The organism is Bacillus sp. Brlt_9 (assembly GCF_051948935.1).
Taxonomy (GTDB): Bacteria; Bacillota; Bacilli; order Bacillales; family Bacillaceae_G; genus Bacillus_A.
In genome coordinates this window covers 57,672-115,342 of the sequence record NZ_JAYJLO010000011.1, presented here as the reverse complement: position 1 = coordinate 115,342, position 57,671 = coordinate 57,672, and the positions used below count along the sequence as shown (strand labels likewise).

The following is a 57,671-nucleotide window of genomic DNA, read 5'->3' as shown; positions in this document are numbered from 1 at the left end:
ATTCAATTAGTTTTAGCGCTTCTTCCCCGTTCGCAGCTTGCCCAATTACTTCAATAATCTTTTCCATCTCTCCACCCCCGCTGTTTCTTATATTTACATTGTACGTGTCGGAAAACTTAGGAAGCAGTATGATGCGTCATGACATCGATATGACAATTGTCATGTATTCCTTATGAGAGGAATCAACTCTCATACCGCAAGCGAGTAGCAGGACGAAAATAAACATGATACAATCGGGTAAGATATATATTCGAGGAAGGACAGTGGTTTTCATGATTATTCGTAATGAACAGGATTTAGAAGGCTTACGAAAAATCGGCCGCATCGTTGCGCTTGCACGTGAAGAAATGAAAAAAGAAGCGAAGCCAGGTATGACAACGAAAGAGCTTGATTTGATCGGTAAAAAAGTATTAGATGAGCATGGTGCTATTTCTGCACCTGAAAAAGAATATGATTTCCCAGGTGTAACTTGTATTAGTGTAAACGAAGAAGTTGCTCACGGTATTCCAGGAGATCGCGTATTAAAAGAAGGCGACTTAGTAAATGTCGACGTATCTGCTGCACTTGATGGCTATTATGCAGATACAGGTATTTCATTTGTACTTGGAGAAGATGAAGCAAAAGAAAAGCTTTGCCAAGCGGCTGTTGATGCATTTTGGGCAGCAATGAAAAAGGTGAAAGCTGGTTCAAAACAAAACCAAATTGGTCGTGCCGTTTCAAACTTCGCACATAAAAATGGATATAATGTGATTCAAAACTTAACTGGTCACGGTATCGGTCTTAGTTTACATGAAGCACCAAACCATATTTTAAGCTACTTTGACCCAATGGATAAAGCGCTTCTAAAAGACGGTCTTGTTATCGCTGTAGAACCATTCATTTCTATGAAAGCTGATCACATTATCGAACGTGGCGATGATGGTTGGACATTCGTTACACCTGATAAAAGCCTTGTTGCACAATGTGAACATACCGTTGTCGTAACACGCGGCGAACCGATAATTTTAACAGAAATATAAAAAAGAACCGCTTCTTAGTAAGAAGCGGTTCTTTTTACATACTTTTTTGAAAAGAAGCAATACGGTTGAACTCTTTTTCATTTACGTATATAATTTTTAACGAAGGTTTGATGATTATCTCTCATAAAAGATGATCAAGGGAGTACCTTCTTTTTTTATTTAATAACATCAATTAAAGTAATGCGTTCTATTTATTATAAAACGCTGTCTTCACTTTAATTTATGAATTGTATACTCTTTTAGATAGTACATATTTTCTTCATTCTGACCAAATTCAAGCTACATTTTATCACTACCTCAATACGAAAGAACTTTTTACAATGGGATACATTATTTTGGTTAGTATGTATCGTAAAACTCACCTTTATAACGATTCTTTACACATTGCAAGAATACAAATCCTTATAAAATAGTTTGAGCATTTCACTGCATATTTTTTGCATGTACCTATTTTATGAAGAACCACATAACAACTCGCATTCTATAAAGGTCTGATATCATTCCTTATCAGCATTTTATTCGACATTTTTTGTCGAAATTTGTATATTCATTCCCTATATTATTAAAATATACATTTGTTTTACGTTACAAGACATCTAATATGAACACTTTTCCTATAGGAGTATACGTAGTAAAGGAGGCATCAAATAAAGCACATTGATCTATGACAAATAATCTCTTCATAAAGCATTGTTATGTAGTAGAAGGATTCATAAAGGAGGCACAATGAAAAAACTTTTCAATATATGTTTAATTGTATTCGTACTATTTTCGCAACTTGCTAGTTTTCCATACAATCAAGTAAAAGCGGAAACCTTAACGGGGAATTCATTATTTGACACTGTTGAAATGAAAGATGCAAAGAATCATATCATTGACGAAGCATTAAATCCTAAAAACTTAATACAAGTAGGATCAACCATTCACCTAGAATATGCTTGGTCAATAAAAGATCAACAAACAGACTCAGCAGTGCTCCAAATACCTAACGCATTAAAAATTAAAAGTAATCAGCAAGGAAACTTGACGGTAAATCAGCAAATTATTGGTCAATATTTTATTACAGCAAACGATAACAAAATGAAACTAGTATTTAACGATCAAGTAAAAGATTCCAAAGGTGCGAACGGAAAAATCAATTTTGATACAGTATTCAATCCTGATTTAAAATCTGGTGCAAAATCTGTTCAACTCTCGTTCCCTCTAGGTACAACAGCTAAATCTATTTCAGTTCCTGTTCAAGTAGATAACCCTGCTTCACCTACTACGAATACGGGTACTGCTCAGCAACCGGCGGAAGAGCAAAAGAATGGTGATGCTCAGCAATCTACGGAAGAACAAAAGAATGGTGACGCTCAGCAACCTACGGAAGAGCAAAAGAATGGCGATGCTCAGCAACCTACGGAAGAGCAAAAAAATGGCGATGCTCAGCAACCTACAGAAGAGCAAAAAAATGGTGATGCTCAGCAACCTACGGAAGAGCAAAAGAATGGCGATGCTCAGCAACCTACAGAAGAGCAAAAAAATGGTGATGCTCAGCAACCGGCGGAGAAGCCTGGTGATAACACAACAGAGCAACCTGTTGACAATCCAGATCCATCACCTAAGCAAATTACAGAAAATATTTTAACAGGTGTCACATTAACGGATAAAGACGGTAAACCATTTAACAATACGGATAATCGTCCAGATCCAAATTCTATTACCCAAATTGATTTTACATGGGAAGTCTTGAAATCGCTGAACGCCAAAGAAGGTGATTACTTTACTTTCCAACTCCCAGACTACTTTATTGTCCACAATACGATTACACAAGATTTAATAGATGGAACAGGAAATAAGATTGGATCATTCGTTGTTACGCCTGATGGCAAAGTAACGATGACTTTTAACGAATATATTGACGATTATCCTAATATAGCTGGACATTTAAACATTCGTACGGAGTTTAATGAAGTAAAAATTACAGGGACTACAGAAAAACAAATCCCATTCCCTATTAAAGAAAAAGACGTTATTATCGAACTCGATTTTAAACCTAAAGTAACAAAATCTATAGATAAAAAAGGTGTACCTGATAGACCAATTAATACGAATCAAATTAATTGGAAAGTAGAAATGAACAAAACGAAAGATAAGCTTACAAATGCCGTCTTTCAAGATGAAATTCCAAAAGGTACAAGCCTCAACGAAGATTCTGTTAAGGTTTATTATTTAGAGGTTGATATTAACGGGAAGACAACTCGTGGTGCAGAAGTTCCTAAGGAAGAATATGAACTTACTTCATCCTCTGATAAATTAAATATCGCCTTTAAAAAGGAAACGAATAAAGCATATGAAATAGAATATGCAACAAAGATTACAGATGAAAGTGTTACAAGTTTCAAAAACAACGCAAAAGTATCTAGTGATAATCAAGATACTGTATCAACAAATGCAACTGTAACTGTTTCACGCGGTACACATCTAGAGAAAAATAGTAGATACAATCCAAAAACACAAACGATTGAATGGACAATTACTTTCAACGGTGACCAGAGAGATATCAAACAATCTGATGCACTTTTAAAAGATATTTTGGATAAATCTCATAAAGTTGATAAAAATTCTATCGTGGTAAAAAACGCTTCTTATGATAATGCAGGAAAACTTGTTACAGGTGACAACGCCACAAACTTTACTGTAAAGGAAACCAATGAGGGGTTTAATTTACAGTTTAATGAAGATATTAATAGTGCCTACGTCATTACGTACACATCAAAAGCTGCGCGTGATGTCATAACAGATGGAGAAATCAAAAATGAAATTATCGCAGATGGTAAATGGAGTAAAACAAACAAAGTTACGTTAAAACAACAAAACATCATAAAGAAACATAATAAAAAAGATACGGATTACAATAAGAAAACAACAACGTGGACAATTATTGTAAATGATAACAACTACGTATTAAACGATGCGGTTATCAAGGATACGTTTGACTATGGTGGCCTAACATTACAGAAAGATAGTTTCAAAATTACAGACGGATCGAAAACGCTTGATCCAAATTTTGATTACACACTTGATGTAACAGATAAGGGATTTGAAGTAAAACTAACTGGTGATTATAAGTCTAATATGAATAAAGCCTTAACGATCACATACACAACAGACTTTAATTATGAAACTCTATCTAAAGTAAAAGAGGATGAGAGTGAAAATACAGCATTCAAAAATACAGCAAATTTATCATGGATAGACATAAATGATAACAAGAACAATAGTTCATCTGATGATACATTTGATCCTGATTACTACACAAAAGGAAATGGATTTAAATACGGTTCTTACAATGCCCAAACGAAAGAAATTAAATGGGACATAGGGTTTAACTATAATAATATGACGATTAAGGATCCTTCTATTGTTGACGTATTAAAGAATAATCAAAAACTTATACCAGGCTCCATTGAGGTTTACCATATGGAATTAACCGGTAGTGCGCATGGATTTAAACTAGGGGCACCCGTTTCACCTGACGAATATACGATAGAAAATCCAACAAAAGATAACAACAATACATTAACGATTCATTTTAAAAACGAAATTAATTCTGCGTATTATGTTAGCTTTAAAACTTCACTCGCAGGTGAACAAATTAATAAGCGCTACGATAATTATGCCGATTTAAAAGATGGATCAAAAACTGTTACTACTATACATGGTTCATTTGAAATCAAAAACGGTGGTAGCGGGGTTATGAAAAAAGCAAAACAAAATGACAAGTACATTGATTGGAGCGTTTCTATTAATCCAAGTCAATCAACTATTGAAAATGCAGTCGTAACGGATGAACCAACAGACAATCAAATTCTTGATGAAAAGTCCTTCCACCTATACCCAACAACAGTAGCTGTGGATGGCACTTTAACGAAAGATACAACAAATGAATTAAAAGAAGGAACAGACTATAAACTCAAGGTAATAACAGACAACAATACAGGGAAACAACAATTTAAAGTTGAATTCCTTCATACGATTCATCGAGCTTATATTTTAGAATATCGCTCACTCATTAATGCAGATCATATGGAAACAGTAAGCAATAAAGCTAATATTACTGGTCACCGTTTAGTACTAGAGGAAACGAAAACTACTGAAAAGGTCGTTGTTAAAGTATCTTCTGGATCTGGAGGTGGTTCTGCTAGTAAAGGACGCGGAAGCCTTCAAATTATAAAGGTTGATGATAAAGATCAAACAGTACCATTAGCCGGAGCAGAATTTACTTTATATGATCAGACAGGTACAACCGCTATTCGACCAATTACAACCGATGCTGACGGTATCGCTAAGTTTAACAACTTACGACGTGATAAATATATGATTAAAGAAACGAAAGCACCTGAAGGTTATGTAATTAGTAAAGAATTAAAAGAAGGTATACTTGTTGAGCTAGGTTCAAAAGAAGTTACAACTTACACCCTTACAAATAAGAAATTTGTCGGGAAAGTAGTACTCACAAAAATTGATGCTCACAGTAAGGAAAAACTTGAACATGCTGTCTTCTCTTTACTGGATGAAAACAAACAAGTCATTCCTAAACATAAAGAATTAATAACAAATGATAAAGGACAAATTACTGTAGATCATTTAAAACCAGGAACTTACTACTTACAAGAAACAAAGGCTCCTGAGCATTATAAATTAGATGATCAACTTATTGAAGTTAAAATCGAAGAAGATCAAACAACAGTAATTGAAAAAGAAGCCTCAAACAATTTGATTAAAGGATCGGCTATATTAACAAAGGTTGATAAAAATGGTGAAACTTTAGCGGGGGCCGTATTTAGTGTACGTGACCGAAAAAACAAAATAATCCCTGGCTATGGAAAATTAACGACAAATGCTCAAGGCCAAATTGAAGCAAAAGATTTACGTCCTGGAGATTATCGATTTGTCGAAGAAAAAGCACCTAAAGATTACGACATAGATAAAAAACCAATTGAGTTTACAATTGTAAAAAGTCAAAAGGAAGCAGTTACTGTTACTGCGACGAATCATCTCATTAAAGGTGGCGTCACTTTAACAAAAGCTGATGATATCGATGGTACAACCCTTGCAGGTGCTATATTTAAAATTGTCGATGCTAATGATGAAAAGAAAGTCATTCGCAAAAATGTAACAACTGGCGCAGATGGTAAAGTAACTGTTAAAGACCTAGAGCCTGGCACGTATAAATTTATTGAAACAGAAGCTCCTAAGGATTATGTGTTAAATACAAATCCTATCGAGTTTACAATCGATAAAAGCCAACAGTCATTTACTACTGTTACGGCAACTAACAGTTTAAAAACAGGAGAAGTTGAATTATTAAAAGTTGATGAATTCGGTGATAAAAAACCTCTAAAAGGCGCCGTATTTAAGATTGTTGATGTAAATAACAATGATGTTCGTACGGACCTAACTACAAATGCTGATGGAAAAACAAAAGCTGATAAGCTACGTCCTGGTACGTATAAATTTATTGAAACAGCTGCTCCTGAACATTACGTTTTACGAGCAGAACCTATTGAATTTACAATCGATAGAAGTCAGAAAGAAACTCTACTTGTGAAAGCTGAAAATGCTTTAAAACCAGGAGATGTTGAATTAACGAAAGTTGATGATATCGATGGTACAGCTCTTGAAGGTGCTGTATTTAAAATTGTTGATGCTAATGATGAAAAGAAAGTCATTCGTGAAAACGTAAAAACTGGTGCGGATGGTAAAGCTATCGCTACTGGCTTACGCCCTGGGGACTATAAGTTTATCGAAGTAACAGCACCGAAGTATTACGATAAAAATAAAAAACCTATCGAGTTCACAATTAAAGAAAGTCAAGGAACTTCACCAATTACTGTTACTGCTAAAAATAGCTTAACAAAAGGCGGTATTAAATTAACAAAAGTGAATGCTGCAGATGAAAAGGAAACACTTGAAGGTGCAGTATTTAAAATCGTTAATAGAGATACGAATGAAGATGCTCGTACGAACCTTGTTACGAATAGTGAAGGAAAGTTAGTTGTTGACGACTTACGTCCTGGTAACTATAAACTTATCGAAACAAAGGCTCCAACTTATTACGATGTAAATGTAGAACCTATTGAATTTACAATCGAAAAAGGTCAACAAAAACTCCTTCCACTTACATTTAAAAATAGTTTAACGAAAGGAAAAGTTAAACTTATTAAAGAAGATGATGTGGAAAGTAGTATCGCTCTTGCCGGCGCAGTGTTCACATTACAAGACGCAACTGGCAACGAAATCGCAAAAGATTTAAAAACAGATGATTACGGAGTACTAGTTATTCCTGATTTAGCACCAGGAGATTATCAATTTATTGAAACATCAGCTCCTGAACATTATAAATTAGATCAAGCACCTATTAAGTTCACGATTAAAAAAGGTAGCAAGGATGATCTTCCAGTCCCTGTCACTGTAACAAATAGTTTACTTACAGGTGGCGTTACTTTAACAAAAGTTGATAACGTTGATGGCGTTACTCTTGAAGGTGCAGAATTTATCATTGTTGATGCTCATGATACGAAAAAGGTGGTTCGTAAAGGGTTAACTACCGATGAGCATGGTAAAGTTTCTGCTTCTGACTTACGCCCAGGTGACTATCAATTTATTGAAGTAAAAGCTCCAAAAGACTATACATTAGGCAACGATCCTATTCCGTTCACTATCGGAAAAAGTCAAAAAGAAAACATTACTGTTACTGCTACTAACAGCTTAAAGAAAGGTGCAGTCACATTAACGAAAATTGATGACATCGATCGTACAATGCTAAAAGGTGCAATCTTTAAAATTGTTGATATGAAGGGTAACGAAGTTCGCACAAACCTTGGTACAGATAAAAACGGAAAAATTTCCGTTTCTGATTTACGTCCTGGAGACTATCAGTTCATTGAAACAAAGGCTCCTGAGCACTATGTATTAGACGAAACACCGATTCCATTTACAATTGAAAGAAGTCAAACGAAAGAGATCAATGTTACAGGTAAAAACACTTTGACAAAAGGTAGCGTTGAACTAACAAAGATTGATGATATTGATACTAATACGAAGCTTGCTAATGCTGTATTTAATTTATTAGATGCAAACGGACAAGTAGTTGAAGAAGGCTTAAAAACAAATGCTGAAGGAAAAATTGTTGTTGAAAACCTACGTCCTGGTACGTATCAATTCGTTGAGACAATAGCTCCTGAACATTACGATTTAAATAAAACACCGATTGAATTTACAATTAAGAAAAGCCAAACTGAAACTCTTCATATTACGGCTAAAAACGCTCTAACAAAAGGTGGCGTTGAACTTTCTAAAGTAGATGACATCGATGGCACTAAACTTGAAGGTGCAGTATTTAACATTGTTGATATGAACGGTACTGTAATTCATAAAGACCTTGTTACAAATAGTAAAGGGAAAATCGAAATCGATGACCTACGTCCAGGTAATTATCAATTCATCGAAACGAAAGCTCCTAAGCATTACGTTTTAGATGAAACACCGATCCCTTTCACTATTGAAAAAGGACAAAAGAAAGCTATTTCTTTAACTGCTAAAAATAGCTTACAACAAGGTAGTATTGAACTACTTAAAGTAGATGATCTAAACGATCAAATGAAACTTTCTGATGCGGTATTTAATTTACTAGACCAAAACGGGAAAGTGCTTAAAACAGATTTAAAAACAAATAATGAAGGAAAAATCGTTGTTGAAAATTTACGTCCTGGTACGTATCAATTTGTCGAAACAACAGCTCCGAAACATTATGATTTAGACAAAAAACCAATTGTAGTTACAGTTGAAAAAAGCCCAAAAGATATTGCTACTGTTACTATGAAAAATAGTTTAACAAAAGGCGGCGTGGAACTTATTAAAGCAGACGACGTCGATGGTACTACTCTTGAAGGCGCAGTATTTAACATTGTTGATATGAAGGGTACTGTAATTCGCGAGAATCTGACTACAAATTCACAAGGTAAAATTAGCGTTCCTGACCTACGTCCAGGTAATTATCAATTCATCGAGACAAAGGCTCCGAAACATTACGATTTAAATAAAGAACCGATTCCTTTCACTATTGAAAAAGGACAAGCCGAACCGATTTCTGTTACTGCTACAAATAGTTTAACAAAAGGTGCGGTAGAGCTTTCTAAAGTGGATGACGTCGATGGCACTGCCCTTAAAGGCGCAGTATTTAATATCATTGATTTAAGTAATGGAAAAGATGTTCACATTAATCTTACGACAGATGCAGATGGTAAAATCTCTGTTCCAGATTTACGTCCAGGAGACTATCAGTTTATTGAAACAAAAGCTCCCGAACACTACAAATTAGACAGTACACCGCTTAAATTTACAATTAAGAAAAGCCAAGCAGAGAAACTACACGTCACTGCTACTAACAGCTTAATTGAAGGTGCTGTTGAATTAATTAAAGTGGATGATATAAATCCAGATACAAAACTTTCTGATGCAGTATTTAACATCATTGATGCGAAAGGTAAAGTTGTTCGCACGAATTTAACTACTGATAAAGACGGGAAAGTTTCTGCTTCTAATTTACGACCAGGAGATTATCAATTCGTTGAAACGAAAGCTCCTAAAGATTATGATTTAAATAAAACACCGATTCCTTTCACTATCGAGAAAAGCCAACCAACTCACGTTTCTGTTACTGCTGAAAATGGCTTAACTAAAGGTGGCGTGGAATTAACGAAAGTTGACTCTCTAGATGCGAAAGAAACGCTGGAAGGTGCGGTATTTAAAATTACTGATATGAACGGTAACGATATTCGTACGAATTTAGTTACCAATAAAGATGGTAAAATCATCGCTAAAGACTTACAACCTGGAGACTATCAATTTATTGAAACGAAAGCTCCTACTCATTATGACTTAAATGAAAATCCGATTAAGTTCACAATTGAAAGAAGTCAAACAAAACATGTCTTCGTTACAGCTACGAACAGCTTAACGAAAGGTAGTGTGGAGTTAATTAAAGTGGATGATGTTGAAGAAAACACAACACTTGAGGGTGCGGTATTTAAAATTGTTAATAAGGATGGACACGACGTCCGCACTGATTTAACTACTGATAAAAACGGTCGTTTAGTTGTGGATGAATTACCACCAGGAGACTATGAGTTTATCGAAACAAAAGCTCCTACTCATTATGACTTAAACGAAAAACCTATTAAGTTCACAGTTAAAAAAGGGCAAGAAAAAATCGCTTCCGTTACCGCTACAAATAGCTTAACGAAGGGCGCTGTTGAATTAACTAAGGTCGACGACGTCGACGGTTCTGCTCTTGAAGGAGCTATCTTCAAAATTGTTGATATGAACGGCAACGACGTTCGTTCTGATTTACCTACTAATAAAGATGGTAAAATTTCTGTTTCTGATTTACGTCCGGGAGACTATCAGTTTATTGAAACGAAAGCTCCTACTCATTACGACTTAAATCAAAACCCTATCAACTTTACTGTTGAAAAGAGTCAAACGGCTACAGCTTCTGTTACTGCTACAAATAGCTTAACGAAAGGCGCTGTTGAATTAACTAAGGTCGACGACGTCGACGGTTCTGCTCTTGAAGGTGCTATCTTTAAAATTGTTGATATGAACGGCAACGACGTTCGTTCTGATTTAACTACTGATAAAGATGGTAAAATTTCTGTTTCTGATTTACGTCCGGGAGACTATCAGTTTATTGAAACGAAAGCTCCTACTGGATACGATTTAAACGCTAAGCCAATTCCTTTCACAGTTACGAAAGGACAATCTCAAGTTACTTCTGTTACAGCTTTAAATAGTTTAACAACAGGTTCAATGGAGTTAACTAAAGTTGATATAGATCACCATGGAACACTTGAAGGTGCCATTTTCAATATTTTAGATCAAGACGGAAACGTAATACGAGAAGGTTTACAAACAGACGGGCATGGTAAATTAATCGTAAATGATTTGAAACCTGGTAATTATCAATTAGTGGAAACAAAAGCTCCTGAAGGCTATCAATTAGATGCATCACCAATAAACTTTACAATTGAAAAAGCTCAAGCTACACCACTACAAATTACAGTTTCAAATAAAAAAATCGATTCTTCATCAGGTGGAGATGATAAACCAATTACTCCTCCTAATAAAGAAGAGGAAACAGGGAAAGAAACTTCTGAAGAACTCGAAAAAGGAAATCCCGAAACACATGGTAAAGGAACTTCTGAAGAGCTAGAAAAAGAAAACCCTGAAACACAAATAAACAAACAGCAAGATGACCGAAATAAGGGGAAAGAACTTCCAAATACAGGTCACAAAAATGATCCTACTCAAACAGTAGGTATCGTACTTCTACTAGCTGGATTGTTAAGCATTTTAGCTACAAAACGAAAAAAATATTACTAATAGTTTTTCACACCCAATCAAGTGAACATTTGATTGGGTGTTTTTTTATACAAAAAAGAACGATACATAGAGTATCGTCCTTTTAACGGGGTGAGGCTGTCCAAAAGTACGGAAAACCTTTGAACAGCCTCATATTTTCATATGGATGCCTTACATATATCACTGATAATAAATATGAAATGCGGAAACATATTTATCATCACATGATTCAAACATGAGAAAAGAAACCCTACAGTGGATTCTTTTCTCTACATAATCTAAAGTTTGGGTACACTAGATTCATGCAATGTAGGAGCTTTCCAAGCAGAAAGCGAACCTTCATTTAAAATGATAGCATACATATCTCCATCAAAAATATGCAAATATGCATATAGCATTTTTTATTTCTCAATGTCAGAATATTGAAAAATAATTAAAGTAAAGGTAAAATGAAGTCGTTATCCGTCTTCTTTTGTCAGTCAGAGAGAATAGAAGAATAGGAGAGGAAAAAATGAAAAAATCTTTGAAACAAAAGATAGTAAGCTCTTTGCTTGCTGTATCACTCGCTGTTAGCTTAGCTCCAATTGGACAAGCCAAAGCTGATTCCACGTCAGAAATCACACAGACTTCACCTATCACAAAACAAGTTGATGCAAGCCGCGCCATCGAACACATCCGTTTCTTATCCGAAACAATTGGTCCTCGCCCTGGTGGGACAAAATCAGAAGAATGGGCTTCTCGCTACGTTGGTATGCAACTTAAATCAATGGGCTACGAAGTAGAATATCAACCATTTCAAGTGCCTGATCAATACGTTGGATTTATTGACTCACCATTATCTACAAAGCGTAATTGGCAAGCTGGCGCTGCCCCTAACGCATTAATTTCTACAGAAGCTGTTACAGCTCCTCTTATCTTTGTTCAAGGTGGGACAAAATTAGAGGATATCCCAAATGAAGTAAACGGAAAAATTGTTCTATTTGAAAGAGGAACAACAGTTGCAGACTATAATAAACAAGTTGAAAATGCTGTTAGTAAAGGAGCAAAAGGTGTTCTTTTATACAGTTTAATTGGCGGACGCGGAAATTATGGACAAACATTCAATCCTCGCCTAACGAAAAAGCAATCTATCCCTGTCTTTGGTCTTGCTTATGCACAAGGAAATGCATTTAAAGAAGAAATCGCTAAAAAGGGGACAACTCTTCTTTCCCTAAAAGCGAGACATGAATCTAATTTAACATCACTAAATGTCATCGCTAAAAAGAAACCAAAAAATAGTACGGGTAATGAAAAAGCTGTCGTTGTAAGTTCGCACTATGATAGCGTCGTTGGAGCACCTGGAGCAAACGATAATGCTTCTGGTACAGGATTAGTATTAGAGTTAGCTCGTTCTTTTCAAAATGTAGAAACTGATAAAGAAATTCGTTTTATTGCTTTTGGTTCTGAAGAGACTGGCTTACTTGGCTCTGATTATTACGTTAATAGTCTATCTCAAAAAGAACGCGATCGAATTTTAGGTGTCTTTAATGCAGACATGGTTGCAACAAATTACGATAAAGCAAAGAATTTATATGCTATGACGCCTAACGGTTCCCCAAACCTTGTAACAGACGCGGCCGTACAAGCAGGTAAACAATTAAATAATGAACTCGTACTACAAGGTAAATTTGGCTCTAGTGATCACGTACCATTTGCCGAAGTTGGGATCCCTGCTGCCCTATTTATTTGGATGGGTGTCGATAGTTGGAATCCATTAATCTATCATATCGAAAAGGTATATCACACACCTCAAGATAACGTATTTGAGAATATCTCACCTGAACGTATGAAAATGGCATTAGAAGTTATCAGAACTGGTGTTTATAACACACTTCAAAAACCTGTTTCTCAAACTGAACAGAAAGCTGCTTAATTATTTAAAAGATCACTGATTTTTATCAGTGGTCTTTTATTGAGAAAATACATATATGCATAAAAGCATATTTTCTCCTATTCATTATCATATACAATATTAACTGTAACAAAAATGATTACAACTAATAAGGAGGCTTTTCTACTATGAAAAAAATGATTTTAGCCGGTGCGTTAACTTTAGCAGGAATTACTGGTGCTACCGCGTTTATTCCTGAAACAAAGGTCGCTGCTGCCACTCAAGAACAAAGCTTTACAAAATTTTATTCTTTGCAAACTGGAAGTAGTTCTGAACAAGAACCTGTTTTCCTTCAAAAGGGACAAGAGTTAACAGTTCAACCTAACAGCAAAACCCCTAGTTACAGTGTTTATGACTCAAATCATAACCTTATTGGACGTTATTCTGATGGCTACGGCCGAATTTTCACTGCAAAAGCAGATGGGAATATGTACGTTCAATTTCATGCACCTTATGTTTACTATAGTCCTGTTAGCTTTTCGGTTACGTATACAATCCGATAAAATAAAGGGCCCTTCCCAAGGGCCTTTATTTTGTTTCCCAATTCACCTTTACAAAACCATCTTTCACCATTAAACCACTTATACTAAATACATACTTTTCATTCGCTTTCAATGTAGCTTTAAAAGTACCTTTTTTTGATTCACAGATTTCTTTTAACTCCCTTATACCTTCTCCTTCTCCTTTCCTTTCATACAAGCTAAAGCATAAATTCCCACGTTTTGCATCCGTCTCATAAGAAAATGTTACTTCTGTGTCTTTGGCATACTCAAGTTCAATACCTTTCCCAGCAATATCCCATGATGAGAATTTTGCCTCATAGCTTGTCTCTCCTTGTTGCTCACTCTCTAAATATATATCACCAGCTCTCCACATATCATCTAACGTTTGAAGAAAAGCAAAGCCGCTCAGTAATACAAACATCGCACTTGCAAATATGACAACTAATGTTATCTTTTGTTTTTTTATAGCATTCATCGTATGCTCTCCTTCTATTTTCTTGTTACTTCTTCGTATCATATATAACAAAACTCCAATAAAAAACGGCAATATAATTGCTACAACACTCCACCACTTACTTATTCCACGCGTTTTCGCATCTGTATACACCCATGATGCTACACATACTAAAAGTGCTATAAAAGCTAAAAACATTGTAATCCCAGCTATCTCAAATACTACAAATGGATTATCGAACTCTATCATGTAATTTATACTCCTTCTTTAAAAACGACTGTATGACAACATATATAGGAATGTATAGGTGCATCATAATAACTATCGTTATAATGACAGATATTTTATGCTCCAAATGACTAACAAACTGCTCTAGGGTGACTGTTAATACAATCATCCAAATAGCATGAATGAAAACAACCCATCTCTTCTCTAATTTCCGAGCATTTCGCATGCCCTGCTTCGTATTATTTATTAGCTCTTCGCTAGGAATCATCTCTTCCGCTAAACTACTTTTTATCTTTTGATCAAATTTGTCTTCCTTCATAAACGAACCCCTCCAAATGTTCTCGCATTTGCTTCTTCGCATAATTAAGGCGGTATTTCACTGTACCAATCGGTATATTTAATATTTCACTCATTTCCTTATAAGAATATTGTTCATAATAGTAGAGTACGAGCACGGTTTTATATTTTTCATTCAATAACTGTATAACTTCCCGTATCATTTCCGCTTCCACTTTTTGAATAAACTCTTCTGATATATTCACTTCATCTGCGAAATCTATTTCTCCACCATCATCTTTATAAAACAAATCCAATACACGATCTTTCCACCGTTTTTTCTTGCGATAAAAATCATAAAATGTGCGAACACAAATTGTAGTAATCCACTTTTTATAGTTATCTACGTAAGAAAGTTGGTGCCTAGAGGAAAAAACCTTTATCCACGTCTCTTGAAAAATATCTTCCGCGTCTTCTTTCGTCTTCGCTAACTTATAGCATAAGGAATATATTTGCTGCTTATATATATCAATCAATTCTTCTACCTTTTCTTCCATCATAAACCTCCTGTCATTTATATAAGACGACGCAAATTCTCCTTTTGTTTGATAAAATTTTATTTTTTTATTATCTCCATACAAAAAGGCAATCACAACATCGTGTGATTGCCTTTTATTGAAAGCGAACAGTCGGCTAGAATACTCGGTGGCTTCGCGCCTTCCTCCGAGGCAAAGTACGCCTCTCTGTCAGGAGCCCCATCCCCCTCCTATTCTGAACGAGCCGCTTCCGCTTTTCTTTATTACATTTTTTCTGGTGCAGATACCCCTACGATTGCTAGTGCGTTTTGAAGTGTAGTGCGTACTGCCTTCATTAACTCATAACGAGCTTTACTTAATTCTAAATTATCTTGGTTTAATACTTTTTCTGCATTGTAGAAGCTGTGTAATGCTGCTGCTAATTCAAATGCATAGTTTGTAATGCGGTGTGGCAGACGTTTTTGCGCTGCATCCGCAACTACTGCTGGGAATTCACCAAGTTTTTTCAGTAACTCTACTTCTTTCTCAGAAGTAACAAGTTTGTAGTTCACATCTCCGCCTGTAGCTAATCCTAACTCTTCACCTTGACGAAGGATACTGCATACACGAGCATGTGCATATTGTGCATAGTATACTGGGTTTTCATTAGATTTTGATACAGCTAAGTCCATATCGAAATCTAAATGAGAATCACCGCTACGCATTGCGAAGAAGTAACGCATTGCGTCCACGCCTACTTCTTCCATAAGCTCACGAAGTGTAACTGCTTTACCTGTACGCTTACTCATCTTCATTTTTTCACCATTTTGATACAGTTGTACCATTTGGATGATTTCTACTTCAAGTGTTTCTTTATCGTAACCTAGCGCTTGGATAGCAGCTTTCATACGAGGAATGTAACCGTGGTGGTCAGCACCCCAAATGTTGATTAACTTATCGAAACCACGCTCTAATTTATCACGGTGATACGCGATATCCGGCGTTAAGTACGTGTAAGAACCATCGTTTTTAATTAATACACGGTTTTTATCGTCACCGTAAGTCATTGAACGGAACCAAGTCGCTCCATCTTCTTCAAAGATCTCTTCACGCTCTTTTAATACTGCAAGAGCTTGATCGATTTTTCCGTTTTTGTATAATGATGTTTCTGAGAACCATACATCAAATTTAACACGGAAGCTTTCTAAGTCTTTTTGAAGTTTTGCTAACTCATATTTTAAACCGTACTCACGGTAGAATTCATAGCTTTCTTTTTCATCAGCTTTCGCATAACGATCGCCAAACTCTTCAGCTAAACGTTTACCGATTCCAATGATATCCGCACCATGGTATCCGTCTTCTGGCATTTCTTTCTCTAGACCTAAAGCTTGCATGTAACGAGCTTCAACTGAAAGAGCTAAATTATGAATTTGGTTACCAGCGTCATTAATGTAGTACTCACGAGATACATCGTATCCTGCTTTTGCTAATAGGTTACATAAAGTGTCACCTACTGCTGCACCACGTGCATGTCCTAAGTGAAGGTCACCTGTTGGGTTCGCAGATACGAACTCAATTTGTACTTTTTCACCTTTACCAGTATTCGTTTCACCGTAAGCTTCGCCAGCGTTAACGATTGTTGGGATTAAGTCTGTTAAGTAGCTATTATCCATGTAGAAGTTAATGAAACCAGGTCCTGCAATTTCAATTTTTTCAATAGAAGCTTTTGCTTTATCGAAGTTTGCAACTAATTCTTCTGCAATCATACGAGGTGCTTTTTTCGCAACGCGTGCAAGTTGCATTGCCATATTTGTAGAGAAGTCACCATTTGTTTTATCTTTTGGAGATTCTAATACAACGTTTGGAATCTGTTCTTCTGTCGCTAATTCTGCCTTTAATACAGCAGCTTGAATTTCTTCTTTAATCAATCCTTTTACTTGTTCTAAAGAATTCATTATTTTGCCTCCTTCAAATTAAGTGTAATTGTATATCTGCCAGCTTCTTGTTCACTTAGAAGCAATGCGTACGTTAAGAAAAGTTGTCCTTTTTTCTTTTCATCCGACCATTTAAAAAGAACGTTATCAGTTTTCGTTTGCAATGCAAACGTACCAAGTTCACTCGTATACGTACCAGTTGTCCATTCACCTTTCACATGCGTTTGACGCATTGAAACAGCACCTGAACGCATAATGAGAACTTGTTCATCTTGAATTTTAATAATTGTTTTCACTTCGCCTTGTTCGTTCGGCTCTTGGAATGTTACGTATGTACCTTGACCTTTTACATAGTATTGACCATTTGCTTCAAAAGCAACGGTTTCCTTCCTCGCCCCTTCACGGATTTCTGTTACGAAATGAACGTGTACCGGCAAGCCTGCAAGTTGTTTCTCCACGTCTTGCACACCTTTCAAATGTTATAGATATTAAATACTACTTATAATAAATCACTTTTCCTATCATATCAAAAAAAACCTCTGTCTGTCTGCTGAAAAATCAGGAAAACTCCATTTCAAAAAATAATTCACTTTCACTTTATTTCATATGATAAAATGTTTTTTAAATCTAAATATTCTTTCATTTAAAGAGGTGAGTTATGTGCTACCAACGAAATTGAAAAAAGGTGATGAAATTAGAGTCATTTCACCAGCTTGCAGTTTAAGTATTGTCTCAAATACGAACCAAGAGCTTGCTATAAAAAGATTAACTGACATGGGCTTTCAAGTTACGTTCTCAACATATGCTGATGAGATAGATCGATTCGCTTCCTCTTCTATTTCTTCACGCGTTCAAGATCTCCACGAAGCATTTAAAGACCCAAATGTAAAAGCTATTTTGACGACACTTGGTGGATACAATTCTAACGGTTTATTAAAACATCTCGATTATGATTTAATTCGAGAAAACCCGAAATTTTTCTGTGGCTATTCTGATATCACTGCTTTAAATAATGCAATTTACACAAAAACAGGACTTGTTACATATTCAGGACCCCACTTCTCTTCATTTGGAATGGAAAAAGGTCTCGAGTATACAACCGATTACTTTTTAAAATGCTTAACTTCTAATGAGCCTATTGAAATCCTGCCATCTGAAACATGGAGTGATGATTCTTGGTACATCGATCAGGAAAATCGAGAATTCATAAAAAATGAAGGATATGTTTCAATTCACGAAGGCGAAGCAACTGGAGAAATTATCGGTGGTAATATGAGCACATTGAATTTACTACAAGGTACACCATATATGCCAAATTTACAGGATAAAATTTTATTTCTTGAAGAAGATAGTTTAACAGGAACAGCTACCCTTAAAACTTTTGATCGTTATTTACATTCCCTTATGCAGCAGCAAAATTTTGAGTACATAAAGGGTATCGTTATAGGAAAGATGCAAAAAGGTGCGGAATGTACGACAGAAGACATTCAGGAAATGATTGCTTCAAAGCCTGAACTTGCACATATACCTATCATTGCAAACGCAAGTTTCGGTCATACAACCCCGATTTTCACTTTCCCAATTGGTGGACGTGTAAAAATCATTTCTAACAAAGAAAAAACATCTATCACTATTTTAACGCACTAAAAAAGGAGCGAATGAGTCGCTCCTTTTATGGTTTCTCTATTTTTTCCAACGCTTTTTGCGGAATTGATTCTTTTGAGATTTCAGCCCATCCTTTTCCTTGCATACCCTTTGCATAGATTTTTATAAATGCCCCCGTATGCAATTCACGGTTCATCATTCTTTTCACAACTTGTAACTTTCCGTCTTCTGTATATCCTTTAAATGTATACAAGTATTCTCCGTCTTTTTTCTCGCCTTTATCTATAACTGCATAATAATCTTGTATTTCTTTATTTGAAAAGAAGTTGTCTACAAAAGCATGTACACCTTCTGTTTTTGTGTTTAAATAATATGCTGTTCCCCCTAAAATAATGGCGAACACAGCTAAAACTTTAATTACCAATTTCATAAATGCGCCTCCTGTTTGCACTTCTTTCTCACTAACCTTATGTCTATACATGTATTATACGAAAAACAACATACTATACTCTATCGAAACGCCTTACACTTTCCTTACATTATTGTAAGAGTTTTTCCCTTTATAGCAAATTCCCATCAAAAAATTTTCCGTTTACCAAACTTTTATATTATTATTGAATGATACGAATTTTTATTACAAAAATCAAAGGAGACAGTTTTCAAATGGCTATCTTGCAAGGTTTAGCACTATTACTTGTTGTACTTTGTCTATTTACACTTTTTAGTTACCGTGCTCCTTACGGCATGAAAGCAATGGGTGCTTTAGCTAATGCAGCAATCGCAAGTTTTCTTATTGAAGCATTTCACCGTTATATCGGTGGAGAAATGTTTCATAATGACTTTTTACAATCAGTAGGAGAAGCTTCTGGTAGTATGAGCGGTGTCGCAGCGGCAATTTTAGTCGCATTAGCAATCGGTGTTTCACCCGTATATGCTGTTCTAATCGGTATCGCTACTAGTGGATTCGGTATTTTACCAGGATTTTTCGCTGGATACGTTTGCGCTTTCGTCGTGAAATTCCTCGAAAAGAAATTACCGGCCGGAGTAGAGTTTTTAGCAATTTTATTTATTGCTGCACCAATTTCACGCGGAATGGCCATGCTTATGGATCCGCTCGTAAACGCAACACTCGGTAAAATCGGTTCTATGATTTCAGCTGCAACTACTGAAAGTCCTATCATTATGGGTATTATGCTTGGTGGATTAATAACAGTTATTTCTACCTCTCCATTAAGTTCTATGGCACTAACTGCAATGCTTGGATTAACAGGTTTACCAATGGCAATTGGTAGTCTTGCCGTAGCAGCCTCAGCCCCGATGAACTTTATTTTCTTTAAGCGACTAAAAATTTGTTCAAAGAAAGACACAATCGCTGTAGCAATCGAGCCTTTAACACAAGCCGATGTTGTTTCAGCAAATCCAATTCCTATTTATGCGACAAACTTCGTTGGCGGTGCACTTGCTGGTATTATTACATCTCTGTTCCAACTCGTTAATAATGCGCCAGGAACAGCATCACCAATCCCAGGACTTCTTGTCTTATTCGGATTTAATGACGTTGTAAAAGTAACAATTGCTGCTGTACTATGTGGAATCGTTACCACTATTGTTGGATATATCGGATCAATCATATTCCGCAAATATCCAATTCGTTCTGCTGATGAAATTCGCGGCATTACTTCAGAAGAGAAAGTTGCATAAGAAAAAGAGCTATTCTCATCGTTTGAGAATAGCTCTTTTTGATGTTGCGTGACGGTAAATGAAATTATATTAGCGATTTTTTAAATATATCGGCTTACGGACACATATCGACAAAATAAGAGCCCCCTATTCATATAGGAGGCTTCACTTTTACTTTATCCAGCTACAGCGGCTAGCATGATCGGTGGCTTCACTTCTTCCTTCGAGGCAAAAAGCGCCTCTACGTCTGAAGCTCCATCCCCCTCACATTCTGAACGAGCCGCTTCCGCTTTTATTTTATTTCACCCAACCGAGCAGCATTTCCCGCACGAATTTGCTTGCTGCGACTGGTGTTTGATCACTATGGTCGTAGACAGGAGCTACTTCTACTAAGTCTGCTCCAACTACATTTATATTTGAATTTGCAATTGCTACGATGGAATCTAATAATTCTTTAGATGTGATACCTCCAGCTTCTAACGTTCCTGTTCCAGGAGCATGAGCTGGGTCTAATACGTCAATGTCAATTGTGACATAAACTGGGCGTCCTGCAAGTTTCGGTAATACTTCTTTTAACGGTTCTAATACGTCAAATTTATATAAGTTCATACCTACTTCTTTTGCCCATTCGAATTCTTCCTTCATTCCAGAACGAATACCGAAAGAATATACGTTTTCCGGACCAATTAAATCGCACACTTTACGAATAGGCGTAGAGTGGGATAAAGGCTCCCCTTCATACGATTCACGTAAATCAGTATGAGCATCCATATGGATGATTGCTAAATCCGGATATTTTTTTGCCATTGCCTTAAAAATTGGCCAAGACACTAAGTGCTCGCCGCCGAGACCTAGTGGAAACTTACCGGCATCTAAAAGTTTTGATACATACTCTTCAATCATGTCTAAGCTGCGCTGTGCGTTTCCGAATGGTAATGGAATATCACCCGCATCAAAATATTTTACCTCTTCTAATTCACGATCTAAATATGGGCTATATTCTTCAAGACCGATTGATACTTCACGAATACGTGCAGGGCCAAAGCGAGAACCTGGACGGTAACTTACTGTCCAATCCATAGGCATCCCGTAAATAACTACCTGTGACTCTTCAAAACTTGGATGACTTTTAATAAATACTTTACCTGAATAAGCTTCATCAAAACGCATATTCTTTTCCTCCTTATGTGGAACTTAAGGTATCCCAACCTTTCATTATTTCTCAAATTTGGAGCGAGCTGCTCCTCTTTCTCGATTTACCGGGTCTTCTGTTTCATAACAAGAAGACGATTTTCTTTATAGGAGTGTAAGTAGCTAGCATGTTCAAGTCTTCTGGACAAACACCTTAAATGAGCTACTTACACTTTATTTGTTCAAACTCGATTTCTTACTTAATTAAATCGCCAACAAATTTCGGTAATGCGAATGCTGCATTGTGTAGTTCTTTTGTGTAGTATTTCGTTTCGATTTCGTGGAAACGCTCTTCACTTACTTGTAATGGATCATGTTTTTTAGATCCAATTGTGAACGTCCAAAGACCACTTGGGTAAGTTGGAATGTTCGCTGTGTATAAACGAGTAATTGGGAAAATTTCTTTTACGTCTTTAAACACAGTTGTAATTAGTTCCGGTGTGAACCAAGGGTTGTCCGTTTGTGCAACGAAAATACCGTCTTCTTTTAACGCTTTAGAGATTCCAGCGTAGAAGCCTTTTGTAAATAAGTTTACTGCTGGTCCTACTGGCTCGGTAGAATCTACCATAATTACGTCATATTCATTTTCGCTTTCTGCGATGTGTAGGAAACCGTCTCCTACTTTTACTTCTACACGTTCATTGTCTAATGCGCCTGCAATTGATGGTAAGTATTGTTTAGAGTACTCAATTACTTTTCCATCGATTTCAACAAGAGTTGCTTTCTTTACGCTTGGGTGTTTTAACACTTCACGAATAACACCGCCATCACCGCCGCCAACAACTAATACGTTTTCAGGGTTTGGATGTGTAAATAAAGGTACGTGCGCTACCATTTCATGATAAACGAACTCATCTTTTTCTGTTGTCATAACCATGCCATCTAAAATAAGCATGTTTCCGAACTCTTCCGTTTCAACCATATCAAGTTTTTGGAATTCTGTTTGCTCCGTATGTAATGTGCGGTTAATACGCGCCGTAATCCCAAAATGTTTTGTTTGTTTTTCAGTGAACCATAGTTCCATCGTACAATCACGCCTTTCAATGCAAATTTATAATAGGGACATCATTAATGTCCCCTAACAAAAATAAAACAAAACATCCAAAAAGTATAGTTAAAAGTACAAAAATACCGAAAATATATTTTAGTCAGAGGGTTCTAACATATATACGAAAAGGGATTGCCCTGTAATAGGAAAGAAAACCCTTTCTTAAGAAAGGGCTTTTCTCTCTACTTCTACTGGCTTTCGAACCGGAATTAAAATCATTACGCAACCGACTAATACAACAATTCCACCGACTAAAAATGGACTTTGCGGTGAAATAGTGTGGCCGATGATTCCTGATAAGATTGGAGCAATTGCGCCACCTAGCCAACGAACGAAATTATAAACACCTGATGTAACAGATCTTTCATAAGGTGAAATATCCATTACATAACTTGTAAATAATGCATTATTTAATCCAGATGCTAATCCTGATAGAACAATTAATACAATTTGTAACCACATAACTTTCACAAAGAATAGTGCGATTAAGAAAAGCGCAAATATGAGTAAGCTACCTTTCAGCAATGCTTTCGGCTCATATTTACCTTCTAACTTATGAGCTAGAATTGCAGAACCGTAAGCTAATGCTAATCCCCATCCACAAAATACAAATCCTAATTGAATAGCAGATAAATGCATAATAAGTGGTGAATATGCTAACACAACAAAAAATCCGTAGTAATATAGCATTCCTGAAATCGCACCTTGCATAAACGGTTTATATTTCACCAGGTTAAGTAATTCTCCTACGCCTGCCGCTTTACGCTTCACTTTTCGCTCCGGTTCTTTTACAAAACAGAAAACTAAAATAAATGCTAAGAAAATTAAAATACTCGTCGCAAAAAATGGGTAACGCCAAGAATGTCCACCTAATATCCCGCCTAATAACGGGCCACCTGCCATCCCTAAACCGATAGCCGCTTCATATAACCCTACTGCTTCATGAACTTCTTTACTTAATGCAATCAATAATGTCATCGCGGTTGCGAAGAACATTGCATTTCCTAATCCCCATCCGGCGCGGAAAAGAGATAATTGAGCAATCGTTTGCGATATACCGCATATAAACGCAAATACAGTCACGATTGCAAGGCCGATTGTCATCATTCGTTTATCACCAAATCTCGATGCAAATATTCCAGCCGGTAACATCATAATGGCCATCGTTAAAATATATGCTGTAAATAACATCTCTACTTGCCAATGCGATGCACCAATTTGCTCAGCAATGCTTGGTAAGATTGGGTCGACTACCCCTATACCTGAAAAGGCAAGGAAGGTAGCCACCACTGTAATCAATCTCCCTAGTTTTTGTTTGCTCTCCATTTTGATCATTCTCCTTTTGTACTCTCCAAAAATGTCACTGCACGATGTAAGCTATCTTCAAGTTCTGCCTTTACACGCTGCATTTGCTCCATTTTCTCGTCTAGCGTTTGCACTTGTTTTTCAAGCATCTCTTTAATTTCTTGAATCACTTCGCGGTCACGAGGATTCTCACTATTTCTTCTTTGCTCCATTCTTTCTTTTAACGATAAGAAATGTTGCATTTCTTGAAGCGTAATCCCTAACACTTCTTTCGCTTCCACAATTCTTTTAATTCTGGCGATATCTCCGTCTGTATACAGGCGAATGTTCCCCTCACTACGCTCAGGGGGATGAATTAAACCAATTTCCTCATAATAACGAAGTGTACGTTTTGTTAAACCAACTTGCTTTGTGACTTCATCAATTTTATACATGTTTATTCCTCCCTTCACTCAATTATTACATTTTACGTTAACGTTAACTTTTGTGCAACTGTTAGACTTTTGTAAATGTTTATCCTGTTCAATTGTATTTTTCCAGAAGCAGTTTCATAATGAAAGAAAAGAAACGATAAGGAGATTTCCGTATGAATAAACCACTTATTTTCGCCCATCGCGGGGTAAAAGGAACACATCCAGAAAATACGATGATTGCCTTCCAAGAAGCTGAACGTATTGGCGCCCATGGAATTGAACTTGATGTCCACCTATCAAAAGATGGTGAACTTGTCGTAATTCACGATGAAACGGTAGACCGCACAACGAATGATGTAGGTCTCGTTTCTGAAAAAACGGTAGCGGAATTACAAGCTTTAGATGCTGGTAGCTATAAAGACCCTTCTTTTCATGAAGCAAAAATTCCGACGTTACGCGAAGTATTCATTTGGTTATCTACAACAAATTTACAGCTCAACATCGAGTTAAAAACAGATGTTATTCACTATCCATATATTGAAGAAAAGGCTGTTGCTCTCGTTCGCGAATACCATCTGTCTAATCAAATTGTATTTTCGTCATTTAACCACGAATCTGTTTCATTATTAGCAGAAATAGCTCCTGAAATCCCGAGAGCAATTTTATATGACACACCACTTGCTGATCCTATTGCCGAAGCAAAAACTAGAGAAGCAACTGGTTTACACCCAAACTTTCAATTATTAACAAAAGAATTTGTTCAATTTGCACAAGATCAAGGGTACGTTTTCCGCCCTTATACAATTAACGAATATAAAGATTTACAAACTATGATTGATTATGGCGTAGATGTCATTATTACCGATTGGCCAGCACGTGCCTTTGAGCTCCTTTCTTAATTGAAAGGGCTTTTTGTTTTCGAAATTTCATTGTTTAAAATAACCGAAAACCCTCAATACTAATACAATAATGTTTGTATGAATGAGGGGCTGAAAAAGATGGATCAAACTATGAATCCGAAACTTAAAAAATATAAACGTCTTTTCTTCACCGTAATGTTTTCTTCTGTTCTTTTTTTCGTTTTTTCCTTTTTTGTTATTATTATAGTCGCAAAAATTATGGGACCTCCTCCTGTTGCTGTCCCGCAAACAAGTGTCTTTTACGCTAATGATGACACTGTTATCGGACAAAGTAATGAAATGCAAAAACGCTACAATGTATCTCTCAACGAAATTTCTCCTTATGTAAAAGAGGCGACGCTATCTATCGAAGATCAACGATTCTACAAACATCATGGCTTTGATATGAAGCGTATCGCTGGTGCGATTGTTGCCGATTTAAAAGCGATGGCAAAAGTCCAAGGTGCTAGTACGATTACACAACAGTATGCTCGTAACCTATACTTAGATCATGATAAAACGTGGAAACGTAAACTATTAGAAGCGATGTACACAATCCGCCTTGAGGTGAATTATAATAAAAATCATATTTTAGAAGGATATTTAAATACAATTTATTACGGGCATGGTGCTTACGGAATCGAAGCTGCGTCCCGTCTCTATTTCGATAAAACAGCAAAAGAATTAACATTAGCAGAAGCTAGTATGCTCGCAGGTATCCCAAAAGGACCTAGTGTCTATTCTCCCTTTTTAAAAGAGGATCGTGCGAAGGGACGACAAGCTCTCATATTAGATGAAATGGTAGAACAAGGTTATATTACGAAGAAACAAGCAACTTCAGCGAAGAAAGAGTCACTAACTTTTGCTTCATTAGATACGAAAAAAGTGGCAGAGATCGCACCTTATTTCCAAGATGCTGTACAAGCTTCTCTTCTTCGTGATATCGGATTAGACGAACAGGCGTTACAAAAAGGCGGCTTGCGTATTTATACAACGCTAGACCCGAAATTACAATCGGTTGCAGAGCAAGCTGTAAAAAATCATATACCTGACACAACAAACATACAAACGGCGCTCGTCTCTATGAATCCGAAAACAGGTGAAGTAGCTGCCCTTGTTGGCGGAACGGATTATAATACGAGTCAATTTAACAGGGCTACACAGGCCGCTCGACAGCCTGGTTCTACGTTTAAGCCATTCCTGTATTATGCGGCATTAGAACGAGGATTCACGCCTGCTACGCGCTTAAAAAGCGAATACACTGTATTTACTTTAGGTGACGGTGTTTCAAAGTATAAACCGAAAAACTATAAAGACTATTATGCAGACGATTTTGTAACAATGGCGCAAGCTCTTGCGGTCTCTGATAATGTCTATGCCGTGAAGACCAATTTATTTTTAGGCGACGATATTCTTACAAAAACAGCGAAACAATTCGGAATTAAGAGTGCATTAAAGGACGTCCCTTCCCTTGCTCTCGGTACATCTCCTGTAAAACCAATTGAAATGGTTAACGCTTATAGCATGTTCGCAAATGGCGGAAAAGAAGTAAAACCGATTTTCATTCGCCGCATTATGGATCATGAAGGAAATATGTTATACGATGCTCATTTGGAGAGTAAGCAAGTTCTTGATAAGAGCAAAGCATTTGTGATGGAAGAAATGATGACGGGTATGTTTAATAAAAACCTAAGTAGTTATGCTGCTGTGACCGGTCAATCGATGTTATCAAAGCTATCCAGAACATACGCCGGTAAGTCTGGTTCTACGGAAACGGATAGCTGGATGATTGGATTCACTCCGCAAATCGTAACTGGTGTATGGGTTGGATATGATCAACCTAAATCGATTTCAAACGTAGCAGAACAAGGCTATGCGAAAAGAATATGGACCGATACGATGGAAAAAGGATTAGATGGACAACCTAAAAAAGAGTTTAAACAACCAAATGACGTCGTTGCAGTCGATATTAACCCTGAAAACGGGAAAATCGCTACAAAAAATTGTCCCACTTCAGTTAAAATGTATTTCGCAAAAGGTACAGAACCAACTGAATATTGTATGGATCATGTCGATGATAAGGAAGAATTTGAAAAGACAACTGAAGAAAAGAAAAAAACAAGTTGGTGGAAAAGATATCTTCCTTGGTAGAACATCAGGCTACTTCACTGAATGTGGAATAGCCTCCTATTGTCATTCTTTGTCGGTAAATCGATTTTTCTTGTCGAATCGGCGATATATCCAAAAAATCGTTGATATATTTTCATACAACAAACCAAAATAAAAAGGATGTCACCTAGTCAACACTCGACTAGTGGGACATCCTTTTTTTATTCACTTAATAATGCACGGCGCAATTCTTCACTAGATTCGTTCCAAATTGCTTCATTATGTTCTTTCAAGAACGTACCAAGTACTTTTTTAGATGATTCATCCATATGGTCAACCATAATGTGACGCTTCATTGATTTATCCATTTTGTTTACGTGCTCTGGAAGTGATTTATATCCGCGGCGAATTTCACGGTCAACTGTCATTTCACAAGCTGTTACACCTGCATAATAAGCACCTGTTGCCGTTCTTTCAATCGTCACCCAAACAAGCCAAAATGGTTTTCCGTTTGGAACTTCATCTTTATTTGTTAAAAACTTAATACCTTTTTCTACTGTACTACGCGCATGCATCGCACCAATATCAACGAATGCAGTTTTCTCTAGTACATCGACAAATACTGGTGAAATATTTTCTAGGCTTAATGACCCAACGCCAAAACCACCATGTCCATCTGTTGAATCATTTTTCACGATATTAAAACCGATTTTTTTCTTTTTCTCTGTCATATGTAAAGTCCTCCTCACTTAATGATTATAAAAGGCCAAAGATAGGCGCAATGATATTTTGTAAAAACATTAATACACGCGGAATAACAACTTGGAAAATAGGTTGAATCGTGTAATTGCTAAGCGGTGTAATAACAAGAATTAATAACGCGATTGCTCCATATTTTTCATACTGTGTCATTTTTGCACGAATGTTTGCTGGTGCTAGATCTTCCACGACGCGATATCCATCAAGTGGTGGGATCGGTAATAAGTTAAATACAAGTAAAACAATATTTAACATAATAAAGAGTTCAAAAAATCTTCCTAATGTATCCGCTACTGCGACTGGAATCGCATCGAATACTCCGAATACTACTAAGCTATACAAAATAATTAAACCAATTGCACTTAAAATCAAGTTACTAATCGGTCCTGCAATGGAAACTAATATTCCCGCAAGACGGGGTCTTTTAAAATTATACGGGTTAACTGGTACCGGTCTTGCCCAACCGAAACCAAGAATTAATACAGCAATCATCCCGATAGGATCTAAGTGTGCCATCGGCGATAAAGTTAAGCGACCTTGCTTCTTTGCTGTATCGTCTCCAAATTTATATGCAACATATGCATGCGCAAATTCATGCACTGATAATGCAATAATAATCGCCATTGCTACCAACGGGATTTCCTGCAATGGATATCTAAATAACTGATCCATACTCCAACTCCTCTTCAATATGTCAAAAAAAGAAAATATTTGTTTTTTCGATTGTTCTTCCCTATAATCCGCTATAATAAGAGTGTAACTTACATAAAAGGAGCGATTATATATGCCATACGTAACAGTGAAAATGCTAGAAGGACGCACAGAGGAACAAAAGAAAGCTCTTGCTGAGAAAGTAACAGCAGCAGTAAGCGAAACAACTGGTGCTCCTGAAGAAAACATCGTTGTTTTCATCGAAGAAATGTCTAAAAACCATTATGCAGTTGGCGGAAAACGCTTAAGCGACAAATAATTTCAAGTTCTTTCATAAGAAGCAGCCCTTAGCTGCTCCTTATTTTTTTCCTTCTAGTAACTCGATGATTCTCTCTTTATATTTTCCTTTTCTTCCATCTTCATAGATTAAATCGTGCGGATAGAATAATTTTTGATCCCTTCTCTTCTTACCAGTAATCGCCTCAACAATATCCGATTCGCGTGAAAGCTCTCTAAGCTCTCCATTTGGCATAAGAAGTAAGATTGGCAGACGCTCTTCTTCTTCACCAGCACGGTAAAAGTCGTACGGTAAGTCTGATGTTGAATCAACTACTAAATAGTATTCTGGATCAAGTCCAATCTTTTTGAATAAGCTACTTAATTCCATCCAATTATCTAAACCGTGCTGATCTGTAAACTCTACGTATTTAAATAGGTTTCGATTCATAAAACGGCGGCATAAATCACTTAAAATTGGATCTTCTTCGTCTTGCCATACTTGGAAGTAATAATACATAACGTTCTCGTCTAACTTTAAATAATCCTCTACCGTTACTTCTTCTTCAAATAAAGAATAGAAATGAACCGGATGATTTTTAAACGTATAATACTTCTCGTGCAATGATTTTGCACGGTGTAAAATCTTCGTTAAAATAACTTCAGCACTGCGCGTTACCGGATGGAAATATACTTGCCAATACATTTGATAACGACTCATAATATAATGCTCAACAGCATGCATACCACTATTTTTAATAACTACTTGATTGCCGTACGGACGCATGACACGCAGTATACGTTCCATATCAAAGTTTCCATACTTTACGCCAGTGAAATACGCATCTCTTAATAAATAATCCATACGATCTGCATCAATTTGACTGGAAATCATACTAATCGCTAATTTATTAGTAGATGTTTTTGCGATTACATCGGATACCTTTTGCGGAAAGTCTTTATCCACACGACTTAATACACGATTAATTTCCGTATCTCCAACGATAATTTTTTGCGTAAATTTCTCATGATCTAATGAAAATACTTTTTCAAACGAATGAGAAAATGGGCCGTGACCGACATCATGAAGTAATGACGCACATAAACATAACAATCTATCTTCAGCATTCCAGTTCGGTCTGCCATCAAACACATCATCAATCATACGACGAATAATTTCATATACACCTAACGAATGAGTAAAGCGACTATGCTCTGCACCGTGAAATGTAAAAAATGTCGTTCCAAGCTGCTTAATACGGCGCAAGCGTTGAAATTCTTTCGTTCCGATTAAATCCCAAATAACGCGATCGCGCACGTGCACATATTTATGTACCGGGTCTTTAAACACTTTTGTTTCGCTGAGTTTGTCGTTTAAATATACCACCTTCCGACATCCCCCTTTCTTTACTGCATTCTTACTATATATTATAAACGAAATAGGAAACAGAAAGAAACGAAAGACTATATTAATTGCCCTTATATAAAGAAAAAATCACTTTTACCGAAGTAAAAGTGATTTCTTTTTATACATTATTTACCTAAAACGAACTCAGCAACTTCATCTAAGATCATTTCTTTACCTAGAGGGAAGTAACCTTTGTTTAAGTCTTCGTTTTTAATTGTAAATACGTGGTTGTTTTTAACAGCATTCATATTTTTCCAAATTGATTCTTCTTGGAATTCTTTTAGACGTTGAGAACCGTCACCAGTCGTAAATACGAATAAGTAATCTGGATTGTAATCGATTAAAGCTTCTTTTTGTACTTGTACTAATGGTTTATCCGTTGGTGTACCTTTAACTGCTGGTAATTTTAAATCGTTAAAGATTACGCTACCGTAACCGTAGTCACCGTATACACGGAAAGCATTTGGATATGCAGCCATTTTCATGAATTTAGCATCGCCAGTTTTCGCAACGATTTTATCATGTAATTTGCTTGCTTTTTCATCATACTGTTTAAACCATTCTTTCGTTTCTTTCTCTTTACCGAAGATTTGACCTACTTCTTCGAATTTTGGACGCCATTGGTCTAATGGAGTTTTTAACATAACTGTTGGTGCAATTTTAGATAATTGATCATAGATCTTTTCTTGACGATTGTTTACAAGAATTAAATCTGGTTTTGCAGCAGCTACTGCTTCGATGTTAATTTTATCGCCCCAAGCAGAGCCAACTGGTTTTACGTCTTTTAATTTCTTTTCAATATGTGCATCAATTTTTTCTTGAGATGTATTAGCAGTAATAATTGGTTTCATACCAAAAATTAATAACTCTTCTGTTGAACCACTAAGGTCAGCAATTTTCTTTGGATTTGCAGGGATTTTAATTTCCCCTTTTGCGTGTTGTACAGTGCGCTCTTCAGTCTTTGCATCCTTCGCATCTGCTTTCTTCTCTTCTTCTTTGTTAGAACAAGCTGCAAATAGTACTGAAGTTACGACTAGTACCATTGCTAATAGTGCCATTTTAAAATTCTTCATGTTCCCACTCCTTCTAGCTGTATTTCTCTTATAAGTTGCAATGAATTATAAGAAACGCGGATAACAATCAATCAATATATATTTATTAACCGTTGTTAATAACCCATTCTAAAGGGCGTTCAACTTCCCATTCATATATAAGAAGCTCAACGTCCATTAGAAGTCCCCCCTCTTTAAGAGGGGGTTCTACTTATGCTTTTTTACGTAATTGATTATTAATCATCATTAAATCGTATGTTAAACAAATCGGTTTACAGTTTACTGGACATGGAACGATTTGAGCTTCAATCTCAAATACGTTACGAAGTGTTTCACTTGTCATCACTTCATCTGGCGTTCCTTGTTTCATTAACTTACCTGCTTTTAATGCAATCATATGATCTGAGAAACGAGAAGCATGGTTTAAGTCATGGATAACCATAACAATCGTTCTACCTTCTTCTTCATTTAACTTTTTCAATAAGTTTAATACTTCTAATTGATGAGCCATATCTAAGTACGTCGTCGGTTCATCTAATACGAGTAATTTTGTTCCTTGTGCAAGAGCCATCGCAATCCATACACGTTGACGTTGACCACCTGATAAAGCTTCTGCTGGGCGATTTGCGAATTCTGTCATTCCCGTCACTTCAAGTGCCCAATGAATGTAGCGATAATCCTCTTCTTTCAATGTCCCAAATCCTTTTTGATGAGGAAAGCGTCCATATGAAACAAGTTCAAATACAGTAAGACCTGTTGGCACTTCTGCAGTTTGTGGTAAGATCGCCATTTTCTTTGCGATTTCTTTTGTTGGCTGTTTCTCAATTGCTTTTCCGTCAAGATAAACAGTACCTTTTTTTGCTTTCAAAATACGAGAAGCCGTTTTTAATAATGTGGACTTCCCACAACCATTTGGTCCAATAATCGTCGTAATCTTTCCTTCTGGAATTTCAACTGTTAATCCATCAATAATTAACCCTTCATTATAGCCAACAGATACCGAATCAACCGCTAAAGTTGCCATGCAAAAAGCCTCCCTTTATTTTGTCCTCATAAGTAAGTATATAAAATACGGTGCACCAATTACAGAAATAACAAGACCGACCGGTATTTCTGAAGTTGTTAACACGCTTCTTGAAATTACGTCTGCAAATAATAGTAAGAACGTTCCTATTAACGCAGCTGTGGGCAACATAATTTGATGTTTGCCACCAACAAGGCGCCTCGCTAAGTGCGGAGCCATTAAACCGATAAAACCAATTCCTCCGGCAACAGCGACGGATGCACCCGCTAAACAAACTGCAATAAATAATAATTTACGTCTTTCTTTTTCTACATTTACACCAAGGCCAACCGCTGTGGAGTCGCCTAGGTTCATTACATTTAATATGTGCGCCTTACTAATAGCAAGTGGCAAGAAAATAACCATCCACGGAAGTACACTTAACACAAACTTCCAATCTGTACCCCACAGACTTCCAGCTAACCAAATCGTCGCAAAACGGAAATCGTTAGATGTCATCTTCATAGAAAAAATTAAACTAACAGCACCAAACCCAGCTGCAACAGCGATACCGACAAGTATTAATCTCGTTGATGAAACGCCGTCTTTCCATGCTAGTAAATAAATTATAACCGCTGCTAATATCGCACCAACTAACGCGAAGAAAGGAAGGATAAATACAGATAAAAATGTACCAGTTCCAACTTTCCCGAAGAAAAAGTAGACGAAGATAACGACTGTTAACCCTGCTCCAGCGTTAATACCAATAATACCTGGATCAGCAAGTGGATTTCGCGATAACCCTTGCAAAATCGCACCTGACATAGCTAAAGCCGATCCAACTAATATAGCAATAACCATACGCGGCATACGGAATTCAAATAAAATAACAGACTGATCTTCAGCCCCAAGTCCAACCAATGACTTTAATACGTCCATTGGCGGTATTTTAAATGTCCCTGTATTTAAACTCACTAAAAATACAGTAACGATTAATCCTACTAAAATTGTTAAAATAGAAACGTTCTTTTTTGTTAAGACACTTGTCCTCACATTTTTCCTCTCCCTTCGTTACGTGCTAAGTAGAGGAAGAATGGAACCCCAATTAGTGCTGTAATTGCTCCAATTGGTGTTTCAAACGGCGGATTAATAACGCGAGATAACATATCTGCACATTCAATTAACAGCCCGCCTAAGACCGCAGAACATGGAATAACCCATCTATAATCTGAGCCTACAAGGAAACGAGTCATATGCGGTATTACAAGACCAACAAACCCAACTGATCCTGCCATAGAAACCGCTGAACCTGTTAACACAAGAACAAGCACTGTTCCGATAAACTTAATTAGCGTCGTATTTTGACCAAGTCCTATCGCAATTTCTTCACCGAAGCTTAAAATTGTAATATACCTCGACATTATAATTGCAATAAAGAGACAAACTAGACCAATCGGTACTAACATATTAATACTTTCCCATTTCACACCAGCAACTCCGCCTGCATTCCACATACTCACCTCTTGGGCAAGGTTGAAATATAGCGCAATTCCAGATGAAATGGCCCCTAATAAAGCACTAATTGCTGCACCTGCTAAAGCTAATTTCACAGGCGTTAATCCACCTGGTGAAGAAGATCCAATTCCATATACAATGCTCGCTCCAAACGCAGCACCAATAAAAGATGCGATAACGAACATTAAATAAGGTGAATTAGGGAAGAATGCATACATAATCGCAATTCCAAATACAGCCCCATCTGTAATCCCCATTAACGATGGAGAAGCAAGTGGATTTCGCGTCATACCTTGCATAATTGCCCCTGATACTGCTAAAAAGGCACCTGCAACTACGCCCCCTATTGCTCTAGGCATGCGAAGTTCTTGAATTACGTTATGATGCGTAATAGAACCGTCAAACTGAAATACAGCTTGCCATACAGTCTTTAAACTAATATCTGCAGCACCAAACGAAATAGACAATGCCATGCTTAAAGCTAACAAAATTGTACCTGCTACTAAAATAATAGAAGCAATGAGCGGCCTGCTCTTAATCTCTTTAACATTCACATCTTGCTGTTCTATACTCCTTGCGCTCGCTTCCATCCCTCAACCATCCTAACCAACAACATATATTTAATTTAATGAAATGAAATTTATTCTCAAATAGTAATAAAAAAATTAAATGAATCGTCCTTTTCCTGATAATGATTCTCAGAATCAGACACCTTCTATTCTACCTATCGCTTCAAAAGACTGTCAACCATTATTTTGAAATACAAATTCATATAGGTTGAGACTTTAATAAATAGATAATGCCTATCTATCATTAACTATTATTATCATCAATTAAGCTCCCACAGAATAAACGCTTCCTCTTTTGGGCATAAAAAAAGAAGAGTAATCTGTTCACTCTTCTTTTTCTTATTTCTTTAACTTTGCTTCAATTTTTACAATTAATTCGTCTTCTGTTGGCGCCGCAACTGGACGATTATTTACAAATGCGAATGATTTTTTACGACCAGGGCCACAGTAAGACTGACATGCAACTTCAATTGTTGCACATGAATCTACTTTTTTTAGCTTCGGAATCAACGTTTTAACGTTCGTTGCCTGACAATCATCACACACACGAAATTCGTTTCCCATTATATAACACTTCCTCTATTTTAAACTTTTCTCAAGTACATTTAAAAATAAACACTAAATGGTATTTTACCGCTCTTTGAAGCTCGTTGCAAGTTTCCTTGCGACGCTCTTTTCTCATATAATGCTACATATTTATATGTTCTCCTACAGAAGCTTTCGTCATTCTTGGCAAAATTTATCCCGCTTTAATGGGCAGTAAGACCCCCACCTCAAAATTCAGCGAAAGCAAAGAATCTAGGTGGGGGGATCAACTGCCCATAAAAGTCCGATTGGTTCAACTAATAATCAGTGGGGGATGAAGCCCCCCCACTGATTAAAGTTTCACTTTATACCTTTCATCGAAATCTACCATATTTTTAAAAGCTTTGTATAAAAGCTCGTTTTTTTGCCCATTATAAAAATAGGAAGTTCATAAAAAGAAAGGGAGTTGAATCTATGAAAGTAAGACAAGATGCTTGGACGGATGAGGATGATTTATTACTTGCTGAAACTGTACTTCGTCACGTTCGAGAAGGAAGTACGCAATTAAATGCATTTGAAGAAGTAGGGGATCAATTAAATCGTACATCGGCTGCCTGTGGTTTCCGTTGGAATGCTGTTGTTCGCTATAGCTATGAACAAGCTCTTCAACTAGCAAAAAAACACCGTAAAGATAAAATGCGTGCTGCAAGCGGTGAACAAGCGAAAAAACGTTTACTCTATACACCACCAGCTTCAGGTCCAATAGCCGATTATGAAGAATTCGTACAAGAAGAAACAACTGTACCATATAAAGAAGCTCTTCCATATCAAGAATCTACTGTTCCTGCTGCAAAAGGATCCATGACAATGCAAGATGTTATTTATTTTTTACAAACAGTCGGATCTTCAAATATAAAGGTAACAGCTCTTGAAAACGAGAATACGAGATTGAAACAAGAAATTAAAGCACAAATCCTTCGCAATGAAGAATTAGAAAAGAAACTAGAAAAATTAGAAAAACAATCTCATACTGTACAAGAAGATTACGAAACACTTATGAACATTATGAACCGTGCTCGTAAATTGGCAGTCATGGATGACGAAGAACGTTCTCAAACATCTTTCCGAATGGATCGAAATGGAAATTTAGAAAAAATTGCAGAATAAAAAGGATGCATTACATGCATCCTTTTTATTATTTCACTTCAACCATATGTGCTTCTTCTACGTTAGAACCTTTCTTTATATCCGGGAAAATTTTTTCCTTTGGATTTTCTTTAAAGGCTGCTAAACCAATTGTTTTTACTGGCTCACTTATTTTTGCATATTCTGTATCACTAACAACAGCATACATATCTGTATATTTACGTGCATCACCAATTACTACATTACCTTCATACTTCATTTTCTTTCCATCAATTACTACATCTTTTTGTTCCTCTTTAGCAAATAAGATTCCAGCTTCATCAGAAATAGCCGGCAATGCTTTAAGTGGTTCCACATCTTCTTTCACGACTTTTTTCAGCATGTTTTCTTTTACCATCTTTTCAGCTGTTGTTTTATTCATAATTAAAACCTTTTTCTCATTAACAGTACCTAGTTTTGCTTCAAATTTATTTTGTGATTCAATTTTATCTTTATATTGATCCATTGTTTTTTGAACGCCAGTTTCATCACCGTACATCACAACACCCGTTGCCTGTGGTGCAATCATATCCATAATAGAACAGCCACTAAATACTGCTGCTGACATAATCGCTACGAGTCCTAATTTCACTTTTTTCATTTGTATTCCTCCTAAAATCATAATTACATCTCTTAGTTTAACTATCGCAGCTAGTTTAACCAATTTACTTTCCTTACAAAAACATTACAATTTAGTAAGATTTCTCCCTAAAACTACTTTCTATATTTTTGCTATAATAGAGATTGTCATTTTAAAGATAAGGGGTTAGTTATATGAGCAATTCCCGTTCCATTTTATCTCAGCCAGAGTGGCGTATTGTAGATCAGTCTAGTTTGGGACCAACATTCCATGCATTGCAGTCGTTCGCAATGGATGACACATTATGCACAAGCATTGGAAACGGTCAATCAGCTGCAACAATGCGTTCTTGGGTTCATCACAATACAATTGTTCTAGGCATTCAAGATTCACGGCTACCACACTTAGAAGAAGGTATTTCCTTTTTAAAAGAAAACAACTTCAATGTTATCGTTCGTAATTCTGGCGGACTTGCAGTCGTACTGGATGAAGGTGTTTTAAACGTATCACTCTTATTCCAAGAGACGGAGAAAGGTATTGATATTGACCTTGGATACGATACAATGTGGCATTTAATTCAGGAAATGTTAAAGGATTACGATGTTACAATCGAGGCAAAAGAAATTGTTGGTTCTTACTGTCCTGGTAGCTATGACTTAAGTATTCGCGATCAAAAATTTGCTGGTATTTCACAGCGCCGTATTCGCGGCGGTATCGCTGTCCAAATTTATCTATGCGCTACAGAAAGTGGCTCTGAACGTGCCTCATTCGTTCGCGATTTCTACAACCTAGCCATTCAAGGAGAAGAAACACGCTTTACGTATCCTGAAATTGTACCGAGCACGATGGCTTCACTTTCAGAATTACTTGGCGAAACCATTACAGTACAAGATTTAATGATGCGCCTTTTACAAACATTGCAGCAATTCGCTCCAAAGCTAACACCATCTCAATTAACAATAGATGAAATACCTTTATATGAGACGAATTTACAGCGCATTATTGATCGTAACAATAAAGCACTTGGCTTAGAAAAATAAAGACCGTCGCTATTATAGCGACGGTCTTTATTTTAATTCATTATAGAATTAAAGTGCTTGAGCTGCTGTAATTAAAGCTAACTTGTACACTTCTTCTTCATTACATCCACGAGATAGGTCATTTACAGGCATGTTTAAACCTTGTAAGATTGGTCCTACTGCTTCGAAGTTACCTAAGCGTTGAGCGATTTTGTAGCCGATATTACCAGCTTCTAAGCTTGGGAATACGAATACGTTAGCATCACCTTTAATTGTAGAACCTGGAGCTTTTTTCTCAGCTACAGATGGTACGAATGCAGCATCGAATTGGAATTCTCCATCTAAAGTTAATTCAGGAGCCATTTCTTTTGCAATGCGAGTTGCTTCTACAACTTTTTCTGTTTCTGGAGATTTCGCAGAACCTTTTGTAGAGAAGCTTAACATAGCAACGCGTGGATCAATACCGAATAGTTCAGCTGTTTTCGCACTCTCGATACCAATTTCAGCTAAATCTTGGCTGTTTGGTGCAATGTTAATTGCGCAATCAGCGAATACATATTTCTCTTCTTCACGCACCATGATGAATACGCCAGAAGTTTTTGTAACACCTGGTTTTGTTTTGATGATTTGAAGTGCTGGACGAACTGTATCAGCTGTAGAGTGAGCTGCACCACTTACTAAACCGTGTGCTTTGCCCATGTATACAAGCATTGTACCGAAGTAGTTTTCGTCTTTAAGGATTTTGCGAGCGTCTTCTTCAGTTGCTTTACCTTTACGGCGTTCAACGAAAGATGCTACCATTGCATCCATTTCTTCGTATGTAGCTGGGTCGAAAATATCAACGCCTGCTAATGTTAAATTCATGCTAGCAGCTTTTGCGCTAATTTCTTCTTTATTACCAACTAAGATTGGTTTTACTAACTCTTCTTTTGCTAAACGCTCTGCAGCGCCTAAAATTCTTTCATCAGTTCCTTCAGGAAGTACGATAGAAATGCCTTTTCCTTGAACTTTTTCTTTTACTGTTGTAAATAAGTTGCTCACGAATAAACCCTCCTACTTATGTTAAAAAAACTCTATCTTTAAGAATACTGCTTTTCCTCTCTATTTTAAACTTATAGCTCCCAAAAAATAGATAAAATGAAAATGATTATATTTTCATAAAATTCAGCCTAGAAATAAACCCACTTTAAGCCTCATCTCCTCCTATTTTCAAGTAAATTTAAATGTGACAATTTTATGTGCCAAGGCTTTATATAGATGATTTTAAAACTATATATGCTATAGTTAACGTGTAAAACTATCATTAACTGAGGTGAATAGAATGAGTGAAGCAACAACAACGTTAGATGGCTGGTATTGTTTACATGATTTACGTTCTATCGATTGGGCTGCATGGAAAACATTATCTAGCGACGAACGCGGACAAGCTGTATCTGAATTTTTAAATGTCGTTGAAAAATGGAACGAAGTAGCTACTGCAAAAAAAGGCAGTCATGCAATGTATACAGTTGTTGGCCAAAAAGCTGATATTATGCTTATGATTTTACGTCCAACAATGGAAGAGTTAAATGAAATTGAGACAGAATTGAATAAAACAACATTAGCTGAATATATGGTTCCTGCATACTCTTACGTATCTGTTGTTGAACTAAGCAACTACCTTCCAGCTGATGAAGATCCATACCAAAACCCACAAATCTTAGCTCGCTTATATCCAGAACTACCAAAAGCAAATCACATTTGCTTCTATCCAATGGACAAGCGTCGCCAAGGTGATGACAACTGGTACATGCTTCCTATGGAAGAACGTAAAAAAATGATGTACAGTCATAGTAAAATTGGTCGCCAGTATGCAGGTAAAGTACGCCAAGTTATTTCAGGATCTGTTGGATTCGACGATTTTGAGTGGGGCGTAACATTATTCGCTGACGATGTTCTTCAATTTAAAAAACTTATATATGAAATGCGCTTCGATGAAGTAAGTGCTCGTTATGGTGAATTCGGAACATTCTTCGTTGGAAACATCTTACCAGACGAAAAAGTAGAGAAATTTTTACACATATAATATTGAAAAAGGGACGAAATTCGTTCCTTTTTTTTATTTCCCCCTATATTTCTTCTCAAAAACATCATTTTTCCGCAAATTTGAACAAAAATCGACAAATCCCTTACAAAATTGTAACCTTTCTATATCCAAATTTATGCTAAAATAGTACGAGCTATATGCTAATAACGATGCGAAGGTGATAATCTATATGAAGAAAATCTTGTCTATTTTACTAGGGTTTCTATTGTCAATTTCTTCCTTAGGAGTAACAACATCCCATGCAGAAGAAAAGATACATATAGAAGCTGCTGCTGCACTTCTATTTGATGCAGAAACAGGGAAAATACTACATGAACAAAACCCAGATGAACTGCTAGCTATTGCTAGTATGTCAAAATTAATTGTTGTTTACGCTGTTTTAGAAGCAATTAAAGAAGGGAAAATTACTTGGGATACGAAAGTAAATATTTCCGATTACGCTTATGAAGTCTCACGTAATAATGAATTCTCTAACGTACCATTTGAGAAAGGACGTCAGTATACAGTAAGAGAATTATACCATTCTATCGTTATCTTCTCTGCAAACGGATCTAGTATTGCTTTAGCAGAGCTTCTTGCAGGAAGTGAGAAGAACTTCTTAAATCTAGCAAATGAACATGCAAAAAAACTAGGGTTAAAGAAATATAAATTTGTAAACTCTACTGGTTTAAATAATGCTGATTTAAAAGGGAAGCATCCGGAAGGTACTGACCCTAATGGAGAAAACTCCATGTCAGCTCGCGATATGGGTATTCTTTCAAAAACAATTATTACAAAGTATCCAGAAATGCTAGAGGATACAAAACAAAGATTTAGAAACTTCCCAGACAATCATCCAAAACCAATTCGTATGGAAAACTGGAACTGGATGTTACCAGGAGCTGCCTTCGCCTATGAAGGTACTGATGGTTTAAAAACAGGAAGCTCTGATACAGCTGGATACGGATTTACTATTACTGCGAAACGCGGTGATTTACGTCTTATCTCGGTTATTATAAAAACAAAGTCAATGGACGAGCGATTCACAGAATCCCGTGAATTAATCGAATATGGATTTAATAACTTCGAAAAACAAAAGCTAAAAGTTGATAAAAATAACACAATCTCTGTAGTAAAAGGGAAAGAAGACCAAGTCACTGTTACACCGGAAAAAGAAATAACAGTAATTGCGAAAAAAGGTAACAAAGATCCTTATAAAATCGGGACTGAAGTAGATAAATCCCTTGCTGAAGATGGACATTTAGTTGCTCCTATTAAGAAAGATGCAAAAGTAGGCTCAATTACTTTAGAATCAACTGATAAATATGGCTTCTTAGACGGTAGTAAAAGTATGAAAGTTACTGCAAAAACGACAGAGGAAGTTGAAAAAGCAAATTGGTTTGTATTATCAATGCGCTCTATTGGGGATTTCTTCTCAAACTTATGGTCTAAAGTGTTTTAATAAAAAAGCTGGCTCACGCCAGCTTTTTTATTTTTCTCTCTCCATGTAAAACTTCGTTTGGTTGTCATATCTGAGTCCTTTTCCTCATACGTATGAACTAGTAATTGTTACACACTTCATCTAGAGATAAACCTCTTTCCACAAGGTATTCCAAAAAGAGAGGTGACACATAATGGGTGTTATTGCTTATAACGAAGAAGATGTTAAATTATTAGCTAGATTGATGCGTGCTGAAGCAGAAGGAGAAGGACAACAGGGGATGTTAATGGTCGGAAATGTTGGGGTAAATCGTGTCCGCGGAAATTGTTTAGATTTTAAAAAAATACGTAATTTACGTCAAATGGTGTATCAAAACCCTGGTGGTTTTGAGGCAACGCAAAAAGGATATTTTTATCAACGAGCAAGGGAGCAAGATATCGCATTAGCAAGGCGAACAATTCAAGGGCAACGTTTTTGGCCAGCCAACTTTTCCTTATGGTTTTTTAGACCGGAAGGCCCTTGTCCTCCAACCTGGTATAATCAACAAAACTCTGGTCGCTTCAAAAAGCACTGCTTCTTCCAGCCATCTGGCGAGGATTGTCCTAGCGTATATTAAGGATTGATACTGAGGAGGGATTTTTGAATGGCACAGCAACAAAATCCGTATTACGGAACAGGTTTCTATCAACCATCTGGAACTTATGTACAACCGCAACAAATGACGCAACAGCAACAGCAACAACAGCAAGCAATGCAACAACAAGCAGCTCAGGCTGCGCAAGCTCAATATGCAATATCTCAAGGCATGTTACCTCTAGAACAATCCTATATTGAAAATATCCTTCGCTTAAACAAGGGTAAGCAAGCTACGGTTGTAATGACTTATGAGCGTGGCAGTTCGCTCGGTACACAATCTTATACAGGTATTATCGAAGCAGCTGGCCGTGACCATATCGTAATTAGCGAGCCGCAATCAGGGAAACGTTATTTACTATTAATGATTTACTTAGATTATGTAGAATTCCCAGAAGAAATTACGTATTTACCTAGTCAACAAGCAACTTATGCTCCAAGACCATAAAAAAAGCTGGCATATGCCAGCTTTTGTTTTTTATAACCCTTTTACAACTGCAGTTCCGACTAAGATCCATGCCACAATAAACGCTACGCCACCAAGAGGTGTAATTGGGCCAAAGAACTTAATACCTGTCGTACTTAATGCATACAAACTGCCTGAAAACATAATAATTCCAGCTACCATAAGCCAGCCAGCAGTAGTTAAAAGTGATGATTGAATTTTATCCATTAATAAAGCAACTACGAATAGTCCACCTGCATGAAACATTTGATATGTAACGCCTGTTTTCCAAACTTCTAACATTTTTGCAGAAACTTTATTTTCTAAACCGTGTGCTCCAAAAGCCCCTAAAGCAACAGCTAGTCCTGCCGCAATACAACCTAGTAAAAAGAAAATTTTCATCTTAATTCCCCTTTTTTACCTTTATCATAAGCAATTTTTTCATATAAGCCAAACGATTTATCTTCTAAAAATCAAATAAAGAATTACCATTTGCATCACTTTCTTTTATATATACAGGCTCATCAGAAACCGATGTGATTGGTTGCATCGTTATTGGCTGCGATCCGATGATTTGTGATTGAATTTGTGGCTCTCTATACGTAGAAGATTCAACCTGTTCATCTAATAGTAAATCGCATAAAGCACGCACAACTAATAAATGCTCTTTTGATTTTTGCCTTTCACTGCTTTTTGCCTTTGCAATTTCATTCGCCATTTTATTTAAAATTTTATCACTTGATATTTGCATTCCTTGTCACCTCTTACTTTGTAGTTCTTTCTCAAATTGTCCCAGCTTCTCTACTGAACCAAATACTATTATCATATCATGTTCTTGTAGTTTTTCCTGCCCCGTTGGATTATGTATAACATTCCCATTTCTCAAAATCGCTAAAATTGTTACATCAAATTGATTTCTCACATCACTCTCGAGTAACGATTTACTAGCTAAAACAGAGCCCTCGCCGACTGCAATCTCTTCAATTACAAATGACTGCTCCACCCCATACAGTACTGTATCAATATAATGAACTGTTAGCGGATTCGCAATACCTTTTGCAATATGAATTCCTGCCATGCTAGATGGATTAATCACCTTATTTGCGCCAGCCCTCTTTAATTTGTCTTCGGTTTCTGGTTTTTCTGCCCTTGCCACAATTTTAATTGCATCGTTTAATCCTCTTGCCGTTAATGTAATAAATACATTTTCAGCATCATTTGCTACGATAGCAACTAAACCGGCCGCCTTTGAAATTCCAGCACGATGCAACACTTGGTCTTCCGTTGCATCTCCATGTACATACAAAAGTTTTTCCTTCTCCAATATACTTTCATCTTTATCCACGACAACAAATGGAATTTTCTTTTCTTGCAATTCATGTACAACTTGAAGCCCTACTCTACCACAACCACATACGATAATATGATTTTGTAACTGCGCTATTTGTTTATCCATTTTCTTCCTCCGTACTGCATGAAATAAATTCCCTTCAATAATCATAGCTGCCACTACACCAATTGCATACGTAACAATGCCGACACCAACAGGTATAATAAGGAGTGCAAATACTTTCCCTACTTGCGTTACAGGAACAGCATCTCCGTATCCAACAGTTAATACCGTAATCATCGTCATCCAAAATGCTTGAAACAAACTAATCTCTTCAATCACCATAAATCCTAATGTTCCTAGAATTACAACAAAGGTCATACATATAACTGCTATCCATAATTGCTTACGTGCATTCATATCGTGTTTCAACTCTTTTCTCTATCTACAATCTTTGCCAGTGGAAATGAAATACATATATACTAGATACGGAATCTATGAAAGAGGTTGATATAATGAAAACATTTCTTTCCGCCTTACAATGGGCGCTATTTATTTTAGCTGGGAGCCTTATCGTACCAATTAGCGTCGCAACTAGTTATGGACTCGATGGTGCTGAAGCTATTGCATTCGTACAAAGAACATTATTTGTTCTTGGCTTTGCTGGCCTACTGCAAGCTACATTTGGGCATAAACTTCCTATTCAAGAAGGTCCTGCAGGACTTTGGTGGGGGATTTTCTCCCTTTATGCAAGTTTAGGTGTCGTATTATTTGGATCCAGCAATGAAACGCTTAAAGTCCTTCAGTACGCCTTCCTATTAAGTGGTATCATTTGTATTATTCTTAGCGTTTTTGGACTCATCGATAAACTAGTTCGCTATTTTACACCGACAGTCATTGGAACATATTTATTTCTTCTTGTCGCGCAACTTAGCGGGTCCTTCTTAAAGGGAATGTTCGGCCTTGACGGACAACATACAGAAGTACAAGCTGACGTATTTATTCTATCACTGATTGTTATTTTATTATCCTTTTTCATCATGAAGCTACCTATTATTGGAAAATATTCAGTTCTTTTCAGTATCGTCTGCGGCTGGATATTATTCGCATGCTTCAGATTATCTAATCCAGTAACGCCTGTGACAGATATAATCCGTTTTCCGTCTCTATTTGTTTTCGGAATGCCTCGTATTGAATGGAACATGGCCATTACGGTAGTTTTCGTTACACTATTACTTCTAACGAATATGTTAGCAAGTATTCGTGTTGTGCAAAAGGTTGTTTCTAAATATGAAGAGAATGCAACGCCAGATCGTTTCAAACAAGCCGGCATTATAACAGGAATAAATCAATTGCTAGGAGGTCTTTTTTCAGCTATTGGACCTGTCGCTATTTCTGGATCGGCAGGCTTTATTGCAACGACTAATATTTATAAACGCCTCCCATTTATGTTAGGGTCAAGCTTTATTATTCTCGTTAGCATATTCCCAAAGATTACTTCATTCTTTGCAGCAATCCCTGTTGCAGTCGGCTATGCTGCCATTTACCCTGTATTTGCAAGCATGATTGGTCTTGCGTTTCGCGAATATGAAACAGTACAAGATAAAGAACGATTATTTAAAGTAGCAGGTCTTTCAATCTTTACAGGAGTCGGGGTAATGTTTGTTCCAGCAGGAGCATTCTCTACGCTCCCACCATTTCTAGCATCATTTTTAAGTAATGGTCTCGTTCTTGGATCTGTAATGGCAATTTTGCTCGAAATACTATTTTCTCGTTCAACAGAAAAACAACCATCGTAAATTGGAAAACTTCCATTATTGCACTCTATCTTTAGAGTTGTTACGATAATAATAAAGTGTGACTAATAATTAGTTGCAAATAAGTGGATAAATTATCATGGGCAACACGCCCATGGTAATTTATACTAACAATACAGAACTTCTCCTAGCTTCATATAAAGAAGTTCGATGTCTTACTATATACTCCCCAATATCTTCATAAAACCTTATTTCTATTTCAACAAAGAGAGGAATTTTCAATATGACTTATAAAATGATTGTTTTAGATTTAGATGATACTTTATTACGTGACGACCATACTATTTCACCTCGTACGAAAGAGGCTCTAATGACTGCACAAGAGCAAGGTGTAAAAGTTGTACTTGCTTCTGGGCGCCCAACGTTTGGTATGCGCAATGTAGCGAAAGAACTTCGTTTAGAAGAATACGGCAGTTTCATTCTATCTTTTAATGGCGCAAAAATTATTAACTGTAAAACAAACGAAGAAATCTTTAGTAGTACGCTATCTCCTGAAATCGTTCACAACCTATTTGAAATTAGTAAAACTGAAGATGTATGGATTCATACTTATATTGGCGATGATATCGTAACAGAAGAAAATAATCCTTATACTGAAATTGAGGGCGACATTACTGGTATGCCAATTGTTGTAGTAGATGACTTTAAAGCTGCTGTTAAAGAACCTGTAGTAAAAGTATTAATGAATAAAGAAGCTGAACGCCTTGTTGTAGTAGAAAAGAAACTACAACAACAACTAGAAGGTCAATTAAGCGTTATGCGTTCTAAACCATTCTTCTTAGAATTTACTGAATATGGTGTTACAAAAGGAACGAGCTTAAACCAATTAATTCAAAAGCTTGGCATTAAGCGTGAAGAAGTTATCGCAATGGGTGATAGCTATAACGACCAAGCAATGATTGAATTTGCTGGTCTTGGTGTGGCAATGGGGAATGCACCTGATGATATTAAAGAAATTGCAAACTATGTAACAGATACAAATATGAACGATGGCGTTGCTAAAGTGGTAGAGAAGTTTGTACTAAAAAGCGAAGCGCTTGTTTAATATTTTCATTCACAAAACCTATTTGAAGTCAAATACTTCAAATAGGTTTTTATTTAAATTACCATGCTTTTGTGAATATATTTTGAACTTTGCACTATTCTCGTAGTGTAAACTTTCTTTTTGTATATAATGAAACAAAATAGACTATTTTATTTTGAAAAAGAATACAAATTTACTATATACAAGCATACGTTAAAGGAGGCTACTTCATGTTATCTACACCAATCGGACGATTAAGAGCGATCGGCTTAATCGAAGGGATTTCTTTCCTACTACTATTATTTGTAGCAATGCCATTAAAATATTTTGCAGGATTTGCAACAGCTGTTAAAATTACAGGCATGGCTCATGGTGTTTTATTTGTTCTATTCGTCTTTGCTTTAATTCAAGTAACAATCGTACACCGTAAATCAATTTTATGGGCACTTGGGGCATTTGTTTCATCAGTTATCCCATTTGGTACGTTTGTACTAGATGCAAAATTAAAGAACGAACAACAATAATAAAAAGGTAGTTAACGACTGTTAACTACCTTTTCTATTTATAGGTTTGGAATTTCCCAATCAATTTCTCTCTCACACATATTAGCTAAAATCGTATTTACTTTAGAATATGGTTTACTCCCAAAGAAACCACGTCTTGCTGATAATGGGCTCGGATGTACAGATTCAATAATATGGTGCTTCGTATTCGTAATTAACTTTTTCTTCGCCTGTGCATGACGTCCCCACAATATGAAAATAACTGGCTTTTCACGTTCATTTAATAGCTCAATTACGCGATCTGTGAAATGCTCCCATCCTTTCCCTTTATGAGAATTCGCTTCACTTTGTCGAACTGTTAGTACAGTATTTAATAATAAAACTCCTTGCCCTGCCCACTTTACTAAATAACCGTTATTCGGGATTTCATAACCGTATTCATCTCGAAGTTCTTTATACATATTTAACAAGGACGGTGGTGTTTTAATACCAGGTTGTACTGAAAAGCTTAAACCATGTGCTTGATCCGGCCCATGATATGGATCTTGCCCTAAAATAACGACCTTTGTATTTTCATAACTTGTATATTCTAGAGCATTAAAAATATCTTCTACTTTTGGATAAACAACATGTGTGCTGTACTCTTCTCTCAAAAAATCAGCTAAAGTAAAATAGTATTCTTTCTCAAATTCTGGTGCCAATAATGGGCCCCAATCATTTTTCAAAACATTTTTCATGCTTTCACTTCCCGTCCAATTAATTCACCATATCCTGCTTAGTAAACACTACAAACGAAATAATAAGGGATACCACGGCCCATACAGTTAAATTCATTAAAGAAAACCCCATCGATAAACCTTGTAATGCAGGTAATTTTCCTGATAGATAATCTGTTAATGATAAATTCACACTAAAAATATATTTCGCACCTTCCCAAGATGTTGCGAATGAGCTCAAAATACCACCTGCGATTAATGCGGCTAACATAACGCCCATACCAGCTGGTGTGTTTCGAATTAAAACAGAAACCATAAATGATATAGTTCCGACAACGATAGCAACAAACCAAGCTAGTCCATACGCCATTAATACGTATTGCCATTGCGGAATAAGATGTACAAAATTCGTATTTAACGTTTCCTTATCGATAACAAACCCAGTTAAAACAGGTAAATTCCATCCTGAGTATCCAAATACAAGACCTGATAATACGTAAGCAAACAGACCGACGAGGAGCAGTATGAGTGAAATGAAAAATAACATCGTTACGTACTTACTAAGGAGTATTTTCCAGCGCCGAATTGGCCGCGTAAGTAACATCTTCATCGTCCCATCACTTCGTTCCCCTGAAACAATATCAATAGCGACAATCATTACGAGAAGCGGAATAAACAATGTAATTCCTTGCTCAATGAACGCCCTTACAAAGGTTGGTGCGCCCGGTGCCATTGGGTTAATATCATGATCTAAATAATATTGTTGTTGCTCCACTCTTACCTTTAACCAATCGCGCCATTCTTCTGGTAATCTAGAGTTGTTCAAGCGGTTTTGAGAATCAACAATTTGTTGTTGCAGCGAAACTTTCCAATCCGTTGTACCAAGCCTTTTTTGTGTCGTTTCTATTTCACGATACTGTGCATATACGAAAAGTGGGATCAAGATTGCTAAAATAAGCATGACAACAAAAATACGCTTCTTACGATAAATTTTCTCCGACTCATTTAAAACTAAATTCGCAAATTCACGCATGCTGCTCACCCCTTGTGAGTTCAATAAATAAATCTTCTAGCGTAAATACAAGCTCCTTAACACTATGTACATCTATCTCGTTTTCTACAAAATGTTTATTCCAACTACTTATAGATGCGATATTCATGCGGCATAGTAATCGATCACCTTCTATACTCACTTCTCTTACTTCTTCAGCATCTTCTAGCATATCCTTTGCCTTCCCAATCGGCGTAACAATCCATTCTACGCGATCACTTGCTGTTTTAATTAACTCTTCAACCTTAGCAACTGTTATCATTTTTCCTTTATGAATAATCGCCACACGATCGCATATCATTTGTACTTCGCTTAGCAAATGACTAGATATAAACACACTCATATTTTCTTCTTTCACGAGCTTATGTATAAATTCCCTAAGTTCTCTAATTCCAGCTGGGTCTAAACCGTTTGTTGGCTCATCTAATATGAGCAATTTTGGATTTCCAAGAAGCGCTTGCGCAATGCCAAGACGTTGTTTCATGCCGAGTGAGTATGTTTTTACCTTATCGTGAATTCTTTCATCCAAATGAACCATTTGAGCAATTTCGATAATACGTTCATCTGATATACCGCCTAACATACGGGCAAATTGTTTTAAATTTTCCCATCCCGTTAAATAGGTGTACAATTCTGGGTTTTCAACGATACTCCCAATTTGACGCATCGCTTCTCTGAAATTTTCCTTAATAGAATAACCGCCGATAGAAATCGTACCTTCTGTTTCTTTAATCAATCCAACTAACATTCGAATGGTAGTCGTTTTTCCGGCGCCATTCGGTCCTAGGAAGCCAAACACTTCTCCTTGTTTTACATCAAAGGAAATATTCTCTACAATTGTCTTCTTTCCAATTACCTTCTTCACGTCTCGTACGGAAAGTATCGTCGTCATTTTACCCCTCCTTGTTCTAGTTTTAATTTACTTGCAACATTTTGAACTAATCGGTCCGCCATATATGTATACCCTACTTCATTTGGATGGAAATGGTCGGAGTATAATAAATCTTTCCCGCGGTTTTGGAATAAATCAAATGTCGGTGTAATATATACATTTTTATCATTTACCGCTAATTTTTCTAAAGATGCATTCCAGTCTACAACGATGTTTGAAGACCCTTTTAAATCTTCTACATCTTCAAAAGGATTATATAAACCCAGCCAAAAAATAGGGCTATCTGTATTTAACTTACGAATTTCTCCTATAATTTTCTTCGCTTCATTCTGGAATGTTTCCGTATCAGGACGATATGTTTCTAAATCTATCTTTCCAAGCGATTCCCACCCCGGAAATAAATCATTTCCTCCAATCGTTAAAACGATTACATCCGCTTGCTTAATTGAATATTGAGCGCCACTACTCTCCATTTGTTTTAATAAGTCAGGCATTTTCGCTCCACTAACAGCTAAGTTCGTTAAAGCAACCTTTTGCTTATAATCTTTTTGTAAATCTTCTTTCATCCGTCCAATATAGCCAATTCCTTCTTTATCACCAACACCGCGTGTTAATGAATCACCTAAACTAACGATTTGTAACGTTCCCGTTTTCTTTTTCTCTTTTGCCACTACATCGGTCTTTTTAATTAAATTTGAAGCTTCTGGATTTAATACATCATTTACACCTGAAACAAAGCCATATGCAAATAAACAGAAAGATGCAATTGTAATGAGTAGAATTATTTTTACTACTTTTGATCTCATATCAAAACCCCTTTTAGCCCTCATAGATTGTCCATAATTATACCAAACGCCATTTTGAAAAGCGATTTTCACACCTTATCTATTATGTTGTTTCCCTATGTACTAATTCTGGCAATAACTCTACGTGCTTTACATCTATTTGCTCATCATTAATCTTTTCATATAATAATTCAAATGCCGTTGCGCCAACATTTTTACTACAATATGAAATCGTCGTAATACCTAAAATATCTGCTACCTCTTGATCATCGCAACCGATAATTGTAATCTCTTCTGGAATACGAATGCCTTGTTTTTTCGCTTCCGTTACCATTCCCGCCGCAATATGGTTGCAAGATACAAGAAACGCTGTTGGTTTTACTGACATATGGGCCCATTCTCTAATTACATTACGCCCATCTTCCACTGTAAAACAGCCTTTAAACTTCCAGGCCTCTATCGGTGTTACAGCAATCTGTTGAAGTGAATCTTCATATGCTTGTTTTCTTCTCTGACTATTAATACTATTACTTCTTCCAATGCAATAACCAATACTTGTATGGTCCGCATCTATTAAGCTCTTCATCCCGCGCGAAAACACTTTATAGTAATCAATATGCACACTCGAAATGAAATTCGAGTCAATTTCTTCGCACATAACAATTGGGCCAAATTTCGTATATTCTTCAAGCTTTTCCTTACTATTTGCCCGCGAACATATAATAACCCCATCAAGCTTTTTCATTTTTAACATATTCAAAATTTCTAATTCTCTTTCCTCACTATAATTCGTCTGACAAAGCATCATATTATAATTATTCTTTGCTGTTTCCTTTGATATTCCCTCGATAATAGCACTATAATATTGATCATTTACGTGCGGTAATAACACGCCAATGACATTCGTTTTTCCTTTCACTAAATGAATGGCATTCACATTTTGCGTATAATTTAATTCTTCTATAATTGCTAAAATTTCTTTTCGTTTCTGTTCATTCACATATGGATGATTATTTAGTACACGTGAAACAGTTGAAACAGATACCCCAGCAAGTTCAGCAATCTTTCTTATATTCGTCATCTCATTTTCCCCTTCCCTGCAAAAATTCTCCCTTGACCTGGTAAGCTTTCCACAATATATCCTTTCCTAGCAAATACTTTTTGAAAGGATATACAACTATGCTTCGATTCAAATTAGAATATATATTTTTCATTGGCGGTCTACTCATTCTCGCCATCGGCATTAATATGATGACGACAATTACTTCCTTTGGGCTTAGCCCTTATGATTCCTTCTTTATTGCACTATATCAAAATTTCGGGATAAGTATCGGTTTTTGGATTTTCATGATTAACTTTGCGTTTACCCTTATCGTACTCTTTTGGAATAAAAAACAAATAACGATTGGTACAATTGTAACGATGGTTCTTATTTCTCTTTTCGTTGATTGGATTGGTTCCATTACAACTATTATGGACGCTATCCGTTCTCTTCCAAAATATATAACACTTATTTGCGGAAATCTATTCGTTGGAGCCGGTATTGGTCTTTACGTCTCTACAAATCTTTGCGCAGCACCTCAAGAAGCTTTCGTTTTAACGGTTGCTGAGAAAAAGAAATGGACATTTAGAAGAACGGAAATTTCGTTAGCGTTCTTATTTTTAACATTAAGCTTTTTATTAGATGGACCTATCTACTTTGGAACAATTATCTTATCTTTTACAACAGGCTGGATTATTCAAGCATTTATTCAAATTGGTACGAAGATTTTAAATAGAAAAGAGCCTATTAAGCAAGCTGCTTAATAGGCTCTTTCTGTTTTATGGTAAGAGATACTACTTTGCATCCCCTTCAATTCGGTAATTTGCTTTCAAACAATCTATTTCTTCATACGATTGTAATGTATGTAGAATATAATCATAATCAGCAAGTGAAGCACGATGCGTTACAATTACAATTTCAGCCTTCCCTTTCTCTTCAAGTGGCATTTGAATAATCTTTTCAAAGCTAACTCCACACTCAGAGAATAATGAAGTGATTTTTGCAAATACACCAATTTCATCTTTTACATGAAGTCTTAAAAATTTCTTCACAACAATTTCGTCTGGCTCTTTTAATACCTTTTTATACTGCGGTGATACTGCACTATTTCCGTTTACACCTAATCTAATATTTTGCATGACAGCTACTAAATCTGAAACAACAGCTGTTGCTGTCGGTAAACTTCCTGCACCTGGTCCATAAAACATCGTTTCTCCGACCGCTTCACCATACACATATACAGCGTTATATTCATTTTGTACGGCCGCAAGAGGATGTGTATTTGGAAGTAGTGTCGGTTCGACTGTCACCTCTAATTTTTCACCATCTCGCTTCGCAAGACCGATTAATTTAATCGTGTATCCTAAACTCTTACTGTATTCAATATCTTCTTCTGTAATAGAAGTAATCCCTTTTACCTTCACATCTCCAAGCTCTACATTTGTAGAGAAACCAAGGGTAGCCAAAATCGTCATTTTTCTTGCTGCATCTAAACCTTCCACATCTGATGTTGGATCTGCCTCTGCAAATCCAAGTTGTTGGGCTTCTCTTAACACGTCGTTATATGCTCTCCCTTCATCTGACATTTTCGTCAAAATAAAATTTGTCGTTCCATTTACAATTCCCATTACTTTCGTAATAAGATCTGAAGAAAGTCCTTCTACGATACTTCTTAAAATCGGGATCCCTCCAGCTACACTTGCTTCATAAAACAAGTCTGCTTTATTATCTTTTGCTACCGCTAACAGTTCCGCCCCATGTAACGCCATTAAATCTTTATTGGCAGTCACAACATGCTTCCCGCTTTGTAAAGCTTGTAAAATATATGCTTTTGCATCATCAATGCCACCCATTACTTCAATGACAACGTCAATATTTGGATTATCTAAAATTTCATTTGCATCTTGTGTTAATAGAGTAGAAGGTACCTCTACCTCTCTCTCTTTTTCAATATTTTGTACTAATACTTTCGTTACTTTTACAGGACAACCTACTTGGTGTATAAGTCGCTCTTGATGATCTGTGATGATACGAACTACACCGCTACCAACTGTCCCAAGACCTAGTAAACCAACTTGAATTTCTTTCATAATACTGTCCACCCCTCAAAAATTGTGTTTAGATGAAATTATATGAGTAAAAAATCTGAAAAACAATGTTTTTTGAACATTCGGAAAAATATAAGTTAATCTTTACAAAGAAAACGTTGCCACGTGTGACACAATTTTTTTTTATAATACATAAGGGGTTTCTTGATACACGTAATAATTCAGCCAATTAGAGAATAATAGATTCCCATGGCTCCTCCACCTTACAAGTGGTTTCTCACTTGGATTATTATGCTTAAAATAATTTTTCGGAACATCAATATTTAACCCTTTTTGGCGGTCCCGTTCGTATTCTTGCTTTAACGTATCACAACTATATTCACTATGCCCGAGCGCAAACACTTGCCTTCCTTCTTGCCCAATAACAAGGTGAACACCCGCTTCCTCAGAGTTTGCTAATAATGTTAATTCTTTCACCCCTCTAATATCACTCTCTCGTACTTCTGTATGACGAGAATGCGGAGCAAAAAATAACTCATCAAAGCCCTGTAACAGTTTCACATGTTGCTCACGGACTTCATGTTCAAATACACCGAACATTTTTTCCTTAAGAGGATACTTTGGAACGCCATAATGATGATACAAACCAGCCTGCGCTCCCCAGCAAATATGAAGCGTAGATGTTACATTCTTTTTTGAATACTCCATAATACGTTTAAGCTCTTCCCAATAATCTACCTCTTCAAAAGAAAGAGTTTCAACTGGTGCTCCTGTAATAATAAGCCCATCAAATTTCTCATTCTCAATATCACGGAATGTTTTATAGAAACTCGTTAAATGTTCCTGTGCTACATTACGAGACAAATGTGATTCCATATGAAGTAAATGAACATCTAATTGCAACGGTGTATTGCCAATTAAACGAAGTAATTGCGCTTCTGTTTCTTGCTTTGTAGGCATTAAATTTAATATAGCAATCTTCAATGCCCGGATATCTTGTGTTTCTGCCCGCTCCTTCGTCATTACAAAAATATTTTCCTCCTGCAACACTTTGCGAGCTGGTAAATCTTTATCAATTATGATCGGCATGTTGTTTGCCTCCGACTAAAGCTGCTTCTAAATCTGCAATAATATCAGAAACATCTTCTATACCGACCGATAAACGAATTAAATCTGATGTGACGCCAGCTAAACGCTGATCTTCAGCATTTAATTGTCTATGCGTCGTGCTAGCGGGATGTATAACGCAAGTTCGTGCATCCGCTACATGCGTTACGAGAGTTGCTAGTTTTACATTTGCGATAAATTCTTTCGCCGCTTCTAATCCACCCTTAATGCCGAATGTTAAAACACCACTAGCCCCTTTTTTCAAATACTTTTGTGCTAACGAGTAATTTTCATTACTATCTAGTCCCGGATAATTCACCCATTCAATACGTTCATGGTTAGTAAGCCACTTAGCAACTGCGAGAGCATTTTCACTATGACGCTCCATTCTCAAATGCAGCGTTTCTAAGCCGATATTGCTAATATACGCATTGAATGGGCTCATACAGTTTCCGTAGTCTCTTAATAATTGAACACGCGCCTTCACAATGTAAGCTGCTGCACCAAAATTTTGAATGTAACTTACGCCGTGATAACTTGGATCCGGTTCAACAAGTTCAGGATATTTCCCATTTGTCCAATCGAAGTTCCCTCCGTCAATGACAATGCCTCCCAAGGAGCTTGCGTGCCCATCAATATATTTCGTCGTAGAATGAACGATAATATTTGCTCCGTGTTCAAATGCTTGGCATAAATAAGGAGTTGCTAATGTATTATCCACGATAAAAGGTACTTCTAGCTCTTTCGCTGCATCTGAAAACTCTTTGAAATTTAAAACGTTCATCGCTGGATTTCCTAGCGATTCTGCATAAACGAGTTTCGTTTTATCATTAGCAAGGGCCACAATTTCATCAGCAGTTAAATTCGGATTAAAGAACGTAACATCGATACCGAGCTTACGCAAACTCACTCCAAATAAATTAAACGTCCCGCCGTAAACTGTGGAAGAACAAAGCAAGTGGTCTCCGCTACTACAAATATTTAAAACGGCAAGCATAATAGCAGCCTGCCCAGAAGCCGTTGCAACAGCTCCTACACCACCCTCTAAATCCGCTAGCTTTTGCTCAAATGCAGCTAAAGTAGGGTTTCCAATGCGCGTATATATATATCCTTCCGCCTCTAAGTTAAATAAGGCCGCTAAATCATCCGAAGTATCGTATTTATACGTTGTACTTTGATAAAGCGGTAAAACACGCGGCTCACCATTCTTTGGCGTATAGCCACCTTGCACACAAATCGTTCCTTTTCCCCATGATTCTCCCATCTCTCATTCTCCTTTCTTTTATACAAAATAAAAAACTGCTCCTTTCCTGAAAACAAGAAAGGAGCAGTTTGAAAACACGCTCTAAAGGCTCTTTCTTATCTTTCAGGATTTATTACCTGCAGGATTTGGCACAATTCCGTTATACGGCTGTTGCCAAGGTTTCATTGGGCCTGTCCCTCCACCTTTTCTTGATAAGACTATGCAATTACCGTTGATTTTATAGCAATAATTTCCTAATGTCAATCGGTTTTTCTGAATGTTCTAAATTAAATACAAAGAATTTGACACGCATAACAAAAGAAATATATTCCATATTCATTTGAAAAAGACCTTTTAAAACCTACGATTACTATATAGAATTAAGTAAGTAGTTTAACTGTATACATTTCAAATTCTCACGAGACCTCAATAGATTGAATAAGCCAACCTCTCAAAAAGATACTATACATATTCATTTCATTTCACAGTAGCATATTTACTCCTTTCGACATTAAAACTTACATAACGGAGGTATAACATGACAAACACAAAGGACATGCACTATATACTCGTCCTATACGGCATTCTTTTAGGCTCTATAGTAGGAGCAACAGTTTGGCTATTTTTAGTTACAATAAATATCGGCATTCACTTTATTTGGGAGTACTTACCTACTATTTTCGCTTCTCCCCCTTATTACACCATTTGCGTAACAACTATCGGTGGTATTCTCGTTGGTTTAACTCAAAAGTATTTCGGCACATATCCACGTCTTATGCCAGAAGTGATGGGTGAATATAAAAAAACAGGTAGAATTGAATACCGCTTTGTACATAAAGCTACTTTAACTGCGATTATCGTTTTAATCTTTGGAGCTAGTTTAGGTCCCGAGGCAGCACTTGTTGGTATTATCGGTGGACTTTGTACATGGGTAGGGGACCGCTTTACATTCGCCTTAAAGGGAATGAACGAACTAACAGAGGTTGGAATTGGCGCTACTTTAAGTGTAATTTTTAATGCGCCATTATTCGGTTATTTAGCTCCAAATGAAAATGAGGGTGAGCAAATTAACGAATTTTCTAAAGGAAAAAAAGCAATTGTATATTTAGCTACTACTTTCGCTGGTTTTTCCGTTTATTTATTACTTAGTAAATTCGATAATCGCGGATCCTTTATCGTTGATTTCGGAAAAGGTTCTCTTTCTCTTAATGAATGGATTGCCTTTCTCCCCCTTGCTAGTATTGGCGCTATAGTTGGATTCTTTTATTTCAAATTAGAATTCACATTAGAGAAATTAATCCATCCCTTAAAAGAATATAAACTAGCACTTGGAATTATCGGTGGTATTTTATTAGGAATTACAGGAACGTTTCTCCCGTACACGTTATTCTCAGGAGAACATCAATTAAAAGATTTAGTCGTGGAATGGAGCCATTTATCCTTCTGGGTACTACTTCTTTCAGGGATT

52 protein-coding genes and 1 riboswitch (2 of these 53 cut by a window edge) are annotated in these 57,671 nt (G+C 36.5%); of the genes, 20 read left to right on the top strand and 32 right to left on the bottom strand.

From position 1 onward, the window contains the following. Positions 1 to 67: the 5' portion of a response regulator gene (locus tag VF726_RS27610; protein ID WP_440173411.1), read on the bottom strand. 470 nt of this gene lie to the left of the window's left edge; 67 of the gene's 537 nt are visible here — the first part of the coding sequence; the start codon lies at positions 65 to 67; its stop codon lies beyond the left edge, outside the window. Between the two features lie 157 nt (positions 68 to 224). On the opposite strand from VF726_RS27610, the gene map reads away from it, so the two are divergent. The 4 genes from map to VF726_RS27590 all read left to right on the top strand — a co-directional run bounded on the left by map (position 225) and on the right by VF726_RS27590 (position 13,862). Continuing rightward, entirely contained in the window at positions 225 to 1,019 is a 795-nt protein-coding gene (map, locus tag VF726_RS27605) for a type I methionyl aminopeptidase (RefSeq protein ID WP_440173409.1), read from the top strand. Between the two features lie 726 nt (positions 1,020 to 1,745). Further along, the gene (locus VF726_RS27600) at positions 1,746 to 11,450 is read left to right on the top strand and encodes a SpaA isopeptide-forming pilin-related protein (protein ID WP_440173408.1); all 9,705 of its coding nucleotides are present in this window, start codon (positions 1,746 to 1,748) and stop codon (positions 11,448 to 11,450) included. Between the two features lie 490 nt (positions 11,451 to 11,940). Beyond that, entirely contained in the window at positions 11,941 to 13,341 is a 1,401-nt protein-coding gene (locus VF726_RS27595) for a M28 family metallopeptidase (RefSeq protein WP_440173406.1), read from the top strand. Between the two features lie 146 nt (positions 13,342 to 13,487). Continuing rightward, positions 13,488 to 13,862: a hypothetical protein gene (locus VF726_RS27590; protein WP_440173405.1), complete on the top strand. Its 375-nt coding sequence runs from the start codon at positions 13,488 to 13,490 to the stop codon at positions 13,860 to 13,862. 25 nt (positions 13,863 to 13,887) lie between these two features. Here the strand turns inward: VF726_RS27590 and VF726_RS27585 are convergent, their stop codons facing one another. The 5 genes from VF726_RS27585 to VF726_RS27565 all read right to left on the bottom strand — a co-directional run bounded on the left by VF726_RS27585 (position 13,888) and on the right by VF726_RS27565 (position 17,727). After that, positions 13,888 to 14,565 carry an anti-sigma factor gene (locus tag VF726_RS27585; protein ID WP_440173403.1) on the bottom strand — a complete coding sequence of 226 codons (678 nt, stop codon included), beginning with the start codon at positions 14,563 to 14,565 and terminating at the stop codon, positions 13,888 to 13,890. After that, positions 14,549 to 14,863, bottom strand: coding sequence for a hypothetical protein (locus tag VF726_RS27580; protein ID WP_000656673.1), 315 nt, complete (start codon positions 14,861 to 14,863; stop codon positions 14,549 to 14,551). The genes VF726_RS27585 and VF726_RS27580 overlap by 17 nt, the downstream gene beginning before the upstream one ends. After that, positions 14,844 to 15,377: an RNA polymerase sigma factor gene (locus tag VF726_RS27575; protein WP_440173402.1), complete on the bottom strand. Its 534-nt coding sequence runs from the start codon at positions 15,375 to 15,377 to the stop codon at positions 14,844 to 14,846. Before VF726_RS27575 ends, VF726_RS27580 begins: the two co-directional genes overlap by 20 nt. Positions 15,378 to 15,619: 242 nt before the next feature. Further along, the gene (gene argS / locus VF726_RS27570; protein WP_166704445.1) at positions 15,620 to 17,290 is read right to left on the bottom strand and encodes an arginine--tRNA ligase; all 1,671 of its coding nucleotides are present in this window, start codon (positions 17,288 to 17,290) and stop codon (positions 15,620 to 15,622) included. Then, positions 17,290 to 17,727 (bottom strand): DUF1934 domain-containing protein, encoded by a 438-nt coding sequence (locus VF726_RS27565; RefSeq protein ID WP_000414868.1) that lies wholly within the window; start codon positions 17,725 to 17,727, stop codon positions 17,290 to 17,292. Before VF726_RS27565 ends, argS begins: the two co-directional genes overlap by 1 nt. A gap of 202 nt (positions 17,728 to 17,929) precedes the next feature. On the opposite strand from VF726_RS27565, the gene VF726_RS27560 reads away from it, so the two are divergent. Beyond that, entirely contained in the window at positions 17,930 to 18,916 is a 987-nt protein-coding gene (locus VF726_RS27560) for a S66 family peptidase (protein ID WP_440173401.1), read from the top strand. Between the two features lie 25 nt (positions 18,917 to 18,941). Here VF726_RS27560 and VF726_RS27555 read toward each other — a convergent pair whose 3' ends face one another. Further along, positions 18,942 to 19,304 (bottom strand): YxeA family protein, encoded by a 363-nt coding sequence (locus tag VF726_RS27555; RefSeq protein ID WP_061680051.1) that lies wholly within the window; start codon positions 19,302 to 19,304, stop codon positions 18,942 to 18,944. A 233-nt stretch (positions 19,305 to 19,537) separates the two neighbouring features. On the opposite strand from VF726_RS27555, the gene VF726_RS27550 reads away from it, so the two are divergent. After that, positions 19,538 to 20,575, top strand: a complete 1,038-nt coding sequence (locus VF726_RS27550) for a PTS sugar transporter subunit IIC (RefSeq protein WP_440173400.1) — start codon at positions 19,538 to 19,540, stop codon at positions 20,573 to 20,575. 276 nt (positions 20,576 to 20,851) lie between these two features. Here the strand turns inward: VF726_RS27550 and speB are convergent, their stop codons facing one another. The 4 genes from speB to VF726_RS27530 form a co-directional block, all read right to left on the bottom strand. Further along, complete coding sequence (speB, locus tag VF726_RS27545) at positions 20,852 to 21,724, bottom strand: agmatinase (protein ID WP_440173399.1); 873 nt, start codon at positions 21,722 to 21,724, stop codon at positions 20,852 to 20,854. A 217-nt stretch (positions 21,725 to 21,941) separates the two neighbouring features. Further along, entirely contained in the window at positions 21,942 to 22,769 is an 828-nt protein-coding gene (gene speE, locus VF726_RS27540; RefSeq protein WP_000424698.1) for a polyamine aminopropyltransferase, read from the bottom strand. A gap of 186 nt (positions 22,770 to 22,955) precedes the next feature. Further along, positions 22,956 to 24,119, bottom strand: coding sequence for an MFS transporter (locus VF726_RS27535; RefSeq protein WP_440173398.1), 1,164 nt, complete (start codon positions 24,117 to 24,119; stop codon positions 22,956 to 22,958). A 5-nt stretch (positions 24,120 to 24,124) separates the two neighbouring features. After that, positions 24,125 to 24,532: a MerR family transcriptional regulator gene (locus VF726_RS27530; protein WP_440173397.1), complete on the bottom strand. Its 408-nt coding sequence runs from the start codon at positions 24,530 to 24,532 to the stop codon at positions 24,125 to 24,127. A gap of 152 nt (positions 24,533 to 24,684) precedes the next feature. Here VF726_RS27530 and VF726_RS27525 point away from each other — a divergent pair, with 152 nt between their 5' ends. Together VF726_RS27525 and VF726_RS27520 are read left to right on the top strand one after the other, a co-directional pair. Continuing rightward, entirely contained in the window at positions 24,685 to 25,410 is a 726-nt protein-coding gene (locus tag VF726_RS27525) for a glycerophosphodiester phosphodiesterase (protein WP_440173396.1), read from the top strand. 99 nt (positions 25,411 to 25,509) lie between these two features. Next, on the top strand, positions 25,510 to 27,561 hold the full coding sequence (locus tag VF726_RS27520; protein WP_440173395.1) for a transglycosylase domain-containing protein: 2,052 nt from the start codon (positions 25,510 to 25,512) through the stop codon (positions 27,559 to 27,561). A 179-nt stretch (positions 27,562 to 27,740) separates the two neighbouring features. On the opposite strand, the gene VF726_RS27515 is transcribed toward VF726_RS27520, so the two are convergent. Both VF726_RS27515 and VF726_RS27510 read right to left on the bottom strand, forming a co-directional pair. Further along, positions 27,741 to 28,250, bottom strand: coding sequence for a YwhD family protein (locus VF726_RS27515; RefSeq protein ID WP_144614861.1), 510 nt, complete (start codon positions 28,248 to 28,250; stop codon positions 27,741 to 27,743). Between the two features lie 25 nt (positions 28,251 to 28,275). Continuing rightward, positions 28,276 to 28,950: a site-2 protease family protein gene (locus VF726_RS27510; RefSeq protein WP_440173394.1), complete on the bottom strand. Its 675-nt coding sequence runs from the start codon at positions 28,948 to 28,950 to the stop codon at positions 28,276 to 28,278. Between the two features lie 112 nt (positions 28,951 to 29,062). On the opposite strand from VF726_RS27510, the gene VF726_RS27505 reads away from it, so the two are divergent. Further along, positions 29,063 to 29,248, top strand: coding sequence for a 2-hydroxymuconate tautomerase (locus VF726_RS27505; protein WP_001147171.1), 186 nt, complete (start codon positions 29,063 to 29,065; stop codon positions 29,246 to 29,248). Between the two features lie 39 nt (positions 29,249 to 29,287). Here VF726_RS27505 and VF726_RS27500 read toward each other — a convergent pair whose 3' ends face one another. The 6 genes from VF726_RS27500 to VF726_RS27475 form a co-directional block, all read right to left on the bottom strand. Continuing rightward, on the bottom strand, positions 29,288 to 30,592 hold the full coding sequence (locus tag VF726_RS27500) for an HD domain-containing protein (protein ID WP_440173391.1): 1,305 nt from the start codon (positions 30,590 to 30,592) through the stop codon (positions 29,288 to 29,290). 146 nt (positions 30,593 to 30,738) lie between these two features. Further along, complete coding sequence (locus tag VF726_RS27495) at positions 30,739 to 31,686, bottom strand: ABC transporter substrate-binding protein (protein WP_076541342.1); 948 nt, start codon at positions 31,684 to 31,686, stop codon at positions 30,739 to 30,741. A gap of 190 nt (positions 31,687 to 31,876) precedes the next feature. Continuing rightward, entirely contained in the window at positions 31,877 to 32,689 is an 813-nt protein-coding gene (locus VF726_RS27490) for an ABC transporter ATP-binding protein (protein ID WP_440173389.1), read from the bottom strand. Between the two features lie 15 nt (positions 32,690 to 32,704). Then, positions 32,705 to 33,721 carry a FecCD family ABC transporter permease gene (locus VF726_RS27485; RefSeq protein WP_071757839.1) on the bottom strand — a complete coding sequence of 339 codons (1,017 nt, stop codon included), beginning with the start codon at positions 33,719 to 33,721 and terminating at the stop codon, positions 32,705 to 32,707. Further along, complete coding sequence (locus VF726_RS27480) at positions 33,718 to 34,773, bottom strand: FecCD family ABC transporter permease (RefSeq protein WP_048528004.1); 1,056 nt, start codon at positions 34,771 to 34,773, stop codon at positions 33,718 to 33,720. The genes VF726_RS27485 and VF726_RS27480 overlap by 4 nt, the downstream gene beginning before the upstream one ends. Before the next feature lie 318 nt (positions 34,774 to 35,091). Next, on the bottom strand, positions 35,092 to 35,316 hold the full coding sequence (locus VF726_RS27475) for a DUF1450 domain-containing protein (protein WP_000526074.1): 225 nt from the start codon (positions 35,314 to 35,316) through the stop codon (positions 35,092 to 35,094). Positions 35,317 to 35,751: 435 nt separating this feature from the next. On the opposite strand from VF726_RS27475, the gene VF726_RS27470 reads away from it, so the two are divergent. Next, positions 35,752 to 36,444, top strand: a complete 693-nt coding sequence (locus tag VF726_RS27470) for an RsfA family transcriptional regulator (protein ID WP_440173388.1) — start codon at positions 35,752 to 35,754, stop codon at positions 36,442 to 36,444. Between the two features lie 28 nt (positions 36,445 to 36,472). Here the strand turns inward: VF726_RS27470 and VF726_RS27465 are convergent, their stop codons facing one another. Beyond that, the gene (locus VF726_RS27465; RefSeq protein WP_440173386.1) at positions 36,473 to 37,063 is read right to left on the bottom strand and encodes a lipoprotein BA_5634 family protein; all 591 of its coding nucleotides are present in this window, start codon (positions 37,061 to 37,063) and stop codon (positions 36,473 to 36,475) included. 173 nt (positions 37,064 to 37,236) lie between these two features. On the opposite strand from VF726_RS27465, the gene VF726_RS27460 reads away from it, so the two are divergent. Beyond that, positions 37,237 to 38,082, top strand: coding sequence for a lipoate--protein ligase family protein (locus tag VF726_RS27460; protein WP_440173385.1), 846 nt, complete (start codon positions 37,237 to 37,239; stop codon positions 38,080 to 38,082). Positions 38,083 to 38,130: 48 nt separating this feature from the next. Here the strand turns inward: VF726_RS27460 and pta are convergent, their stop codons facing one another. Next, a complete protein-coding gene (gene pta, locus VF726_RS27455; protein WP_074593902.1) occupies positions 38,131 to 39,102 on the bottom strand; it encodes a phosphate acetyltransferase in 972 nt (323 codons plus the stop codon). A gap of 280 nt (positions 39,103 to 39,382) precedes the next feature. Here pta and hemQ point away from each other — a divergent pair, with 280 nt between their 5' ends. From hemQ to gerQ, 4 genes are all read left to right on the top strand, one after another. Next, a complete protein-coding gene (hemQ, locus tag VF726_RS27450; protein ID WP_001287595.1) occupies positions 39,383 to 40,126 on the top strand; it encodes a hydrogen peroxide-dependent heme synthase in 744 nt (247 codons plus the stop codon). Positions 40,127 to 40,316: 190 nt separating this feature from the next. Next, positions 40,317 to 41,588 carry a serine hydrolase gene (locus VF726_RS27445; RefSeq protein ID WP_440173384.1) on the top strand — a complete coding sequence of 424 codons (1,272 nt, stop codon included), beginning with the start codon at positions 40,317 to 40,319 and terminating at the stop codon, positions 41,586 to 41,588. Positions 41,589 to 41,760: 172 nt separating this feature from the next. After that, on the top strand, positions 41,761 to 42,183 hold the full coding sequence (gene cwlJ, locus VF726_RS27440) for a cell wall hydrolase CwlJ (protein ID WP_048560445.1): 423 nt from the start codon (positions 41,761 to 41,763) through the stop codon (positions 42,181 to 42,183). A gap of 27 nt (positions 42,184 to 42,210) precedes the next feature. Next, entirely contained in the window at positions 42,211 to 42,648 is a 438-nt protein-coding gene (gerQ, locus tag VF726_RS27435) for a spore coat protein GerQ (protein ID WP_048527999.1), read from the top strand. A 30-nt stretch (positions 42,649 to 42,678) separates the two neighbouring features. Here the strand turns inward: gerQ and VF726_RS27430 are convergent, their stop codons facing one another. The 3 genes from VF726_RS27430 to VF726_RS27420 all read right to left on the bottom strand — a co-directional run bounded on the left by VF726_RS27430 (position 42,679) and on the right by VF726_RS27420 (position 44,395). Next, complete coding sequence (locus VF726_RS27430) at positions 42,679 to 43,047, bottom strand: DUF423 domain-containing protein (RefSeq protein WP_144614839.1); 369 nt, start codon at positions 43,045 to 43,047, stop codon at positions 42,679 to 42,681. Between the two features lie 64 nt (positions 43,048 to 43,111). Further along, positions 43,112 to 43,396, bottom strand: a complete 285-nt coding sequence (locus VF726_RS27425; protein WP_440173383.1) for a YwdI family protein — start codon at positions 43,394 to 43,396, stop codon at positions 43,112 to 43,114. A 6-nt stretch (positions 43,397 to 43,402) separates the two neighbouring features. Then, complete coding sequence (locus VF726_RS27420; protein ID WP_440173442.1) at positions 43,403 to 44,395, bottom strand: potassium channel family protein; 993 nt, start codon at positions 44,393 to 44,395, stop codon at positions 43,403 to 43,405. A 95-nt stretch (positions 44,396 to 44,490) separates the two neighbouring features. Here VF726_RS27420 and VF726_RS27415 point away from each other — a divergent pair, with 95 nt between their 5' ends. The 3 genes from VF726_RS27415 (at position 44,491) to VF726_RS27405 (ending at position 47,340) form a co-directional block, all read left to right on the top strand. After that, on the top strand, positions 44,491 to 45,774 hold the full coding sequence (locus VF726_RS27415) for a purine/pyrimidine permease (RefSeq protein WP_440173382.1): 1,284 nt from the start codon (positions 44,491 to 44,493) through the stop codon (positions 45,772 to 45,774). 241 nt (positions 45,775 to 46,015) lie between these two features. Continuing rightward, positions 46,016 to 46,837 carry a Cof-type HAD-IIB family hydrolase gene (locus VF726_RS27410; RefSeq protein ID WP_440173381.1) on the top strand — a complete coding sequence of 274 codons (822 nt, stop codon included), beginning with the start codon at positions 46,016 to 46,018 and terminating at the stop codon, positions 46,835 to 46,837. Between the two features lie 209 nt (positions 46,838 to 47,046). Then, on the top strand, positions 47,047 to 47,340 hold the full coding sequence (locus VF726_RS27405; RefSeq protein WP_440173380.1) for a DUF3817 domain-containing protein: 294 nt from the start codon (positions 47,047 to 47,049) through the stop codon (positions 47,338 to 47,340). Between the two features lie 38 nt (positions 47,341 to 47,378). Here the strand turns inward: VF726_RS27405 and VF726_RS27400 are convergent, their stop codons facing one another. Genes VF726_RS27400 through VF726_RS27380 form a run of 5 tightly spaced genes read right to left on the bottom strand, consistent with a single transcriptional unit; the run spans position 47,379 to position 51,844 of the window. Continuing rightward, on the bottom strand, positions 47,379 to 48,056 hold the full coding sequence (locus VF726_RS27400; protein WP_440173378.1) for a uracil-DNA glycosylase: 678 nt from the start codon (positions 48,054 to 48,056) through the stop codon (positions 47,379 to 47,381). A gap of 19 nt (positions 48,057 to 48,075) precedes the next feature. Then, on the bottom strand, positions 48,076 to 49,068 hold the full coding sequence (locus VF726_RS27395; protein ID WP_151630136.1) for an ABC transporter permease subunit: 993 nt from the start codon (positions 49,066 to 49,068) through the stop codon (positions 48,076 to 48,078). After that, positions 49,061 to 49,978, bottom strand: a complete 918-nt coding sequence (locus VF726_RS27390) for an ABC transporter ATP-binding protein (RefSeq protein WP_440173377.1) — start codon at positions 49,976 to 49,978, stop codon at positions 49,061 to 49,063. Before VF726_RS27390 ends, VF726_RS27395 begins: the two co-directional genes overlap by 8 nt. Further along, on the bottom strand, positions 49,975 to 50,856 hold the full coding sequence (locus tag VF726_RS27385; RefSeq protein ID WP_440173376.1) for an SGNH/GDSL hydrolase family protein: 882 nt from the start codon (positions 50,854 to 50,856) through the stop codon (positions 49,975 to 49,977). Before VF726_RS27385 ends, VF726_RS27390 begins: the two co-directional genes overlap by 4 nt. 10 nt (positions 50,857 to 50,866) lie before the next feature. Continuing rightward, positions 50,867 to 51,844, bottom strand: coding sequence for a LacI family DNA-binding transcriptional regulator (locus VF726_RS27380; RefSeq protein WP_440173375.1), 978 nt, complete (start codon positions 51,842 to 51,844; stop codon positions 50,867 to 50,869). 98 nt (positions 51,845 to 51,942) lie between these two features. On the opposite strand from VF726_RS27380, the gene VF726_RS27375 reads away from it, so the two are divergent. Beyond that, entirely contained in the window at positions 51,943 to 52,569 is a 627-nt protein-coding gene (locus VF726_RS27375; RefSeq protein WP_440173373.1) for a YczE/YyaS/YitT family protein, read from the top strand. A gap of 30 nt (positions 52,570 to 52,599) precedes the next feature. Here VF726_RS27375 and VF726_RS27370 read toward each other — a convergent pair whose 3' ends face one another. The 3 genes from VF726_RS27370 to VF726_RS27360 form a co-directional block, all read right to left on the bottom strand. Then, complete coding sequence (locus VF726_RS27370; RefSeq protein ID WP_440173371.1) at positions 52,600 to 53,895, bottom strand: homoserine dehydrogenase; 1,296 nt, start codon at positions 53,893 to 53,895, stop codon at positions 52,600 to 52,602. A 141-nt stretch (positions 53,896 to 54,036) separates the two neighbouring features. After that, entirely contained in the window at positions 54,037 to 54,942 is a 906-nt protein-coding gene (metA, locus tag VF726_RS27365) for a homoserine O-acetyltransferase MetA (RefSeq protein WP_144614819.1), read from the bottom strand. Further along, positions 54,926 to 56,224, bottom strand: a complete 1,299-nt coding sequence (locus VF726_RS27360) for a bifunctional O-acetylhomoserine aminocarboxypropyltransferase/cysteine synthase (protein WP_440173369.1) — start codon at positions 56,222 to 56,224, stop codon at positions 54,926 to 54,928. Before VF726_RS27360 ends, metA begins: the two co-directional genes overlap by 17 nt. 92 nt (positions 56,225 to 56,316) lie before the next feature. Then, positions 56,317 to 56,422: riboswitch (SAM riboswitch) on the bottom strand. A 319-nt stretch (positions 56,423 to 56,741) separates the two neighbouring features. On the opposite strand from VF726_RS27360, the gene VF726_RS27355 reads away from it, so the two are divergent. Further along, on the top strand, positions 56,742 to 57,671 hold the 5' portion of the coding sequence (locus tag VF726_RS27355) for a chloride channel protein (RefSeq protein ID WP_440173367.1). The gene runs 303 nt beyond the window's last position; only the first 930 of its 1,233 coding nucleotides appear in the window; it begins with the start codon at positions 56,742 to 56,744; the stop codon falls past the right edge of the window.

Bases quoted from the DNA above. Each gene is read 5' to 3' on its own strand.
- VF726_RS27515 (WP_144614861.1), bottom strand. From the start codon at position 28,250: ATGACAGAGAAAAAGAAAAAAATCGGTTTTAATATCGTGAAAAATGAT.
- VF726_RS27375 (WP_440173373.1), top strand. From the start codon at position 51,943: ATGCTTCGATTCAAATTAGAATATATATTTTTCATTGGCGGTCTACTC.
- VF726_RS27425 (WP_440173383.1), bottom strand. From the start codon at position 43,396: ATGCAAATATCAAGTGATAAAATTTTAAATAAAATGGCGAATGAAATT.
- VF726_RS27470 (WP_440173388.1), top strand. From the start codon at position 35,752: ATGAAAGTAAGACAAGATGCTTGGACGGATGAGGATGATTTATTACTT.
- VF726_RS27595 (WP_440173406.1), top strand. From the start codon at position 11,941: ATGAAAAAATCTTTGAAACAAAAGATAGTAAGCTCTTTGCTTGCTGTA.
- VF726_RS27510 (WP_440173394.1), bottom strand. From the start codon at position 28,950: ATGGATCAGTTATTTAGATATCCATTGCAGGAAATCCCGTTGGTAGCA.
- VF726_RS27555 (WP_061680051.1), bottom strand. From the start codon at position 19,304: ATGAAATTGGTAATTAAAGTTTTAGCTGTGTTCGCCATTATTTTAGGG.
- VF726_RS27405 (WP_440173380.1), top strand. From the start codon at position 47,047: ATGTTATCTACACCAATCGGACGATTAAGAGCGATCGGCTTAATCGAA.
- VF726_RS27505 (WP_001147171.1), top strand. From the start codon at position 29,063: ATGCCATACGTAACAGTGAAAATGCTAGAAGGACGCACAGAGGAACAA.
- VF726_RS27490 (WP_440173389.1), bottom strand. From the start codon at position 32,689: ATGGCAACTTTAGCGGTTGATTCGGTATCTGTTGGCTATAATGAAGGG.
- VF726_RS27480 (WP_048528004.1), bottom strand. From the start codon at position 34,773: ATGGAAGCGAGCGCAAGGAGTATAGAACAGCAAGATGTGAATGTTAAA.
- speE (WP_000424698.1), bottom strand. From the start codon at position 22,769: ATGGAACTATGGTTCACTGAAAAACAAACAAAACATTTTGGGATTACG.
- metA (WP_144614819.1), bottom strand. From the start codon at position 54,942: ATGCCGATCATAATTGATAAAGATTTACCAGCTCGCAAAGTGTTGCAG.
- cwlJ (WP_048560445.1), top strand. From the start codon at position 41,761: ATGGGTGTTATTGCTTATAACGAAGAAGATGTTAAATTATTAGCTAGA.
- VF726_RS27400 (WP_440173378.1), bottom strand. From the start codon at position 48,056: ATGAAAAATGTTTTGAAAAATGATTGGGGCCCATTATTGGCACCAGAA.
- VF726_RS27475 (WP_000526074.1), bottom strand. From the start codon at position 35,316: ATGGGAAACGAATTTCGTGTGTGTGATGATTGTCAGGCAACGAACGTT.
- VF726_RS27575 (WP_440173402.1), bottom strand. From the start codon at position 15,377: ATGGAAGAAAAGGTAGAAGAATTGATTGATATATATAAGCAGCAAATA.
- VF726_RS27550 (WP_440173400.1), top strand. From the start codon at position 19,538: ATGGCTATCTTGCAAGGTTTAGCACTATTACTTGTTGTACTTTGTCTA.
- map (WP_440173409.1), top strand. From the start codon at position 225: ATGATACAATCGGGTAAGATATATATTCGAGGAAGGACAGTGGTTTTC.
- VF726_RS27525 (WP_440173396.1), top strand. From the start codon at position 24,685: ATGAATAAACCACTTATTTTCGCCCATCGCGGGGTAAAAGGAACACAT.
- speB (WP_440173399.1), bottom strand. From the start codon at position 21,724: ATGCGTTTTGATGAAGCTTATTCAGGTAAAGTATTTATTAAAAGTCAT.
- VF726_RS27395 (WP_151630136.1), bottom strand. From the start codon at position 49,068: ATGCGTGAATTTGCGAATTTAGTTTTAAATGAGTCGGAGAAAATTTAT.
- VF726_RS27530 (WP_440173397.1), bottom strand. From the start codon at position 24,532: ATGTATAAAATTGATGAAGTCACAAAGCAAGTTGGTTTAACAAAACGT.
- VF726_RS27495 (WP_076541342.1), bottom strand. From the start codon at position 31,686: ATGAAGAATTTTAAAATGGCACTATTAGCAATGGTACTAGTCGTAACT.
- VF726_RS27520 (WP_440173395.1), top strand. From the start codon at position 25,510: ATGGATCAAACTATGAATCCGAAACTTAAAAAATATAAACGTCTTTTC.
- VF726_RS27535 (WP_440173398.1), bottom strand. From the start codon at position 24,119: ATGGAGAGCAAACAAAAACTAGGGAGATTGATTACAGTGGTGGCTACC.
- VF726_RS27415 (WP_440173382.1), top strand. From the start codon at position 44,491: ATGAAAACATTTCTTTCCGCCTTACAATGGGCGCTATTTATTTTAGCT.
- argS (WP_166704445.1), bottom strand. From the start codon at position 17,290: ATGAATTCTTTAGAACAAGTAAAAGGATTGATTAAAGAAGAAATTCAA.
- VF726_RS27410 (WP_440173381.1), top strand. From the start codon at position 46,016: ATGACTTATAAAATGATTGTTTTAGATTTAGATGATACTTTATTACGT.
- VF726_RS27590 (WP_440173405.1), top strand. From the start codon at position 13,488: ATGAAAAAAATGATTTTAGCCGGTGCGTTAACTTTAGCAGGAATTACT.
- VF726_RS27430 (WP_144614839.1), bottom strand. From the start codon at position 43,047: ATGAAAATTTTCTTTTTACTAGGTTGTATTGCGGCAGGACTAGCTGTT.
- hemQ (WP_001287595.1), top strand. From the start codon at position 39,383: ATGAGTGAAGCAACAACAACGTTAGATGGCTGGTATTGTTTACATGAT.
- VF726_RS27380 (WP_440173375.1), bottom strand. From the start codon at position 51,844: ATGACGAATATAAGAAAGATTGCTGAACTTGCTGGGGTATCTGTTTCA.
- VF726_RS27390 (WP_440173377.1), bottom strand. From the start codon at position 49,978: ATGACGACGATACTTTCCGTACGAGACGTGAAGAAGGTAATTGGAAAG.
- VF726_RS27370 (WP_440173371.1), bottom strand. From the start codon at position 53,895: ATGAAAGAAATTCAAGTTGGTTTACTAGGTCTTGGGACAGTTGGTAGC.
- VF726_RS27460 (WP_440173385.1), top strand. From the start codon at position 37,237: ATGAGCAATTCCCGTTCCATTTTATCTCAGCCAGAGTGGCGTATTGTA.
- VF726_RS27445 (WP_440173384.1), top strand. From the start codon at position 40,317: ATGAAGAAAATCTTGTCTATTTTACTAGGGTTTCTATTGTCAATTTCT.
- gerQ (WP_048527999.1), top strand. From the start codon at position 42,211: ATGGCACAGCAACAAAATCCGTATTACGGAACAGGTTTCTATCAACCA.
- VF726_RS27585 (WP_440173403.1), bottom strand. From the start codon at position 14,565: ATGATAGAGTTCGATAATCCATTTGTAGTATTTGAGATAGCTGGGATT.
- VF726_RS27465 (WP_440173386.1), bottom strand. From the start codon at position 37,063: ATGAAAAAAGTGAAATTAGGACTCGTAGCGATTATGTCAGCAGCAGTA.
- VF726_RS27420 (WP_440173442.1), bottom strand. From the start codon at position 44,395: ATGAATGCACGTAAGCAATTATGGATAGCAGTTATATGTATGACCTTT.
- VF726_RS27580 (WP_000656673.1), bottom strand. From the start codon at position 14,863: ATGAAGGAAGACAAATTTGATCAAAAGATAAAAAGTAGTTTAGCGGAA.
- VF726_RS27600 (WP_440173408.1), top strand. From the start codon at position 1,746: ATGAAAAAACTTTTCAATATATGTTTAATTGTATTCGTACTATTTTCG.
- VF726_RS27360 (WP_440173369.1), bottom strand. From the start codon at position 56,224: ATGGGAGAATCATGGGGAAAAGGAACGATTTGTGTGCAAGGTGGCTAT.